General features: G+C 74.2%; 51 protein-coding genes and 1 pseudogene (2 of these 52 only partly in view). 27 read left to right on the forward strand and 25 right to left on the reverse strand.

What is annotated here, in order from left to right; all coding sequences use genetic code 11:
* Positions 1-441, forward strand: the 3' portion of a protein-coding gene (locus EV374_RS02475; protein ID WP_132231114.1) for a DUF3592 domain-containing protein. 195 nt of this gene lie to the left of the window's left edge; only the last 441 of its 636 coding nucleotides appear in the window; its start codon lies beyond the left edge, outside the window; it ends in the stop codon at positions 439-441.
* A gap of 26 nt (positions 442-467) precedes the next feature.
* On the opposite strand, the gene EV374_RS02480 is transcribed toward EV374_RS02475, so the two are convergent.
* The 9 genes from EV374_RS02480 to EV374_RS02520 form a co-directional block, all read right to left on the reverse strand.
* Complete coding sequence (locus tag EV374_RS02480) at positions 468-1,619, reverse strand: acetate kinase (protein ID WP_132231115.1); 1,152 nt, start codon at positions 1,617-1,619, stop codon at positions 468-470.
* Positions 1,616-3,688, reverse strand: a complete 2,073-nt coding sequence (pta, locus tag EV374_RS02485) for a phosphate acetyltransferase (RefSeq protein WP_132231116.1) — start codon at positions 3,686-3,688, stop codon at positions 1,616-1,618. Before pta ends, EV374_RS02480 begins: the two co-directional genes overlap by 4 nt.
* Positions 3,689-3,818: 130 nt before the next feature.
* Positions 3,819-4,550 (reverse strand): hypothetical protein, encoded by a 732-nt coding sequence (locus EV374_RS02490; protein WP_132231117.1) that lies wholly within the window; start codon positions 4,548-4,550, stop codon positions 3,819-3,821.
* Between the two features lie 183 nt (positions 4,551-4,733).
* Positions 4,734-4,913: a DUF6104 family protein gene (locus EV374_RS02495; RefSeq protein WP_121399674.1), complete on the reverse strand. Its 180-nt coding sequence runs from the start codon at positions 4,911-4,913 to the stop codon at positions 4,734-4,736.
* 238 nt (positions 4,914-5,151) lie between these two features.
* The gene (locus EV374_RS02500; protein WP_132231118.1) at positions 5,152-8,901 is read right to left on the reverse strand and encodes a multifunctional oxoglutarate decarboxylase/oxoglutarate dehydrogenase thiamine pyrophosphate-binding subunit/dihydrolipoyllysine-residue succinyltransferase subunit; all 3,750 of its coding nucleotides are present in this window, start codon (positions 8,899-8,901) and stop codon (positions 5,152-5,154) included.
* A gap of 280 nt (positions 8,902-9,181) precedes the next feature.
* Positions 9,182-9,994 carry an ABC transporter permease gene (locus EV374_RS02505; protein WP_132231119.1) on the reverse strand — a complete coding sequence of 271 codons (813 nt, stop codon included), beginning with the start codon at positions 9,992-9,994 and terminating at the stop codon, positions 9,182-9,184.
* Positions 9,991-10,926: an ATP-binding cassette domain-containing protein gene (locus EV374_RS02510; protein WP_132231120.1), complete on the reverse strand. Its 936-nt coding sequence runs from the start codon at positions 10,924-10,926 to the stop codon at positions 9,991-9,993. Before EV374_RS02510 ends, EV374_RS02505 begins: the two co-directional genes overlap by 4 nt.
* A gap of 131 nt (positions 10,927-11,057) precedes the next feature.
* A complete protein-coding gene (locus EV374_RS32390) occupies positions 11,058-11,717 on the reverse strand; it encodes a hypothetical protein (RefSeq protein ID WP_165947703.1) in 660 nt (219 codons plus the stop codon).
* A gap of 93 nt (positions 11,718-11,810) precedes the next feature.
* Positions 11,811-12,302 carry an SRPBCC family protein gene (locus EV374_RS02520; RefSeq protein WP_132231121.1) on the reverse strand — a complete coding sequence of 164 codons (492 nt, stop codon included), beginning with the start codon at positions 12,300-12,302 and terminating at the stop codon, positions 11,811-11,813.
* Positions 12,303-12,353: 51 nt separating this feature from the next.
* Between EV374_RS02520 and EV374_RS02525 the strand changes: the two genes are divergently transcribed.
* The 4 genes and pseudogenes from EV374_RS02525 to EV374_RS02540 form a co-directional block, all read left to right on the forward strand.
* Entirely contained in the window at positions 12,354-12,953 is a 600-nt protein-coding gene (locus tag EV374_RS02525) for a TetR/AcrR family transcriptional regulator (RefSeq protein WP_132231122.1), read from the forward strand.
* A gap of 116 nt (positions 12,954-13,069) precedes the next feature.
* Positions 13,070-13,570, forward strand: coding sequence for a hypothetical protein (locus tag EV374_RS02530; protein ID WP_132231372.1), 501 nt, complete (start codon positions 13,070-13,072; stop codon positions 13,568-13,570).
* 112 nt (positions 13,571-13,682) lie between these two features.
* Entirely contained in the window at positions 13,683-14,462 is a 780-nt protein-coding gene (locus EV374_RS02535) for a GNAT family N-acyltransferase (RefSeq protein ID WP_132231123.1), read from the forward strand.
* A pseudogene (locus EV374_RS02540) lies at positions 14,459-15,322 on the forward strand (lysophospholipid acyltransferase family protein); the annotation flags it as partial. The gene EV374_RS02535 and the pseudogene EV374_RS02540, both read left to right, overlap by 4 nt.
* A 118-nt stretch (positions 15,323-15,440) precedes the next feature.
* On the opposite strand, the gene EV374_RS02545 reads toward EV374_RS02540, so the two are convergent.
* Both EV374_RS02545 and EV374_RS02550 read right to left on the reverse strand, forming a co-directional pair.
* The gene (locus tag EV374_RS02545) at positions 15,441-15,641 is read right to left on the reverse strand and encodes a DUF397 domain-containing protein (RefSeq protein WP_396888809.1); all 201 of its coding nucleotides are present in this window, start codon (positions 15,639-15,641) and stop codon (positions 15,441-15,443) included.
* The gene (locus tag EV374_RS02550) at positions 15,632-16,429 is read right to left on the reverse strand and encodes a Scr1 family TA system antitoxin-like transcriptional regulator (protein WP_132231374.1); all 798 of its coding nucleotides are present in this window, start codon (positions 16,427-16,429) and stop codon (positions 15,632-15,634) included. The genes EV374_RS02545 and EV374_RS02550 overlap by 10 nt, the downstream gene beginning before the upstream one ends.
* 546 nt (positions 16,430-16,975) lie before the next feature.
* On the opposite strand from EV374_RS02550, the gene EV374_RS02555 reads away from it, so the two are divergent.
* From EV374_RS02555 to EV374_RS02590, 8 genes are all read left to right on the forward strand, one after another.
* The gene (locus EV374_RS02555) at positions 16,976-17,323 is read left to right on the forward strand and encodes a hypothetical protein (protein WP_132231125.1); all 348 of its coding nucleotides are present in this window, start codon (positions 16,976-16,978) and stop codon (positions 17,321-17,323) included.
* Positions 17,324-17,419: 96 nt separating this feature from the next.
* Positions 17,420-18,250: a DUF4097 family beta strand repeat-containing protein gene (locus EV374_RS02560; protein ID WP_132231126.1), complete on the forward strand. Its 831-nt coding sequence runs from the start codon at positions 17,420-17,422 to the stop codon at positions 18,248-18,250.
* Complete coding sequence (locus tag EV374_RS02565; RefSeq protein ID WP_132231127.1) at positions 18,247-18,927, forward strand: PadR family transcriptional regulator; 681 nt, start codon at positions 18,247-18,249, stop codon at positions 18,925-18,927. Before EV374_RS02560 ends, EV374_RS02565 begins: the two co-directional genes overlap by 4 nt.
* A gap of 73 nt (positions 18,928-19,000) precedes the next feature.
* On the forward strand, positions 19,001-19,702 hold the full coding sequence (locus EV374_RS02570) for a response regulator transcription factor (RefSeq protein WP_089003225.1): 702 nt from the start codon (positions 19,001-19,003) through the stop codon (positions 19,700-19,702).
* Entirely contained in the window at positions 19,699-21,255 is a 1,557-nt protein-coding gene (locus EV374_RS02575; protein ID WP_132231128.1) for a sensor histidine kinase, read from the forward strand. The genes EV374_RS02570 and EV374_RS02575 overlap by 4 nt, the downstream gene beginning before the upstream one ends.
* Positions 21,256-21,317: 62 nt before the next feature.
* Complete coding sequence (locus EV374_RS02580; protein ID WP_132231129.1) at positions 21,318-22,898, forward strand: trypsin-like peptidase domain-containing protein; 1,581 nt, start codon at positions 21,318-21,320, stop codon at positions 22,896-22,898.
* A gap of 176 nt (positions 22,899-23,074) precedes the next feature.
* A complete protein-coding gene (locus EV374_RS02585; RefSeq protein ID WP_132231130.1) occupies positions 23,075-23,746 on the forward strand; it encodes a BON domain-containing protein in 672 nt (223 codons plus the stop codon).
* A 186-nt stretch (positions 23,747-23,932) separates the two neighbouring features.
* Complete coding sequence (locus EV374_RS02590) at positions 23,933-24,994, forward strand: glycosyltransferase family 4 protein (RefSeq protein WP_132231378.1); 1,062 nt, start codon at positions 23,933-23,935, stop codon at positions 24,992-24,994.
* 10 nt (positions 24,995-25,004) lie between these two features.
* Here EV374_RS02590 and EV374_RS02595 read toward each other — a convergent pair whose 3' ends face one another.
* Entirely contained in the window at positions 25,005-26,549 is a 1,545-nt protein-coding gene (locus tag EV374_RS02595; protein ID WP_132231131.1) for a serine/threonine-protein kinase, read from the reverse strand.
* Between the two features lie 248 nt (positions 26,550-26,797).
* Between EV374_RS02595 and EV374_RS02600 the strand changes: the two genes are divergently transcribed.
* The 5 genes from EV374_RS02600 (at position 26,798) to EV374_RS02620 (ending at position 33,971) form a co-directional block, all read left to right on the forward strand.
* The gene (locus EV374_RS02600; protein WP_132231132.1) at positions 26,798-27,631 is read left to right on the forward strand and encodes a patatin-like phospholipase family protein; all 834 of its coding nucleotides are present in this window, start codon (positions 26,798-26,800) and stop codon (positions 27,629-27,631) included.
* Entirely contained in the window at positions 27,631-28,647 is a 1,017-nt protein-coding gene (locus EV374_RS02605; protein WP_132231133.1) for a 1-acyl-sn-glycerol-3-phosphate acyltransferase, read from the forward strand. The genes EV374_RS02600 and EV374_RS02605 overlap by 1 nt, the downstream gene beginning before the upstream one ends.
* Positions 28,648-28,656: 9 nt before the next feature.
* Positions 28,657-28,977 carry a divalent-cation tolerance protein CutA gene (cutA, locus tag EV374_RS02610; protein ID WP_132231134.1) on the forward strand — a complete coding sequence of 107 codons (321 nt, stop codon included), beginning with the start codon at positions 28,657-28,659 and terminating at the stop codon, positions 28,975-28,977.
* 47 nt (positions 28,978-29,024) lie between these two features.
* Positions 29,025-32,768, forward strand: coding sequence for an SCO7613 C-terminal domain-containing membrane protein (locus EV374_RS02615; protein WP_132231135.1), 3,744 nt, complete (start codon positions 29,025-29,027; stop codon positions 32,766-32,768).
* Positions 32,769-32,921: 153 nt separating this feature from the next.
* Entirely contained in the window at positions 32,922-33,971 is a 1,050-nt protein-coding gene (locus EV374_RS02620) for an acyl-CoA desaturase (RefSeq protein WP_132231136.1), read from the forward strand.
* 58 nt (positions 33,972-34,029) lie between these two features.
* Here the strand turns inward: EV374_RS02620 and EV374_RS02625 are convergent, their stop codons facing one another.
* Complete coding sequence (locus EV374_RS02625; RefSeq protein WP_132231137.1) at positions 34,030-34,803, reverse strand: hypothetical protein; 774 nt, start codon at positions 34,801-34,803, stop codon at positions 34,030-34,032.
* Between the two features lie 200 nt (positions 34,804-35,003).
* Between EV374_RS02625 and EV374_RS02630 the strand changes: the two genes are divergently transcribed.
* Both EV374_RS02630 and EV374_RS02635 read left to right on the forward strand, forming a co-directional pair.
* The gene (locus EV374_RS02630; protein WP_132231138.1) at positions 35,004-35,297 is read left to right on the forward strand and encodes a 4a-hydroxytetrahydrobiopterin dehydratase; all 294 of its coding nucleotides are present in this window, start codon (positions 35,004-35,006) and stop codon (positions 35,295-35,297) included.
* Positions 35,294-36,445, forward strand: a complete 1,152-nt coding sequence (locus tag EV374_RS02635) for an FHA domain-containing protein (RefSeq protein WP_132231139.1) — start codon at positions 35,294-35,296, stop codon at positions 36,443-36,445. Before EV374_RS02630 ends, EV374_RS02635 begins: the two co-directional genes overlap by 4 nt.
* A gap of 65 nt (positions 36,446-36,510) precedes the next feature.
* Here EV374_RS02635 and rocD read toward each other — a convergent pair whose 3' ends face one another.
* The 5 genes from rocD to EV374_RS02660 all read right to left on the reverse strand — a co-directional run bounded on the left by rocD (position 36,511) and on the right by EV374_RS02660 (position 42,672).
* Positions 36,511-37,725 carry an ornithine--oxo-acid transaminase gene (gene rocD, locus EV374_RS02640; protein ID WP_192581461.1) on the reverse strand — a complete coding sequence of 405 codons (1,215 nt, stop codon included), beginning with the start codon at positions 37,723-37,725 and terminating at the stop codon, positions 36,511-36,513.
* The gene (gene ddaH, locus EV374_RS02645; RefSeq protein WP_207913845.1) at positions 37,722-38,537 is read right to left on the reverse strand and encodes a dimethylargininase; all 816 of its coding nucleotides are present in this window, start codon (positions 38,535-38,537) and stop codon (positions 37,722-37,724) included. The genes rocD and ddaH overlap by 4 nt, the downstream gene beginning before the upstream one ends.
* A 341-nt stretch (positions 38,538-38,878) precedes the next feature.
* Positions 38,879-39,712, reverse strand: coding sequence for a thrombospondin (locus tag EV374_RS02650; RefSeq protein WP_486485534.1), 834 nt, complete (start codon positions 39,710-39,712; stop codon positions 38,879-38,881).
* Positions 39,713-39,878: 166 nt separating this feature from the next.
* Positions 39,879-40,442, reverse strand: a complete 564-nt coding sequence (locus tag EV374_RS02655; protein ID WP_132231141.1) for a hypothetical protein — start codon at positions 40,440-40,442, stop codon at positions 39,879-39,881.
* A gap of 313 nt (positions 40,443-40,755) precedes the next feature.
* Positions 40,756-42,672, reverse strand: coding sequence for a ricin-type beta-trefoil lectin domain protein (locus EV374_RS02660; protein ID WP_132231142.1), 1,917 nt, complete (start codon positions 42,670-42,672; stop codon positions 40,756-40,758).
* A 254-nt stretch (positions 42,673-42,926) separates the two neighbouring features.
* Between EV374_RS02660 and EV374_RS02665 the strand changes: the two genes are divergently transcribed.
* Entirely contained in the window at positions 42,927-43,736 is an 810-nt protein-coding gene (locus EV374_RS02665; RefSeq protein ID WP_132231143.1) for a DNA-formamidopyrimidine glycosylase family protein, read from the forward strand.
* A gap of 151 nt (positions 43,737-43,887) precedes the next feature.
* Here the strand turns inward: EV374_RS02665 and EV374_RS02670 are convergent, their stop codons facing one another.
* A complete protein-coding gene (locus EV374_RS02670) occupies positions 43,888-44,784 on the reverse strand; it encodes an aminoglycoside phosphotransferase family protein (protein ID WP_486485535.1) in 897 nt (298 codons plus the stop codon).
* Between the two features lie 71 nt (positions 44,785-44,855).
* Between EV374_RS02670 and EV374_RS02675 the strand changes: the two genes are divergently transcribed.
* Both EV374_RS02675 and EV374_RS02680 read left to right on the forward strand, forming a co-directional pair.
* Positions 44,856-45,377 carry a SigE family RNA polymerase sigma factor gene (locus EV374_RS02675; protein ID WP_132231144.1) on the forward strand — a complete coding sequence of 174 codons (522 nt, stop codon included), beginning with the start codon at positions 44,856-44,858 and terminating at the stop codon, positions 45,375-45,377.
* Positions 45,374-46,633 carry a hypothetical protein gene (locus EV374_RS02680; RefSeq protein ID WP_132231145.1) on the forward strand — a complete coding sequence of 420 codons (1,260 nt, stop codon included), beginning with the start codon at positions 45,374-45,376 and terminating at the stop codon, positions 46,631-46,633. Before EV374_RS02675 ends, EV374_RS02680 begins: the two co-directional genes overlap by 4 nt.
* A 64-nt stretch (positions 46,634-46,697) precedes the next feature.
* On the opposite strand, the gene EV374_RS02685 is transcribed toward EV374_RS02680, so the two are convergent.
* The 5 genes from EV374_RS02685 to EV374_RS02705 all read right to left on the reverse strand — a co-directional run bounded on the left by EV374_RS02685 (position 46,698) and on the right by EV374_RS02705 (position 51,817).
* Positions 46,698-48,116, reverse strand: coding sequence for a WGR domain-containing protein (locus EV374_RS02685; RefSeq protein WP_132231146.1), 1,419 nt, complete (start codon positions 48,114-48,116; stop codon positions 46,698-46,700).
* Positions 48,117-48,270: 154 nt separating this feature from the next.
* Positions 48,271-49,650 (reverse strand): FAD-dependent oxidoreductase, encoded by a 1,380-nt coding sequence (locus tag EV374_RS02690; RefSeq protein ID WP_132231147.1) that lies wholly within the window; start codon positions 49,648-49,650, stop codon positions 48,271-48,273.
* 13 nt (positions 49,651-49,663) lie between these two features.
* Positions 49,664-50,812 carry a glutamate--cysteine ligase gene (locus EV374_RS02695; protein WP_207913818.1) on the reverse strand — a complete coding sequence of 383 codons (1,149 nt, stop codon included), beginning with the start codon at positions 50,810-50,812 and terminating at the stop codon, positions 49,664-49,666.
* A 148-nt stretch (positions 50,813-50,960) separates the two neighbouring features.
* A complete protein-coding gene (locus EV374_RS02700) occupies positions 50,961-51,350 on the reverse strand; it encodes a hypothetical protein (protein ID WP_132231149.1) in 390 nt (129 codons plus the stop codon).
* Positions 51,347-51,817, reverse strand: coding sequence for a hypothetical protein (locus tag EV374_RS02705; protein ID WP_486485536.1), 471 nt, complete (start codon positions 51,815-51,817; stop codon positions 51,347-51,349). Before EV374_RS02705 ends, EV374_RS02700 begins: the two co-directional genes overlap by 4 nt.
* A gap of 317 nt (positions 51,818-52,134) precedes the next feature.
* On the opposite strand from EV374_RS02705, the gene EV374_RS02710 reads away from it, so the two are divergent.
* The 4 genes from EV374_RS02710 (at position 52,135) to EV374_RS02725 (ending at position 56,347) form a co-directional block, all read left to right on the forward strand.
* Complete coding sequence (locus EV374_RS02710) at positions 52,135-52,428, forward strand: DUF6412 domain-containing protein (RefSeq protein WP_486485537.1); 294 nt, start codon at positions 52,135-52,137, stop codon at positions 52,426-52,428.
* Positions 52,429-52,521: 93 nt separating this feature from the next.
* Complete coding sequence (locus EV374_RS02715; protein ID WP_132231150.1) at positions 52,522-53,271, forward strand: membrane protein insertase YidC; 750 nt, start codon at positions 52,522-52,524, stop codon at positions 53,269-53,271.
* 71 nt (positions 53,272-53,342) lie between these two features.
* Positions 53,343-54,770 (forward strand): carbohydrate-binding protein, encoded by a 1,428-nt coding sequence (locus tag EV374_RS02720; RefSeq protein WP_132231151.1) that lies wholly within the window; start codon positions 53,343-53,345, stop codon positions 54,768-54,770.
* Positions 54,771-54,943: 173 nt separating this feature from the next.
* Positions 54,944-56,347: a cellulose binding domain-containing protein gene (locus EV374_RS02725; protein WP_132231152.1), complete on the forward strand. Its 1,404-nt coding sequence runs from the start codon at positions 54,944-54,946 to the stop codon at positions 56,345-56,347.
* Positions 56,348-56,619: 272 nt separating this feature from the next.
* Here EV374_RS02725 and EV374_RS02735 read toward each other — a convergent pair whose 3' ends face one another.
* Positions 56,620-57,146, reverse strand: partial view of a DedA family protein gene (locus tag EV374_RS02735; RefSeq protein WP_132231153.1) — the 3' portion only. 130 nt of this gene lie beyond the right edge of the window; only the last 527 of its 657 coding nucleotides appear in the window; its start codon lies beyond the right edge, outside the window; it ends in the stop codon at positions 56,620-56,622.

The following is a 57,146-nucleotide window of genomic DNA, read 5'->3' on the forward strand; positions in this document are numbered from 1 at the left end:
CTACGGGCGGACGGCGTCCCGGTGCGGGCGACCGTGAGCGACCGCCGTGACACCGTCGGACGCGGCGGCGGCACCGACACCGTCCAGGTCCGGTACGAGTACGGCGGTGTCCAGCACAACGAGCGCATCCTCTGTGGCTCGGCCGGCGGCTGTGCCGAGGAGCCTCCGGAGGAGATGATGCTCTGGGTCGATCCGGAGCGCCCGGCGGAGTTCGTGGCCGCCAACGGCAACACCGACGACTCGGTGTTCTTCCTCAACTCCTGGGGCGGCATCCCGTTCGGGCTGCTGGGTGCGGCGTTGGGCGGGGGTTTCCTCTTCGCGGCCCTCGTTCCGACGGGGATGCTCGACCGGCCCGCCCCCGCACCACCCCGGCGGGGCCGGGGGCGCGACCGCGTCCGGCGCACCCGGGCCGCCAGGCGACGCGGAAAGGCCCGCCGCTGAGCCGGCGTGGTGCCGGCCCGGTCGCGTCAGCCAACGGCCTCGATGACGGCGCGGGTCTGGAGGGCGATCTCGCGTTCCTCGTCGGTGCCGACGACGCAGACGGTCACCTCGGCGCCCTCCGGCGAGACGACCCGGTCGCCGGAGCCGGCGTTGCGCTCGGGGTCCACCGCGATGCCGAGCCGGTCCAGGCCGGCCAGGGCGGCGGCGCGGACCGGGGCGGCGTGCTCGCCGACGCCGGCGGTGAAGGTGACGGCGTCCACCCGGCCGAGCAGCGCGTAGTACGCCCCCACGTAGCCGGTGATCCGCCGGCAGTAGACGTCGAAGGCGAGCGCCGCCGCCGGGTCGCCGTCCGCCCGGCGGGCGAGCACCTCGCGCATGTCGTTGGCGCCGGTCAGCCCGAGCAGGCCGCTGCGGTGGTTGAGCAGGTCGTCGATCTCGTCGACGGAGAGCCCGCCCTCGCGGCGCAGGTGGAAGATCACGGTCGGGTCCAGGTCGCCGCTGCGGGTGCCCATCACCAGGCCCTCCAGCGGGGACATCCCCATCGAGGTCGCCACGCTCCGGCCGCCGGCCACCGCGCAGGCGCTCGCGCCGTTGCCGAGGTGCAGGGTGATCGTGTTCACCTCGGCGTACGGGCGGCCGAGCAGCTCAGCGGTGCGCCGCGACACGTACGCGTGCGAGGTGCCGTGGAACCCGTAGCGCCGGATGCCGTACCGCTCGGCGGTGCCCCGCTCGATCGCGTAGGTCGCGGCGGCCTCGGGCAGGGTGGTGTGGAACGCGGTGTCGAAGACGGCGACCTGCGGCACGTCCGGCAGCGCTGCCCGGGCGACCTCGATGCCGGCCAGGTTGGCGGGGTTGTGCAGCGGCGCGAGCGGAACCAGGTCGCGGATCGCGGCCAGCACCGCGTCGTCGATCAGCACCGGCTCGCCGAACCGCTTCCCGCCGTGCACCACCCGGTGCCCGACGGCGCCCAGCCCGGTGAGGTCCAACCCGTCGAGGATGCCCCGGACGGCCGTCTCGTGGTCGGCCGGACCGCCGCCGGCCTCGCCGACCCGCTCCACGGTGCCCTTGTCGACCACCCGGTCGCCGTCGAAGAGCCGGTACTTCACCGACGACGACCCGCAGTTGAGGACGAGGACGCGACCCGCCGGGCGCTCCTGCGGGGCGGCGGGACCGCTCATGACGACTCCTCGGTGGCTGCGGCCTGGATGGCGGTGATCGCCACGGTGTTGACGATGTCCGGCACGGTGGCGCCCCGGGACAGGTCGTTGACCGGCCGGCGCAGGCCCTGCATCACCGGCCCGACGGCCACCGCCCCGGCGGAGCGCTGCACCGCCTTGTACGTGTTGTTGCCGGTGTTGAGGTCCGGGAAGATGAAGACCGTGGCCCGGCCGGCGACGTCGCTGCCGGGCAGCTTCGTCGCCGCCACGGCCGGGTCGATGGCCGCGTCGTACTGGATGGGTCCCTCGACGAGCAGGTCGGGCCGGCGCTCGCGGACCAGCTTGGTGGCCGCCGCGACCTTCTCCACGTCGGCGCCCGCCCCGGAGCTGCCGGTGGAGTAGGAGAGCATCGCGACCCGGGGCTCGATGCCGAACCGGGCGGCGGTGTCGGCCGAGGAGATGGCGATGTCGGCGAGCTGGGCGGCGTCCGGGTCGGGGTTGACGGCGCAGTCGCCGTAGACCAGCACCCGGTCGGCGAGCAGCATGAAGAAGACGCTGGAGGCCACCGAGACGCCCGGCACGTTCCGGATGATCTCGAACGCGGGGCGGATGGTGGCGGCGGTGGTGTGCGTCGCGCCGGAGACCATCCCGTCGGCGTGCCCCGTCTGCACCATCAGCGTGCCGAAGTAGTTCGGCTGGGCGACGACGTCGTGGGCCAGGTCGGGGGTCGTGCCGCGGTGCGCGCGAAGCTCGGCGTACGTGGTGGCGAACTCGTCGCGCCACCCGCTGGTGACGGGGTCGACCACCTGGGCGCCGGTGATGTCGATGCCCAGCTCGCGGGTGCGCCGCGCGACGTCGTCGGGACGGCCGAGCAGGGTGATGTCGGCGACGCCCCGGCGCAGCAGGATCTCCGTCGCCCGCAGGATCCGCTCCTCCGCCCCCTCGGGCAGCACGAGATGCCGGCGGCGGGCCCGGGCGCGGTCGATCAGGTCGTACTCGAACATCAGCGGGGTGACCCGCTCGGAGCGGCTGACCCGCAGCCGGCGGGCCAGGTCGTCGGTGTCCACGCAGCGCTCGAACGCGCCGAGTGCGGCCTCCACCTTGCGCGGGTTGGCCGCGCTGGGTCGCCCCTCGATCCGGCTGGACGCGGCCACGGTGTCGTAGCTGTCGCTGGGCACGGAGAGCACCGCGAGCCCGGTGTTGAGACCCTCGACCAGCCGCATCGCGCGCGGGTCGGGCTGCTCGCCGAGGGTCAGCACCAGCCCGGAGACGGAGACCTGCCCGGCCACGTGCGCGGCGCTCGCCGCCACCAGCAGGTCGGCCCGGTCGCCCGGGGTGATCACCAGCGCGCCCTCGGTGAGGTGGTCCAGCAGCGTCGGCACGTGCGCCGCGCCCACCACGTAGTCGAGCACGTCCCGGCTGAGCGCGTCGTCGTCCCCGGCGAGCAGCGTGGCGCCGAGCGCCGCCGCCACCTCGGCCACCGTCGGCGCCGACACGGTCGGCACCTCGGGGATGGCGTACGTGGGCACGGGCAGCTCGGGCAGCGTCATCGGGCCGGGGACCCGGTTGGCGATCACCGCCAGCACCGTCGCCCCCAGGTCCTCCAGATCGTGGTACGCCCCGCGCGCGGCGGCCGCGATCGCCGCCGGCTCCTGCCCGAAGCCGTCGACGACGGGCACCACCACGCTGCCGAACTCGGTGGCCAGCCGGGCGTTGAAGGCCAGCTCGCGGGGGCCGGCCCCGTCGCCGCCGTCGGCGAAGTCGCTGCCGACCACGACCACGGCGGGGCAGCGCCGCTCGACCTCCCGGTAGCGCTCGACGATGCCGGCGACGAGCTGCTCCCGCCGCCCGTCGGCGACCAGCGCGGTCGCCTCGGCGTAGCTGGTGCCGCTCAGGTCGGCCAGCGGCAGCTCGATCCGGTAGCGGTCACTGAGCAGGGCGAGGATCGGGTCGGGGCCGTGCCCCCGGACCAGCGGCCGGAACGCGCCGATGCGCTCGACCTGCCGGGACAACAGCTCCGCCAGGCCGAGGGCGATGGTCGACTTTCCGCCGCCGGATCCCACGCTGGTCAGGTACACACTCCGCGCCACCCACCCACCCTAGAAGATCTTCGGACCGCCGGCTCGGGTCCTTCGCCCCCCTTTCGTCGATCATGACGTTGCCGTCACGACACGCCGGGACCGGCCGGCGACGACGCCATCATCGACGGCGCTGGGGGTGTCAGCGGGGATCGTCGGGCGCGTCGGGGTACTGCCGGCGCTCCCAGGAGGGCATCTCGGCGAGGCTCTTCTGGCCGAAGCCGCCGCAGATCTGGCAGACCCTCGCCCCGAAACAGAAGAAGCACCGCCGCCGCTCTCCCAGGTCGTCGAGGAGGTATCCCCGGGTGAGGCACTCCGGGCACCAGCCGAGCCCGTCGCAGTCGAGGCAGAGCACGTGACCGGGCTTGCGGGTGGCCTCGGTGACGACCGGCTCGGGCGGTACGAACCGCTCCGGCGGGGCGGGAGGGGGAGGGGGGCGGACGGCGGCGCCGGCCGGATCCGCGTAGAGCAGGACCGGCGGGGTGCTGCCGCCGAGGTCGGCCCGGGACAGGCCGGGGTACGCCATGACCCAGAGGAGGAAACCGTCGCGGGTGGCCGACGCGGTGGCGACCGCCGTCGAGGAGGCGTCGAGGGTGGTGTGCCAGCCCTGCGCCGCGAGCCGGCGCGCGATGTGCCGGACGACCTCGGCCGAGCCGAAGTCGGCGGTGAGACGGAGCGTGGCCCGGCGGGCGTACCAGAGTGGTTCGTGCCAGAGGTGGTCCTCCGGCTCCCGGGACATCGGAACGGGGAGCCCCTGCCCGGGGGCGAGGTGGGCGGCGACCCCGAGGAGTTCCTCGCGCAGGACGCGACCGTGTCGTTCCAGCGTCTCCCGCGCGCCCGGAACCTCGGCGACGTCCTCCCAGGCGTCGGTCACGCCGCCTCTGCCGGTCGCTCCGGGGCCCCGCTCGCCCCGGCGTGCGTGCGTGGACGGGACGGCGGTGGGCGCCGTCGGCCGGCGTGACCGTGGCGCCCCCTGCGCGTCTGCATGCCGTACCCCGACCCGTCGAGCGGACAGACCGACGTCACTGTAACGCCGGGCCCGTCGACTCGGGTAGGGCTACTCGTCGTCGGGGTCGTCGAGGCGGGCCAGCCAGGTGGCGAAGCGCTCGATCGGGGTCTCGAACTCGGGGTTGAGGTCGACGAAGTCGCGCAGGCGCTCGCCGAGCCACTCCATGCTGACCTGCTCGTCGCCCCGGCGCTGGACCAGTTCCTCGATGCCTCGGTCGGTGAAGTACATGCTCTCCGTTGCCTCCTCGTGGTCGGTGTGCGTCCCGACGCTCCGCGCGGGCCGGCCCCGCCGGGCCCTCGCTCCGGTAAGGCCGAAGCCCGCCGGATCCTCGTGCTGGTGTGGCCAGGCGCCGGGTTCTCGCGCCGGTGCGGACAGGTGCCGTCGCGTGCGGAACGGCCGGGACGGCGAGCGGGGCAGAGCCGTCGGGTCGACGGCTCTGCCCCGGTGCGCTGGGTGGTGCGTCAGGTCACGGGCGGGGCAGGGCCGCCTCGATCAGCGCGGTCTGCTCGACCTCGTGCATCTTCGCCGAGCCGACGGCCGGGGCGGCGGCGGCCGGGCGGGAGATCCGGCGCAGCCGTACGTCCGACAGGTGCTCCAGCAGGTTGAGCGCGACGAACGACCAGGCGCCCTGGTTGGCCGGCTCCTCCTGCACCCAGGCGAAGTCCTCGGCGTTCGGGTACGCCGCGAGGGCGGCCCGGATCTCCTCGACCGGCATCGGGTAGAGCTGCTCGATCCGGATGATCGCGGTGTCGGTGACGCCCCGCTCGGCGCGGGCCTGGAACAGGTCGTAGTAGACCTTGCCCGAGCAGAGCAGCACCCGCTTCACCTGCTCCGGCGCCGGAGAGCCCGAGTCGGGCAGCACCGGCTGGAAGGTGCCGGTGGTGAAGTCCTCGACGGGCGAGACGCAGAGCTTGTGCCGCAGCAGCGACTTCGGCGTGAACACCACCAGCGGCTTGCGCTTCGGCGAGAGCGCCTGCCGTCGCAGCAGGTGGAAGTAGTTCGCCGGGGTGGTCGGGATGGACACCCGCATGTTGTCCTCGGCGCACATCTGGAGGAACCGCTCCGGGCGGCCGGAGGTGTGGTCCGGGCCCTGGCCCTCGTGGCCGTGCGGCAGCAGCAGGGTGACGGCGGAGCGCTGGCCCCACTTCACCTCGCCGGAGGAGATGAACTCGTCGATCACCGACTGGGCGCCGTTGACGAAGTCGCCGAACTGCGCCTCCCAGGCGACCAGCGCGTTGATGTTCTCCACCGAGTAGCCGTACTCGAAGCCCATCGCCGCGTACTCGCTGAGCAGGGAGTCGTGCACGAAGAACCGGGACCGCTCGCCGTCGCCGGTCAGCGACTGCAACGGCAGGTAGTCGTCGCCGGTCTGGGCGTCGACCACGGAGGCGTGCCGCTGGACGAAGGTGCCCCGGCGGGAGTCCTGACCGGCGAGCCGGACGGTGACCCCGTCGTGCAGCAGCGAGCCGAACGCGATGATCTCGCCGAAGCCCCAGTCGATGTTGCCCTCGACGGACATCCTGGCCCGCCGGTCGAGCAGCTGCTGGATCCGCTTGTGCGGGGTGAAGCCCTCCGGCAGGTTGACGTGCGCCTCGCCGACGGCCTTGACGACGGCCGCGTCGGTGGCGGTCTCCACCTGCGGCTCCGGCTCGTCCTCCCGCTTGGGGCGGCTGAGCTGCCGCGGCGTGGTGGCGGCGTCGCGGGTGGCCTTGAAGACCCGCTCCAGCTGCGACTGGTAGTCGCGCAGCAGCTCCTCCGCGTCCTCCACGGTGATGTCGCCGCGCCCGATCAGCTCCTCGGTGTAGAGCTTCCGGACGGAGCGCTTCGAGTCGATGATCTTGTACATCTGCGGGTTGGACATCGACGGGTCGTCGCCCTCGTTGTGCCCGCGCCGGCGGTAGCAGACCATGTCGATGACGACGTCCTTGTTGAACGCCTGCCGGTACTCGAAGGCCAGCCGGGCGACCCGGACCACGGCCTCGGGGTCGTCGCCGTTGACGTGGAAGATCGGCGCCTGGATCATCCGGGCGACGTCCGTGCTGTAGAGGCTGGAGCGGCTGTACTCCGGGGCGGTGGTGAAGCCGACCTGGTTGTTGACCACCACGTGGACGGTGCCGCCCGTGCGGTAGCCGCGCAGCTGCGAGAGGTTGAGGGTCTCGGCGACCACGCCCTGGCCGGCGAAGGCGGCGTCACCGTGCACCGCCAGCGGCAGCACGGTGTAGCCCTCCAGCTTGAGGTCTATCCGGTCCTGCTTGGCCCGGACGATGCCCTCCAGCACCGGGTCGACGGCCTCCAGGTGCGACGGGTTCGCCACCACCGAGACCTTGACCGCGTGGTCGCCGTCGGGCGTGGTGAACTTGCCGTTCTGGCCCAGGTGGTACTTCACGTCGCCGGAGCCCTGGGTGGAGCGCGGGTCCAGGTGCCCCTCGAACTCCGAGAAGATCTTCTCGTACGGCTTGCCGACGATGTTGGCCAGCACGTTCAGCCGGCCACGGTGGGCCATGCCGATGACGACCTCGTCCAGCCCGCCCTCGGCGGAGGCCTCCAGCACCTCGCCGAGCAGCGGGATCAGCGACTCGCCGCCCTCCAGCGAGAAGCGCTTCTGCCCGACGTACTTGGTCTGGAGGAAGGTCTCGAACGCCTCGGCGGCGTTGAGCCGGTTGAGCACGTGCTTCTGCTCGTCGGCCGACGGCTTCTCGTACTTGCGCTCGATCCGTTCCTGGATCCAGCGCCGCTCCTCCGGGTCCTGGATGTGCATGTACTCGATGCCGACGCGCCGGCAGTACGAGTCGCGCAGCACGCCGAGGATGTCGCGCAGCTTCATCCGCTGCTTGCCGGCGAAGCCGTTGACCGGGAACTCGCGGTCGAGGTCCCAGAGGGTCAGCCCGTGCTGGAGCACGTCCAGGTCGGGGTGCTTGCGGATCTTGAACTCGAGCGGGTCGGTGTCGGCCATCAGGTGGCCGCGCACGCGGTACGCGTGGATCAGCTCGTGCACCCGGGCGGTCTTGTTGATCTGGCCCTCGTTGTTGACCGCGACGTCGCGCATCCAGCGCACCGGCTCGTACGGGATGCGCAGCGAGGTGAAGATCTGGTCGTAGAAGCCGTGCTCGCCGAGCAGCAGCTCGTGCATGACCTTCAGGAACTCGCCGGACTGGGCGCCCTGGATGATCCGGTGGTCGTACGTGCTGGTGAGGGTGATGACCTTGCTGACGGCCAGCTCGGCCAGGGTGGCCTCGGACATGCCCTGGTAGGGGGCCGGGTACTCCATCGCGCCGACGCCGATGATGGCGCTCTGCCCCTGCATGAGCCGCGGCATCGAGTGCACGGTGCCGATGCCGCCGGGGTTGGTCAGCGAGATCGTGGTGCCGGAGTAGTCGTCCATGGTCAGCTCGTTGCGGCGGGCGCGCCGGACCACGTCCTCGTACGCCTGCCAGAACTGCCGGAAGTCCATCTGCTCGCAGGCCTTGATGGAGGGGACCACCAGGTTGCGGCTGCCGTCCGGCTTGGCCAGGTCGATCGCGATGCCCAGGTTGACGTGCTCCGGCCGGACCATGACCGGCTTGCCGTCGACCTCGGCGAAGGAGTTGTTCATCTCCGGGTGGGCGACCAGGGCCCGGACCATCGCGTAGCCGATGAGGTGGGTGAAGCTGACCTTGCCACCGCGCCCACGGGTGAGGTGGTTGTTGATCACGATGCGGTTGTCGACCAGGAGCTTGGCCGGGACGGCGCGCACGCTGGTGGCGGTCGGCACGGCCAGCGAGGCGTCCATGTTCTGGACGATCTTCGCGGCCACGCCGCGCAGCGGAGTGGTCTGCGGGCCGGTGGCGGTCGGCTTGGTGGCCGCGGGCTTGGCGGGGGCCGCCTTCGCGGGCGCCGGCTTGGCCGGGGCGGCCTTGGCGGCGGGCTTCTCCTGCTTGGTCTCCGGCTTGGCCTCGGGCTTCTTCTCCGCCGGCTTCTTCTCCGCCGGCTGCGCGACCGCGGTGGCCGCCTCCTGCTGGCCGGCGGGCTCCGGCTTGGCGGCCGGCTTCGGGGCCTGCTCAGTTCCGCGCGGCTTCCCGGCGCCGGGCGCCGGGCGGTAGTCCGCGAAGAAGTCGTGCCAGGCCGAATCGACGCTGGTGGGGTCGGCGAGGTAGCGCTGGTACATCTCCTCGACGATCCACTCGTTCGGACCGAAACCCGCCAGTGGGTTCTCCTGCGAAGTCTGCTGGGTCGACACGGCCGGTAATCGCCTCTTTCACGCGGGTTTGTGTGTCACGCGGTGTCCGGTGTCGCCCTGCCTTCGAGCGCGCACGAGACGGCTCCCAGGCTACGCCGTACGGATGCCACAGGCATTTCCGCCTCCGACCCGTGGCCGGTTTCACAGAAGATGCCAGAAGTTCACCAAACGCTGCGTGTGCGGCCGGCTGCTGGTAAGGCCCGATGTGGTGGTGGGCCCCATGTCGTACGGCGGCGGGGGTGGTGCCCGGCACCACCCCCGCCGCCAACGCCCGGACGCGTCAGGAGATGTCGCGCCGCCGGGTGATGAGCACGCCGACGACCCCGCTCACCACCGCGTAGCCGATCAGCACGAGCGCGCCGACCCACCAGGCGGGGGTGAAGTCGGTCTGGCCCTCGCTGACCATGACGGTCGAGGCGACGGCGGGCCAGATCACCTGCCACTTGACCACCGCCTCGTTGTTGAGCAGGTTCGACAGCAGCATGAAGAGCAGCCCGACGACCTGGGTGCCGACCAGGTAGAGCACCGCCGCGGTGATCACCGCCCCGAGCTGGTTGGTCACCAGCGTGCCGATGCCGATGCCGAGGACCGTCCAGATCGCGTACGCCAGCAGGTTGAGCAGCAGCGCCCGCTGCACGGCCCACTCGCCGAGCAGGGTCCCGTGGCCGTTGGCCGACAGGAACACCGCCCCGGCGGCCAGGTCGATCAGCGTGGTCACCAGCCAGAACGCGAAGCCCAGCAGGCTGGCCGCGACCAGCTTGCTGAGGATCACCGACGTGCGCCGCGGCGTGGCCAGGAACGTCGTGGTCGCCGTCTGGTGGAAGAACTCGTTGGTGACCATCAGGATGCCGATGAGCATCACGAACATCAGGCCCAGGTACTGCCCGGAGGTGTACAGGTTGGCGGCCTGCGCCGCCGCGGAGGCCTGGTCGCCGGTGACGCCCAGTTCCTCGGCGTTGCCGTTCAACGTCTCGTTGGCGACCCAGGCGTTGAAGGCGAAGGCCAGCGCGATCGACAGGAACGCGGCGATGGCCAGCCACCACCACGTGCTGGTGGTGCGGATCTTGAGAAGCTCGGACCGGACGAGGTTCATCGGATGCCCGCCTTTCCGGCCGTCAGCTCCAGGAAGACCCGTTCCAGGTCGGGCCGTTCCGTGGTCAGTTCGTGCAGTTCGACGCCCGCCGTCAGGGCGACCCGCCCCACGGTCGGGGCGTCCACCCCGCCCACCAGCAGGACGCCGTGCTCGTCGCGGTCGACGGTGGCCGGCCCCTCCTTGAGGGCGGCGGTCAGCGCGTCGGCCTGCGGGGTGCGGACCCGGACCCGGACGCCCTGCGCCATCGAGCCGATCACCTGCTCGACCGTGCCCTGCCGGACCAGCTGCCCGGCCGCGATGATCACCACGTCGTCGGCGAGCAGCTGCATCTCCGACAGCAGGTGGCTGGAGACCAGCACCGTGCGGCCCTCGTGCGCGAGGTTCTTGAGGAAGCCGCGCATCCACCGGATGCCCTCCGGGTCGAGCCCGTTGGCGGGCTCGTCGAGGATCAGCACGCGCGGGTCGCCGAGCATCCCGGCGGCGATGCCGAGCCGCTGCTTCATGCCGAGCGAGTAGCCCTTGAACTTGCGCTTCGCCGCCGGGGTGAGCCCGACCTGCGCCAGCGCCTCGTCGGCCCGGTGCTTCGGCAGGCCGGCCGCCGCGGCGATCACCCGCAGGTGGTTGATGCCGGTGCGGCCCTTGTGCGCGCTGGACGCCTCCAGCACGGCGCCGACGTGCCGCAGCGGGTCGGTCAGGTCGGCGTAGCGCCGCCCGCTGATGGTCGCCGTCCCGCTGGTCGGCGTGACCAGGTTCAGCAGCATCCGCAGCGTGGTCGTCTTGCCGGCGCCGTTGGGGCCGAGGAAGCCGGTCACCCGCCCCGGTTGGACGGTGAACGACAGGTCGTTGACGGCCCGGACGTTCTTGTACTGCTTCGTCAGGCCGGACACCACGATCTGACCGTCACCGGTGGGGCTTCTCTGCCCGTCAGTCATTGCTCTCCTTCGTGCGGTGGCGTCGGGGTACGCCGTGACACAGCGTGGCGGGCGGGCGCAACCAGGTCAATCAGGCGCACTTCCGAGATCCACCTCCGCCTCAGGCAGGAGGCCCTCATCCCCAGGAACGATTATCCGGCGTCGTCGGCCACGGCGATCCAGGTTGCCCGGGCCCAGGCCAACAGAGCGCCATCGGGTGCGTACAGGCTGGTGTGCACGAGCGCCTTGCGGCCCTCGCCGCCGACCATGACGCCGGTCACCACGCACTCGTCGCCCGGCTCCGGCAGCGCCGCGACCACCGCCGCGATCCGGCCCAGGACGTACGGCCGGCCGGGGGCGATCACGGCCCAGCCGCCGGGGCAGTCCAGCGCGGCCCAGACGGTGGCGGTCGTGACCGACCCGGGCACCCGGAACGGCGCGGCGGTGCGGCCGTCCGGCAGCCGTCCCGGAAAGATCCGCAGCCCGTCGGCGCGGTCCGGGCCGCAGACGTAGCAGCCCGGGAAGGGGTGGTCGGCCAGCCCGGGGTACGCCGCCGAGGCGGCCCGCGCGGCCGCCAGGTCCACCGGCGGCACCACCGCCCGGGGGTCCTCCGTGGGGCGGACCTGGGCGACGAGATTGCCCTGTGGGTCGCGGACCTCGCCGTCGACGAGAGTGAGCGGGGTCTCCAGCGGGGGTGGGCGACGCAGCGTCACCTCGACCGGCCCGGGGCCGGCGGCGCCGGCGAGGACCCCGGCGCTCCAGCCGCCGTTGCCCGAGCCGGGCGGCCCGTTGAAACGCGACTCGATGATCATGAGACACCTCCGACCGCGACGCCCGGCCCCGTCGCCGGTGCGCCCCCGGCAGCCTCGCACGTCGCGGTCCGCCACCGGCACGGGCCGGGCGCCTCAGGGCTGTCGGCGGCGGGCCAGCGAGCGGAGGCCCCGGACCCGCCGGGTCCAGCGGTGCGACGGGGCCGGTGCCAGTCCCAGGTGGTGAGCAGCCGTGTCCAGGCTGTCCTCGATGAGGGCGTCGTGCAGCGGGCGGTAGACCATCGGCCAGCTCACCCACGCCGGCCACCGCGTGGTCATGACGAGAGAGTGACGCAGCAGGCAGCGTCGGTCGGTGACCCGTAGGACCTCGTACCCGTGATGGCCACGGAAGCCGGCCGGCGCGGAGAACTCGAACCGGATCCGCACCCCGGGCTCGTACGCGACGACGGTGTAGCGGATCGGCCCGTGCCCGCCCCGGGCGCCGACGCCGAGCGGGCGGTCGAACCGCATGGCCGGCCACTGCCCGCGCGGCCACAACCGGTCATCCGCGGTCGCGAGGGAGTCGATCAACGCGCCCACGGCCACGGGCGGCGCCGCGAGCTGCCGCTCGTGGATGTTGCGGACCATGACTCTCCTGGAGAGGGTTCGCTAGTTCAAGTAGAGGGTAGTCTCTACCTCATGCCGCAGCCGGTCAAGCACTCGGCCGACGTGATGCTCGACGCCGTCCGCGCCCTGGTGCTCTCGGGCGGGCCTGCCGCCGCCTCCGCCCGGGCCGTCTGCCTGGCCACCGGCGCGTCCAGCGGTTCGGTCTACCACCGCTTCCCCCGCCGCGACGACCTCGTCGCCGCCGCCTGGCTGCGCGCGCAGGACCGCTTCCTCCACGTCTACCTGGAGGCGCTCGCGCCCGCCGACGCGCAGGCCGGCGTCCGGGCCGCGGTCGCCGTCCTGACCTGGTGTCGTTCCCATCCCGAGGACGCCGCCCTCCTGATGCGCCACGCCCTGCGCGACCTGCTGCGCGGCGACACCTCACCCGCGCTCGCCCAGCAGGCGCAGGCCCACCACCGCGCCCTCGGCGACGCCCTCGCCGGGGTGGCCCACGCCACCGGGCACCGCCTGGCCGACGTCGTGTTGGCCGTGGTCGACCTGCCCTACGCGGTCGCCCGCCGCGCCATGCGCGACGACGGCACTCCCGGCGAGGACGACGTCGAGGCCGTACGACGAGCGGTCGCCCTGCTGCTGTCCGGCCCTTCGGACTCCTCGCAGGCGTCGCCGCCGTGACCGGGCGCTGAGGACCGGTGTCGAATCGCCCGGGACCGGCCGGCACGAGCGTCCTCCCGGGGAGCCGGTGCACACCGGTGGCCGTCCGGTGCTGTGCCACTGTTGGGGCCGTGCCCATGACCCACCTGCCGGCTGGTCGGACCCGCGAGGCGGCCCGGCGTCGGCTCCGCTCCCTCGCCGGCTGGGAGCTGCTGAACATCCCTCTACAGGCGTGGGTGTGGTTCCAGTTGGTCGGCCTGCCGCCGACGGCGGCGAACCTCGCCGGCTTCGGGGCGTTCGCGGCCCTGCTCGTGGTGGGCGCGGCCTACTGGGCGCTCAAGCTCCGGCAACTGCGCCGCGGGGAGCCGCGCCTGCCCGGCCGGCGCCACTTCGTCACCGCCCGCGCCGTCCTGCCGATCCTCCTGGCCGCCGTGATCGCCGCCTGCGCGGTGGCCGCCGCGCAGGCGCCCGGCGCGCGGTCATACCCGGGACTGGCATTCGGCCTCTTCGCCGTACTGGAGTACGTCAACTACTTCCACGTGCAGCTCATGCACGACAACCGGGCCGACCTGCGGCGACTGGTCACGGTCGGGTTCCGGCGCTCGCATCTCGCCCGGGACCTGCGCGCCACCCGCTGACACGAGCGCCGGCGCCGCCCGCCGTCATCGCCCCGACACCGGCACGGGCCGTTCACCTCATCGACATCCCTCACCCCGCCGGCCGGCAACCCGGGCCGCCTACACAGATCCCATGGCCGTTCTGCACGCCGCTGGCGCACCCCTGACGACCAGCGGTTACACCCTGCTGATCGCTGACGACCCGAGCGAGGTCGCGGCCGCGCAACGCCTCCGTCACGAGGTGTTCGCCACCGAACTCGGCGCCACCCTGCGTGCGGGGGCCGCCGGGCTCGACGTCGACGACCTCGACGCGTACTGCGACCACCTCATCGTCCGGCAGGAGGGCACCGGCGAGGTGGTCGGCACGTACCGGCTGCTCCCGCCGGGCCGCACCGACCGGCGGTACGCCGCGACCGAGTTCGAGCTCACCGGGCTCGACCCGCTCCGCGACGACCTGGTGGAGGCGGGGCGGTCCTGCGTGCACCCCGATCACCGATCCGGCGCGGTGATCAACCTCATGTGGGCCGGCATCGTCCGCTACCTGCACCTGCGCGGGTCGCGTTGGCTCGGCGGCTGCGCGTCGGTGCCGGTGGCCGACGGGGGCGGGACCGTCGCGCGGGTGTGGGACGAGGTCGCGGCCCGGCACCTGGCCCCGCCGCGGCTGCGCGTACGGCCGAGGCGCCCCTGGTTCGCCGAGCCGGACAGGATCGTCGGGCCGGCGACGGCCGACGGCCCAACGGCGCGGGCCACGGTCCCGCCGCTGCTGCGCGGCTACCTGCGCCTCGGGGCCTGGGTCTGCGGCGAGCCGGCGTACGACCCGGACTTCGGGGTGGCCGACTTCTACGTGCTCTTCTCCCTGGACCGGATGAACCCCCGCTACCTGCGGCACTTCCTCGGCGGGGCCGAGCGGTGAGCACCGCCGGACGCCTCTGGCTGCCCGCGTCAGGGTGCGGGCCGACCTGCCTCCCGGCGGCCGGCGAGGTGCCGGCCGTGTCGCCCGTGCGGCGGGCGGGCCGGGCCCTCGCCGTCCTCGGGATGCTGTCGGCGGGCACGGCGCTGGCGGTGCTGCTGCCGGTGCTGCCGGCCGGGGAGCGGGCGGCGGCCCTGCGCGGTTGGGCCCGGTGGACGCTGCGCGCGTTCGGCGTGCGCCTCGTGGTGCGCGGCCGGCCGCCCCGGCGGCCGGCGCTGCTGGTCGCCAACCACGTCTCCTGGCTGGACGTGCTCGCGCTGCTGGCCGTCGCGCCGGCTCGGATGGTGGCCAAGCGGGAGGTCCGGTCCTGGCCGCTGGTCGGGCTGCTCGCGGCGGCGGCGGGCACGGTCCTGGTCGACCGGGCCCGTCCCCGCGCCCTGCCCGCGACCGTCGCCCGGGTCACCGCCGCGCTGCGCGCCGGCAGCCCGGTGGCGGTCTTTCCGGAGGGTACGACCTGGTGCGGCGCCGCCGACGCGGTCGCCTGCCGCCCCGGCCGGGGGTTCCGTCCGGCGCTGTTCCAGGCGGCGATCGACGCCGGGGCGCCGGTGGTGCCGCTGCGGATCGGCTACCGGTGGGCCGCGACCGGCGTGCCGACCACGGCCGCCGCATTCGTCGGGGACGACGACCTGCTGCGCTCGGTGGGCCGGGTGCTCGCCGCCCGGGGCCTGGAGGTGCGGGTGAGCGTCTCCGCCGCGCTGCATCCCGCCCGGGCCGCCGACCGGCGGCTGCTCGCCCGGGCGGCCGAGTCGGCAGCGCACGTCCCTGCCGAAACCGTCGGGAGGACGCCGGCGGGGGGTCGACGGGATCACGCGAGCATGGCCCGGGGAACCGTGCCGGGGAAGCCCACTTTGCGCCGGGCGGAACGCGAAGAGGCCCCCGGCGCGGGGGCCCCTTCGGTGCCCGGGTGGAGAGAGAAGCGGGTCAGCCGACCGGGCCGACGTGCTTGGCCAGGCCGACGAACGACTGCCACGCCCGGGCGCTGAAGTGGAGGGTGCCGCCCTCCCGGTCCTTGGTGTCGCGCACCAGCACGACGCCCGGCAGGTTGTCGGCCACCTCGACGCAGGAACCGCCGTTGCCGCCGGATCTCGTCGACTTACGCCACTGCGGGGTCGTCACGTCCATGACTTCGCCACCTCCTTGATCAGCACGGTCGACTGCCGGCGGGGGAGGGCCTCGTTCCGCACGATCTCCCACGTCCTGGCCAGCCTAGCAATGTCGGTGGATGCGTCGACGATCTGCGCGCTGAGCTGGTTGTCCGCATGGGCCACGCGGGTGCCGTCCGGCAGCTCGGCGATGATGAACTGGCCGGCCAGTCCGAGATACATGCCGGCGTCGGCCGGGACGACGTGCAGCTGCACGTGTTCCTGCGTCGCGACGGCCACCAGGTGGTCGAGCTGCTCAGCCATGAGCCCCGGTTGGTCGAGCACCGGCCGGCGCAGCACGGCCTCGTCGACGACGGCGATGAGCTGGGGTGGCCGCTCCCGGCCGAGGATCGCCTGACGCTCCAGCCGGGACGCGACGATCCGCTCGACCTCGTCGGCCGTGAACCGGCCCCCCGCCAGCGTGGCGCGGGCGTAGCGTTCGGTCTGGAGCAGGCCCGGCACGTACGCCAGCTCGAACCAGCGCAACGTCGCCGCCTCCCGCTCGAACTCGATCCACTCCCGCAGCCAGGCCGGCGTGGCGTCCAGCCGGGCCAGCTCACGGAGCATCCGGCCGAACCGCTCGCCCGTGTCGTGCTGGTCGTCGATCGCCTTCATGTACTCCCGGGTCGGCGGGCGACCGCCCGTCTCGACGGAGCTGACGTGCGACCCGGAGTAGCCGATCGTCCTGCCGAAGTCGTCCTGGCTCAGGCCGAGCTGAGCGCGGAACGTGCGTAGCTCACCCAGCACGTAGTTGGTAGCGGTGCCCATCGATTCCCCACATTCTGCCCGGTCCCGTCGGCGTGTCTCCCGTGCCCGCTCGACCGGCTCGTTGACCTGCGCGGATGCGGCGAGCATGTGTCGACGGTAGTGGTGTCCTCACCAGACTGTCACCACGCGGGCCCGTTCGTCGTCGTCGAGGACGTGGGCGGGTCCTGCCGGGGCCGCCCCGCTCCCCCCGTGGCGGGGCGGCCCACCTCGACAGCGGGGTGGGGGAGAAGTGGGTCACCGCGGAGGCTGGCACCGGAGTCGGTGCGGACGGCACTGCGCCTGCCCGAACTGCGCGGAGCGGCGGGAGATCCGGAGCAGGAGCCCGAAGCCGGCACCGGCGGTTTGGGGCGCGCGGCCGAAGCCCGCTCCGGCGCCGCACCCGCCGCCCCGGCCGAGCAGGCCGGCTCCGTACATCCCCGGCCCCATCGGGCCCTTCGTGCTGCCTCCGGTCGGGCCGAGGGCGAACGACACGACCGAGATCCTGCGGTACGGCGCGGCCGATCTGGCCGCCGCCAGGCGGGCGCGCCGGTCGAACGGGGGCCGCTGGTGAGGCCCGCGCTCTCCACCCGGCTCCCGCAGCCCGGCCCCGGACCGCGCCCCGAGCGGCCCCGCCATCGGACCGAGGGCCGGCCGCCGCACACGCCGCTGCGACCGCACTGGGGTTGTCGCTCGTGCGGCCAGCCGTGGCCCTGCGCGACCGCGCGACTGTTGCTCAAGGCCGAGCACGAGGGCGCGCAGCAGAGCCTCGCGATCTACCTGGCCGGCCTCATGTACGAGGCGATGCGCGACCTCTACCACCTCGACCCCCACGGCGGCCCCAGCCCTCGGGCCATGTTCGACCGCTTCGTGGCCTGGGGCCCGTACCGCCGGCCGCTCGTGGAGCCGGTGCCGTGAGGCCGTCGCGCCGGCACTTGTCATATCGCGATGTATCGCGTTAGTGTCCTGCCATCCGGCATGCCGACGACGCGGCACGCCATGGAGGGAGGACCGATGACCGACTGGACCGTGCACGCCCCGCAGCGGATCACCCTGGACGGGCCCGTCGGCCGACTCGACGTCCACCTGCTCAGCGGTCGCCTCAACGTGGTGGCCACCGACGGGCCGCCCCGGGTGGACATCACCCGGGTCGGCCGCCGGCCCGTCCTGGTGGAGCACCGCGACGGCCGGCTCTCCGTACGCCAGCAGCGACGCTGGCGGCTCCTGGACCACGTCTTCTGGCTGGGCCCGCTGTCCCGGCTGCCCCGGGTCGACGTCTCCGTCGCGGTCCCGCCCGACGTGCTGGCCGACCTGGAACTGGTGGAGGGCTCGCTGGTCGCGTCGGGCCTGCGCGGCAAGACCCGGGCGGAGGTGACCTCCGGCCGGATCGCCCTGATGGGCCTTGACGGCCGGACCTCGGCGAAGACCATGGCGGGCCCGGTCGAGGCGCTGGGGGTGGCCGGGGACCTGGACCTGGAGACCGTCGCGGGAGAGGTGACCCTCGCCGACAGCGCGGCCGGGCGGGTCCGCGCGCACACCGTCTCCGGGGCCATCACCTGCGACCTGGACAACCCCCGGGGCAGCGACATCCGGCTCAGCACGATCTCCGGCAGCATCACCGTCCGGGTCCGGGCGGACAGCGACCTGGCCGTCCGCCTGCACACCACGTCGGGCCGGATCACCAGCGGCTTCCCCGAGGTGCGGGGCAGCTCGGCCCCGGGGTCCGTGGTGGACAGTGAGGGCGTGCTCGGCGCGGGTGAGGGTAGGCTCTCCGCGTCCGCCACGTCGGGCAGCATCGCGCTGCTCGCCCGCCCGGTGGACGACGACGAGGAGGAGCTGCCGTGACCGCCGTGTTCAGTCACGGGCGGCTCCGGCTCTACCTGCTCAAGCTCCTCGACGACGGCCCGAAGCACGGCTACGAGCTGATCCGCCTGCTGGAGGAGCGCTTCCTCGGCCTCTACGCGCCCAGCGCCGGCACCATCTATCCCCGGTTGCAGCGGCTGGAGGCCGACGGGCTGGTCACCCACACCGCCGCCGGTGGCCGCAAGGTCTACGAGATCACCGAGGCGGGCCGGGCCGAGCTGCGGCAGCGGGCCGGCGAGCTGACCGCCCTGGAGTCGGACATCGCCGCCTCGGTGGAGGACCTGTCGGCCCTGGCCGGAGAGATCCAGAACGAGGTACGCGGCTCCGTCCGCGACCTGAAGCGGGAGCTGCGCGAGGCGGCCCGGCAGACCCGCCGTCCCCGCTGGGCGGCCCCCGGCTCCGGCCCGACGCCCGCCCCCGCCCCCGGCCCGTCGCCCGTACCCCCCGCCGGCCCGTCGCCCGCGTTCGGCGCGCCGTCGGAAACTGGGCCGGCGTCCGCGTCCACCGCCACGCTGGCCGAGTTCGACCAGCGGCTGGCGACCTTCGCCGTCGAGGTGGGCGCCCTGGTCCGGGCCCGCCGGCTCAGCGACTCGCAGCTGCGTACGGCCATCCGGCTGCTCGACGGCGCGCTGGACGGGCTGCGCCGGCTGCTGCGCTGAGCCACGCCGCCTCACAGGTTCTTTCCAGCGAGTGCCCAGCGCGGACGCAGCGAGAGCACGGATGATGGGCGGCATGGCCGCTACCCAGACCGAGGCGCGACTGCTCGTCGTCGAGGACGATCCCAACATCCTCGAACTGCTCTCCGCGAGTCTGCGCTTCGCGGGCTTCGACGTGGCCACCGCGACGAGCGGCAGCGCCGCCCTCAACGCCGCCAAGGACCACCGCCCCGACCTGGTGGTGCTCGACGTGATGCTGCCCGACCTGGACGGCTTCGAGGTCATCCGGATGCTGCGCGAGGGCGGCACCCGTACGCCGGTGGTCTTCCTCACCGCCCGTGACGCGACCGACGACAAGATCCGTGGGCTCACCCTGGGCGGGGACGACTACGTCACCAAGCCGTTCAGCCTGGAGGAGCTGACCGCCCGGATCCGGGCGGTGCTGCGGCGAACCAGCAGCGGCGAGCAGGCGCCCTCCCGGCTCACCTTCGCCGACCTGGAGTTGGACGAGGAGACCCACGAGGTGCACCGGGCCGGCCAGCGGGTGCAGCTCTCGCCGACCGAGTTCAAGCTGCTGCGCTACCTGATGCTGAACGCCAACCGGGTGCTGTCCAAGGCGCAGATCCTCGACCACGTGTGGAACTACGACTTCCGGGGCGACGACAACATCGTCGAGTCCTACATCTCCTACCTGCGCCGCAAGGTGGACAACACCCAGCCCCGGCTGATCCACACCCTCCGAGGCGTCGGCTACGTCCTGCGCAAGCCGGCGGCGTGAAACCGCTCGACCAGGGCAAGGCGCGGCTGCGCAGCGTCCCGCTGCGGGTCAAGCTGGTCGCCGCGGTCCTGGCCCTGGTCGCGGCCGCGCTCCTGGTGATCAGCTCCCTGACCGCCTTCTTTCTCCGCAACTACCTGGTCGGCCAGGTGGACGGCCAGATCGAGTCGGCCAGCCAGGGGCTCGGGCAACTGCTGCCCGGGCTCCGCAGCGGCAGGGTCGAGGCGATGCTGCCCAGCAGCTACGTCGTTTCGCTCGCCGACGAGAATCAGGTGCACAGGCCGGTCTACGACGACATCAGCCTCAACCCCGAGCAACTGCCCAGTTTTCCCAGCGACCGGAGCGGCTTCATCGCGCTGGAGGGCGAGCCCCGCACCGTCGTGTCCCAGGACGGTCGCACCCGCTGGCGGGTGGTCTACGCGGGACAGAAGGACGGCTCGGTGCTGGCCGTGGGCCAGCCGCTCACCCAGGTGGATCGCGCCGTGAAGCAGCTGGTCTGGATAGACCTGCTGGTCGGCGGAGCGGTGCTGGTCCTGCTCGCCTCCATCGGCGCGGCGATCGTCCGGACCAGCCTGAAGCCGCTGGTGGAGATAGAACGTACGGCCGCCGCCATCGCCGGTGGCGACCTCACCCGGCGGGTGCCCGACCCGGAGCAGGGGCAGCCCGTCCCCACGTCCGAGCTGGGGCGGCTCTCCCGGGCGTTGAACGCCATGCTGAACCAGATCGAGGTCGCCTTCACCGCGCGGGCCGCCTCGGAGCTGGCCGCCCGGTCCGCCGAGGCCGCCGCTCGGGAGGCGGCCGGCGCGGCGCGGGCCTCCGAGGCGCGTGCCCGCCGCTCCGAGGAGCGGATGCGGCAGTTCGTCGCGGACGCCTCGCACGAGCTGCGGACGCCGCTGACCACCATCCGGGGTTTCGCCGAGCTGTACCGGCAGGGCGCGGCGAGCGCGCCGGAGCAGACCGCCGACCTGCTGCGCCGCATCGAGCAGGAGGCGGCCCGGATGGGGCTGCTGGTGGAGGATCTGCTGCTGCTCGCCCGGCTGGACCGGGAGCGACCGCTCGCCCTCGCCCCGGTGGAGCTGCCCGTGCTGGCCAGCGAGGCGGTCGAGGCCGCCCGGGCGGTGGCGCCGGAGCGCCGGATCGAGCTGGAGTTCACCCCCGGCTCCGGTCCGCTGGTCGTCTACGGCGACGACGCCCGGCTGCGCCAGATCATCGGCAACCTGATGACCAACTCGCTCACGCACACCCCGCCGGAGGCCTCGGTGACCCTGCGGCTGCGCGCCGAGCCCGGGAACCTGGCCGTGGTCGAGGTGGCGGACACCGGTCCCGGGCTCACCCCGGAGCAGGCGGAGCGGGTCTTCGAGCGCTTCTACCGGGTGGACGCGGCGCGTACCCGGCGGGCCGGCGGCAACACCGGCACCGGCCTCGGCCTGGCCATCGTCGCGGCGCTGGTGCGCGCCCACCACGGCACCGTCGAGGTGGCCGAGACCCCCGGCGGGGGAGCGACCTTCAGGGTCCGGCTCCCGCTCGTGCCGGACGACGAGGGCGATGGCGAGTGACTTTCAGCCAACATTCAGGTGCGTTCCAGGCGGATCGCAGTGGTGCGCGTCAAGGTGGAGACATGACCGAGCACGAGTCCGACCCGCAGCGCCGGCCGGCCCACCCCGACGCCGAGCCGTCGCACCCCACCGCCGAGCTGCCGCGCGCCGAGCGCGCGCAGTCCGACTCCGCCCCCGCCGGTGACTCCGCCCCGACCGTCGGCCTGACCACCGTCCCCGGCGGTGACCCCGCCCCGGCCGCCGGTGACTCCGCCCCGCCCGGGCCCTTCGCGCCCGCCCCGGCCGTTGCGCAGCACCCTGCCGCCGGCCAGCCCCAGCCGTATCATTCGCAGGCTGCCGGCCAGTCCGGTTACCCGCACGCGGCGGGCCAGGCCGGCTACCCGCAGGGCGCGGGTCAGCCCGGCTACCCGCAGGCCGCCGGGCAGCCAGGTCACCCGCAGTCCGGCTACCCGCAGGCCCCCGGTGCACCCTGGTACGGCCAGCAGTCCGGCTGGAGCGGCGGGGGACAGCCGGGACAGCCGTACGGTCACCAGCCGCACCCCTCCGGCCAGCCCGTCCCGCCCTGGGCGGCCCCGCAGACGGCGGGCCCCCGGCCCAGCCGGATCGCCAAGTTCGCCGGCGCCGGGGTGGCGGTCTTCGCGCTGATGCTCGGCTCGGGCGTCGCCGGCGGGGCGCTCGCGCTCGCCGTCGACGGCGACTCGGGCATCACCCGTACCTATTCCGCCGCGCCGATCATCAACGGGGCCGACCTGCCCCGGATCGCCGCCGCCGTGCAGCCCAGCGTGGTCTCGATCGGCACGGACAACGGCGAGGGCTCCGGCGTCATCCTCACCGCCGACGGCTTCGTGCTCACCAACAACCACGTGGTCGCCTCCGCCACCGACGGCAAGGCCGTGGTGACCTTCGCCGACGGCAAGACCGCCGAGGCCAAGATCGTCGGCACCGACCCGAAGACCGACCTCGCGGTGGTCAAGGCCAACGGCGTCAGCGGCCTCAAGGCCGCCACCTTCGGCGACAGCGACGCGATGCAGGTCGGCGACCAGGTGCTCGCCCTCGGCAGCCCGCTGGGCCTCCAGGGCTCGGTCACCGCCGGCATCCTCAGCGCCCGGGACCGCACCATCCAGGCGGGCAGTGGGCAGCAGCGGCAGGACCCGGCGCAGGGGGCCAGCTCGATCGCGGGGCTGCTCCAGACCGACGCGCCGATCAACCCGGGCAACTCCGGCGGCGCACTGGTCAACACCAGGGGCGAGGTGATCGGCATCAACACCGCGATCGCCACCGCCGGGCAGGGCAGCAGCGGCAACATCGGCGTCGGCTTCGCCATCCCCAGCAACAAGGCCAAGGACGTGGCCGGCAAGCTCCAGCGGGGCGAGAAGGTCAGCCACCCGTCGCTCGGGGTCAGCGTGACCCCCGCCGAGGGCGGCGGGGCCCTGGTCGCCGCCGTCACGCCGGGCAGTCCCGCCGAGAAGGCCGGCCTGCAGCGCGGCGACGTGGTCACCCGGTTCGGCGACAAGGTGGTCAACGACTCGGACGACCTGGTCGGCGCCGTGCAGGCCGGCAAGGTCGGCGACCGGGTCGAGGTGACCTACAAGCGCAACGGCACCGAAGCCAGGGCGACCGTGACGCTCGCCGAGACGTCGTAACCGACAACCGAAGACATTCCTCCTCCCTCCGGGCGGCGGGTGGCGGGGCCAAGGGGGTTGGCTCCGTCACCCGTCGCTCTCCTCTGACGGCGGTTCACCCGGTGCGGGTGAGCCGCCGTCACCCGTCGCGCCGGGATCGTCGGCAGTCAGGACCGGCGAGGCGTACGGAGGGTGCGATGACCACGGCAGCGGCCGTTCGGACCGACGAGCGGATCCAGCGGGACGTGCTCGACGAGCTGGCTTGGGACGCCCAGGCACAGCCGAACGAGATCGGGGTGACCGTCCACGACGGCGTGGTCGCCCTGACCGGCTGGGTCGACGGATACGCGCGCAAGTGGGCGGCGCGGCGCTGCGCGCAGCGCGTACGGGGGGTGCGGGCGGTCGCCGACGACGTCGAGGTGCGCTTGCCCGGCGAGCCGGGGCGTACGGACGCCGAGATCGCGATCGCGGCGGGCCGGGCGCTGGAGTGGGACAGCTTCGTCCCCGCCGAGCGGCTGGACGTCACCGTGGCCAACGGCTGGGTGATGCTCCGTGGCGAGGTGGAGTTCGGCTGGCAGCGGCGCACCGCCGAGCGGGAGTTGCGCCGGCTGCGGGGCGTACGCGGGGTGACCAACCTGGTCGAGGTGCGCGCCGTCACCCGTACCGACAGCGAGCGGCTCCGGCGCGACCTCCAGCGGGCGCTGGGGCGCGGCATCGGCACGGAGCGGGTGACCGTCGAGGTGGACGGGGACACGGTCGTGCTGACCGGGGTGGTGCGCTCCTGGTGGGAACGGGACGAGGCGGAGCGGGTGGCCTGGTCCGGCGAGGGGGTTCGGGCGGTACGGGAACGGCTCCTCGTGGGCGGCTGACCGCCCGGATCGTCCCGTTTAGTGGCGCCGCCGCCGGGAACCCGTCGTCGATCCCGCCCGCCCAGCGGGCACCGGTCGCGGCGGGGCCGGCCCGGTGGTGCCACAGCAGTGACCGAGGGGGAGGAATCCGTGGCCGTGAACCATCCGTCGCCCGACCGATCGGCACCGCGGCCGTTGCGGATCGCGATGGTGGTGCCGCCGTGGCTGTCGGTGCCGCCGCCCGGCTACGGCGGGCTGGAACAGGTGGTGACCGGCCTGGTGGAGACGCTTGTCGACCGGGGTCACGCGGTCACCGTGTTCGGGGCGGGCCGGGAGCACGGGACCGCGGCGGCGTTCGTCTCCACGGTGCCCGAACTCCAGTTCGACCGGCTCGGCGAGGCACTGCCCGAGCTGGCCCACCTGGCCCGGGTCAACCACCGGGTCCACGCCGGCGACTTCGACATCGTCCACGACCACACCACCATCGGCCCGCTGATCGCCGGCCACCGGGCCGTGCCCACCGTGGCCACCGTGCACGGCAACCCCGTGGGCGAGTACGGCGACGTGCTCAGCGAGACCGACAGGGGGGTCGGGCTGGTGGCCATCTCGCACGCCCAGCGCCGGCTCAACCCGCCGCTGCACTGGGTCGGCACGGTGCACAACGCGATGGACGTCCGGGGCGTCCCGCACAAGACCGTTCCCGGGCGGGGGCCGGTGCTCTGGCTGGCCCGGTTCAGCCCCGACAAGGGCCCGGACGTCGCCATCCGGGCCTGCCGGGCCGCCGGCCTGCCGCTGGTGCTGGCCGGCAAGTGCAACGAGCCGGCTGAGCGCCGCTACTACGACCAGGTGGTCCGGCCCCTGCTCGGCGAGGACGTCCGGGTGGTGCTCGACGCCGACCGGGCCGAGGCGCTGCGGCTGCTGGTCGAGGCCCGCTGCCTGATCATGCCGATCCGGTGGGACGAGCCGTTCGGCATGGTGATGGTGGAGGCGATGGCGACCGGGACGCCGGTGGTGGCGCTGGACCGGGGTGCGGTGCCGGAACTCGTCCGGCCGGGCAGGACCGGCCTGATCTGCGAGCACGTGGACGAGCTGCCCGGCGCCCTGCGCGCGGCGACGGGCCTCGACCCGGCGGCCTGCGTCGCGCACGTGGCGGAGAACTTCTCCACCGAGCGGATGGCCACCGGCTACGAGGACGTGTACCGCCGCTTCATCGCGGAGGCGGCGTCGCCCGAGGCGGCCCGAGAGCCGGTCCGGGCGCGGGCCCGCTGACCTCCGGCGGTCAGACCCGCGCCGCCCCGAGCGCGGTGATCGCGCTGTCCAGCCGGCGGGCGTACGCGTCGGTGAGGGCACCCTCGCCGCGGCGGATCGCGACCTTCTCGCGGAGCCGGGCGATCCGCTCGCCCAGGTCGCCCGAGCGGGCGCGGGCCGCCTCGGTCAGGTTGCGCAGCTCGTTGCGGAAGTCGAGTCCGACGTCGGGGCGGATCCCCCCGTCGTCGAGACCGGCGCCGATCAGCCCGTCGACCCGGTTGGCCGCCTCGATGAGGTCGCCGCGCTCCGGGGCCGTCGGGGTCGGCCGGGGCGCGACCGGCGGGACGGACGTCGAGGTCGGGGAGGCCGCCGGGGGTGGTGCGGCGTCGGCCGTGGGCGTGGGGGAGGGCGGCGGGTCGGACGGGCCGGTGCTGGGCAGCGCCCGGGGCGGGCTCGGCTCCTCCTGACGGATCGCGGGCACGGCCAGGGCCACCCCCACGAGCAGTACGACCGGCACGATCAGCACCGGGCGCGGCAGCCGGCGACGGCGCTCCCGGGCGTGGCGCGCGCTGCGCGGCTCGGACCCACCGCCCGGTCCTCCCGTGCCCGGCACCGTCCCGTCCGCCGGCACCGCTCCGTCTGCCGGCACCGTCCCGTCCCCCGGGGTCGGGGTGGCCGGCTCGGCGGGCAGGGTCGGGAGGGTGACCGTCGGCGCGAGCATGGTGGCGGCCTGCGGATCGGCGGGGAGCAGCTGGTCGCGCAGGAGGGTGGCGACCTGGCGGGCGGTGGGCCGCGCCAGCGGATCCCGCTCCAGGCAGCGCAGGCAGGTGCGGGCGACCTCCGGCGGCAGGCCCGGCAGGTCGGCCAGCGAGGGCGGGCCCTCCCCGGCGAGCGCCTCGCTGAGCTGCTCCCAGGTGTCCGCCGGGTACGGCACCCGACCGGTCAGCGCCTCGTAGAGCAGCACGCCGAGGGAGTACACGTCGGTGGCCGGCTGGGCGGGTGCCCCGTCGAGCCGTTCCGGCGCCACGTACGCGGGCGTGCCGAAGGTGCCCCCGTCCTCGTCGTCGTCCGGCGCGCCGATCCGGGTGGCGATGCCGAAGTCGAGCACCTTGACCCCCGCCCGGGTCATCATCACGTTGGCCGGGGTGATGTCCCGGTGCACGATGCCGAGCCGGTGCGCGGCGGCGAGCGCGTCTGCCACCTGGGCGGCGACCTCGACCGCCTCGGCCCACGGCAGCGGCCCCTCGGTGAGCCGGACCTCCAACTCCTCGCCGGCCAGCAGCTCCATCACCACGAACGACGTGATCGACCCGTCCGGCGCGACGGTCTCGCCGTAGTCGTGCACCGAGGTGACGTGCGGGTGGACGAGCTGGGCGGCGGCGCGGGCCTCCTCGCGCACCATGTCGCGGAAGCGGGCGTCGGCGGCGAGCGACGGGGCGAGCACCTTCAGCGCCACGATCCGGTCGAGCACCTCGTCGCGCGCCCGCCAGATCACCGACATGCCGCCGGCGCCGATCTGGTCGACGAGCCGGTACCGGCGGGCCAGCAACCGGCCGGGGTGCAGTGCTGGCTTCACGGAACGCACCTGCCTCGCTGTGGGAGCGCTATCAGGTTGCGCGAATGTGTCGGGCCTGTCAACGGTCGACTACCTTCCGGGCCCGGGCCGCGTCGGCGACCTGCCCAACGGGCCGCCCCCCCCGGGCCGACACCGTGCCGTCGCCGTCGTCGTCGCCGGGCGGCCCCCGGGGCCGCCGTCGTCGCCGCCCGGCCGCCGCCGGGCCTGCACCGGGCGGGCACTTTTCCGCCCGTGCCAGGATGGAACGCATGTCGCAGGGACCGGTGGCGTTCGTGCTCGGGGGCGGGGGAGTCCTCGGGGCGGTCGAGGTGGGCATGCTGCGGGCGCTGTTCCGGGCCGGCATCCGGCCCGACGTGGTGCTCGGCACCTCGATCGGGGCGGTCAACGGCGCGCTGGTCGCCGCCGAACCGTCCGAGGCGGTCACCGACCGGCTCGTCCGGCTCTGGGCGTCCCCCGAGGCGAGCGAGGTGTACGGCGACTCGGTGGCCCGCCAACTGCGCCGGTTCGCCGCCCGTACCCACCTGCACTCGCCCCGCCCGCTGCGCAAGCTGCTGGAGGCCGAGCTGGGTGCGGAGACCACCTTCGCCGATCTCAAGGTGCCCTTCCGCTGCTGCGCGGCCAACATCGAGCGGGCCGCCGAGCACTGGTTCGACAGCGGGCCGCTGGTGCCGGCCGTGCTCGCCTCCGCCTCGGTGCCGGGGCTCCTGCCGCCGGCCCGGATCGACGACCAGCACTACATCGACGGCGGGATCGTGAACTCCATCCCGATCGGCGAGGCGGTCGCCGTGGGCGCCACGCGGATCTTCGTACTCCAGGTGGGCCGGATCGAGCGGGCGCTGACCCCGCCCCGGCGACCCTGGGAGATCGCCCAGGTCGCGTTCGAGATCGCCCGGCGGCACCGGTTCGCCCGGGAGATGGCGGCCCTGCCCGACGGGGTGGAGGTGCACGTGCTGCCCACCGGCGGGCTGGAGCCGCGCGACGACACGCCGTGGGCGTACCGGGACATGGCGGCGGTGGGGCGGCGGATAAGCCGCGCCTACACGGCCTCCCGGCGCTACCTGGCGACGCAGTTGGAGCACTGATGCCCCTGCCGCCGCGGTGGGTGCGCCGGCTGCTCCTGGCCCCCGGCGTGGTGCTGCTGGCCTTCCTGGTCGTGACGACCCTGCCGGTCTGGGCGCTGCTCGCGGCGGCCGCCTCGCCGCTGGTCCCGGGCCGGCTGCGGCCGCTGCGCCTGCTCTGGCTCGGCTGCGTCTACCTGGTCTGGGACGCGACGGCGCTGCTCGCGCTCTTCGTGCTCTGGGTCGCCTCCGGCTTCGGCTGGCGGGTCCGCTCGCCCGGCTTCCAGCGGGCGCACTACGTGCTCGCCGGCTGGTTCCTGCGGGCACTGTTCTGGCACGCCCGCTGGGCGCTGCACCTGAGCATCGACGTGGTGGGCACCGACCCGGACACGGCCCTGCCCGGCCGGCCGGAGCTGGTGCTCTGCCGGCACGCCGGGCCGGGCGACTCGTTCATCCTGATCCACGCCCTGGTCAACTGGTTCAACCGGGAGCCGCGGATCGTGCTGAAGGACAGCCTCCAGTGGGACCCGGCGGTCGACGTGCTGCTCAACCGGCTGCCGAACCGCTTCCTCGCGCCGGGGCCGGATCGCCGGGGCTCGGTGACCGAGCAGATCGGGCACCTGGCCCACGGCCTGGACGACGACGACGCGTTCGTGATCTTCCCGGAGGGCGGCAACTTCACCCCCGGCCGCCGGCTGCGGGCCATCGAGAAGCTGCGCGGCCTCGGCCTCGAACGGATGGCGCGGCGCGCGGAGCGGTTGCGGCACGTGCTCGCCCCGCAGCCGGGCGGGCTGCTCGCGGCGCTGGACGCCGCGCCCGACGCCGGGGTGATCTTCGTGGCGCACACCGGCCTGGACCGGATGCTGAGCGTCGGCGACGTGTGGCGGGAACTGCCGATGGACAAGCGGATCATCATGCGTTTCTGGTCGGTGCCGCCCGAGGAGGTGCCGACCGGTCGCCAGGAGCGGATCGACTGGCTTTTCGACTGGTGGGCGCGGATCGACGAGTGGATCGCGGCCAATCGGGACGGTGCCGCGTAGGGTGCGCTGGTGGACCAGATCTGCGTGGTGACGACGGTGGTGGACGCCCGCTCGGTCGCGGACGTGATGGCGGCGGCGGCCGTCGCCGGTCGGCTCGCGGCCTGTGCCCAGGTGGGCGGGCAGGTGGACAGCACCTACTGGTGGCGTTCCGGGGTGGACACCAGCACCGAGTGGTCGGTGCAGTTCAAGACCGCGCCGGACCGGGCCGCCGCACTCGTGGAGCAGATCCGGGCCAGCCACCCGTACGAGGTGCCGGAGATCCTGGTCACCCGGGTGGAGTGCGGCGACCCCGCCTACGCCGTCTGGGTGCACGAGCACACCCGGCCCTGAGTACCCGCACTCTGGTCAGGTGATCTCCCGGCCACCATGATGGCCGGGTGCAGAACACCGGTTACCCCTGTCCCGCCTGCGGCGCGCCGGCCGACCTCGGCTCCGGCTGCTCCGGTTGCGGCCGACCGCCGTACCCGGCCGCCGCCGAGGTGGTCCGGCTCGACCGGGAGATCGTCGCGCTCGGCGGCGAGGTCGAGCGGGCCCGCGCGGCGTACCAGGGACTCGCCGGCCGGCTGAACGCGGCCCGGCACCGTCGGGCGGCGCTGGCCGCCGCGGTCCGGGCGGAGTTCCCCGCCCCGCGCCCGGCGACGCCCGCGACTGCGGGACCGGTGCGCCCCGCGTCCGTCGCGACCCCGGTGTCAACCCGCCCGGTGCCGGGCGTGACCCCGCCGCCGGTCGCGACCCCGGTGCCGGCGTGGCCGGGCCGGGGGCCGGTCGCTCCGGGCCCCGCGCCGGCGGGTGCGGGCGTCGGCGGGGCGGAGACCTCCACCCGTACGGTGCAGGGCCTGCTCTTCGTCCTCGGCGGGCTGCTGCTGGGCACCGCCGCGGTGGTCTTCACGGCGGTGGCCTGGGCGTCGGTGGGGGTCGCCGGCCGGGCCCTGATCCTGTTCGCGTTCACCGCCCTCGCCCTGGCCGCGCCGCTGGTGGCGGTGCGGCGCGGGCTGCGCGGCACCGCGGAGACCTTCGCCGCCGTGGGGCTGCTGCTGGTGCTCCTCGACGGGTACGCCGCCTGGTCGGTGGACCTGGTCGGGGTGGCGGACTGGCCCGCCACCCGGTACGCCGCGCTGGTCGGGGGGGCCGGCGCGGCGGTCGCCGCCGGGTACGCCCGGCTCAGCGGACTGACCGTGCCGTGGTTCGCGGCCCTGGTGACCGCGCAGCCGGTGCTGCCCCTGCTCGTCGTCGACGCCAGGCCGGACGCTGCCGGCTGGGCGATGACCTTCCTGGGGGTGGCGCTGCTCGACCTGGCGGTGCTGGTCGCGCTGCGCCGCCGAAGCGCCCCGGCGGTCGGTGCCGGGACCGTCGGGACGCCGGCGGCCGGTGCCGTCGGGACGCCGGCGGCCGGGGGCCCGACCGTTGGCGGCCCGGTCGCCGGTGCCGTCGCCCCGGCCGGTGTGCCGCCCGCGCCGGCTGGCGAGCGTCCGGCGGTCCTCGCCGGGCGCGTCCTCGCCTGGGTGGGGCACGCGGGCGCGCTGTTCGTGGCCGCGTGCTGCGCGCTCGTACCGCTGGCTCTCGGCCGGGCCGCCGGCGTTCCGCTGCTGGCCGGTGCGCCGCTGCTGCTGGTGGCGCTGGCCCTGCTCGGCACCGCGCTGCTCACCGGCGGGGCGGTGTTCCGCGCCGTGGCCGCCGCGCTGCTGGTGCCGGTGCTGGCCGGCGCGGTGATCCGCCCGGTCCTCGAGCTGGATTTGTCACTGCTGCTCACGGCGCTGGTCGTGGTGGCGCTGGCCGGCGCGGTGCGGCTGCTGCCCGCCGGGTGGCGGACCGGCCCCCGGGCCGGCGCGCTGCTGGTGGTCGGCGGGATGGCGCAGTTCGTCGTGCTGCTGGCCGTCGCGCTCGCCGGCGCCACCGCCGGCCGGTCGCTGCCGCCGTGGCGGGGGGCCGCGGCCGGGCCCGACGCCGACGGGGGGTGGCAGCTTCCGGTGGCGATCGCGCTGACCGTGGCCGCCTTCGGGCTGTTGCTGCCGAGGGCTGCCCGGCCGGCGCTGGCCGCGATCGGCGCGGCGGTCGTCGTGCTGGCGGTGCCGGCCGGCTGGCCGTCGCCCTGGCCCGCGGTGGTGGCGCTGGACCTGGTGGCGGCGGTGGGCCTGCTGGCCGTCGCGGTGGGGCGTCCGGGCGTCCGGTCCTGGACGGTCCTGGCCGCGGGGGTGGCCGGGACCCTCCTGCTCGGGCACGGACTGGTCGTCGGGTTCGCCGCGACGGCGGGTGCGGGTGCGGCGCTCGCGGTGGTGCTGGTCGCCGGGACCGCCGTGGCGGCGGCCGGCCGGCGCGGCACGGCCGTGCAGCGCCGGGTGGCCGGGACGGCGTCGGCCGTCGTGCCGGTCGCGGTACCGGCCGGCGCGGTCGTCGCCCTCCTCGCCGCCGGCGCACCGGCCTGGTGGCAGGCGCGGGCGGCGCTCGCCGCCGTCGCGCTGCTGCCCCTCGGGCTGCTCGCGGTCCGCCGGCACTGGCCCGACCTGCGGGCGTACGCCTCCGTCGGGGTCGCCGTGGCGGTCACGGCGGTCGGGTTGGCGCCGCTGGTTGTACCGGCCGACGAACCGGTGGCGCTCTACGCCGCCGTGGCGGTCCTGCTGGCGGCGCTGGGCGGTGCGGTGCGCTCCGACGTCGTCCTGCGGGTGGCCGGCATCGGGCTGCTCGTGGTGTCGGCCGCCGCCGCCCTGCCGGTGGCGTTGACGGCGCTCGTCGCCCCGTACGGCGAGGTGTCGCCCTGGTCCGGTGCGCCCACCGTCCGGGCCGACCCGGGGGCGTTCCCGGTGGGCCTGGCGCTGGCCGTGCTGGCGGTGGCCGGGGTGCTGGCCGGCCGGCGGGACCGGGCTGCCGTGCGGACCGGCCCCACCGGCGCGGACGCCGGCCATGTGGAGGGCGCCGGCCATGTGGAGGGCGCCGGCCATGTGGAGGGCGCGGTCGTGTCGGCGGGCGCCGGTTGGTGGCGGGCCGCGCTGGTCGCGGTGCCGTTCGCCGCGGCCGCGCTGCCCGTGCTGCTGGTGGCCGCAGGGGTGCCGTGGCCGGTGCTGCCGGTCGGCACGCTGCTCGGCGGGGTGGCTCTGGTGCTGCTCGCCGCCCTGGCCGCACCGCGTCCGCTGCTCGCCCCGGTCGGGCTGCCGGTGGGTCTGGTGCTGGCGGCGTCCGGCCTGCTCGGACTGCTGGCCACCCGGACGGGCACGATCGTCGGCCTCGGCGTGCTCGTCGTCGCGGCAGCGGTGGTCGGGGTGGCGGCCCGCCGGGACGACGCCCGGCTGGGCGGCGCCCTGGTCGCGGTGGCCGCCGCGACCAGCCTCGCTGTCGTCGCGCCGCTGGCCGGCGGGCTGCCGGTACGGGCGGCCACGTTCAGCGTGCTCGCCGTCGCGGTACTCACCCTGGCCGCCGCGGCGGTGCTCGGTCAGGTCGCGGCCGGTCCGGCCCGCCGGGGACGGGCCACGGCGGCGGCGTTGGACGCGGCGGCCCAGGCGGTGGCGCTGGTCGCGCTGCTGCTCGCGGTGGGCTCGCTCCGCCACGCCGCGGCGGTCTGCGTGCTGTGGGGCGCCGCCGTCGCGCTGCGGGTGCTGCCCCGGGGCGAGTCGGCGGGCCGGCGGTGGGCCTTCGCGGGCATCGCCGGCGGCAGTGAGCTGCTCGGCGGCTGGCTGCTGCTGGCCGCCGGCGACGTGGCGGTACTGGAGGCGTACACGGTGCCGGCGGCGGCGCTGGCTCTCGTGGCGGGCGTGGTGGCGCTGCGTACCCGGCCCGGGCTGAACAGCTGGTTGGCGCTGGGCCCGGGGCTCGCGGCCGGGCTGTTGCCGAGCCTGGTGTCCGTGCTGGTGGCTGCGGACCCCCAGCCGTGGCGGCGGCTGCTGCTGGGCGTCGCCGCGCTCGCCGCGGTGCTCGCCGGGGCGACCCGCCGCTGGCAGGCGCCGGTGCTGCTGGGCGGGGTGACCCTGGCACTGCTCGCGCTGCACGAGCTGGTCCGTGGCTGGGACCTGCTGCCCCGCTGGATCTTCCTGGCCGTCGGCGGGTTCACGCTGATCGGGCTCGCCACGACCTACGAGCGGCGTCGCCGGGACCTGGCCCGGCTCCGGGCAGCCGTCGGCCGGATGGGCTGATCGGGCCCGGTCACGGGCGCCGAGGGTAGGGCTCGCCCTACCTCCGACCCGGGGGTGGGCAGGGTTACTCAGCGCAACCGTTCGCCGGAGACTGGAAGCGGGAACGCGCCGGCCGGCGCGCTCCGGGATCGAGGAACGGGAACGGGAGCCGCGATGGTGCTCGGAGCGGTGGCGGACCCGCCGGTACGGCGGGGCAGTGACTACGCGCAGTTGTCCCGGCGGATCAGCGGGGCGGGCCTGCTGGAGCGACGCCCGGGCCGGTACGTGACCCGGATCGTGCTCACGCTTGGCGTCTTCGCGGCGGGCTGGGCGGCCGTCGGCCTGGTCGGCGACTCGTGGGCGCAGCTCCTGGTTGCCGTCTTCCTCGCCGTCGCCACCACCCAGGTCGCGTTCCTCGGCCACGACGCAGGCCACCGGCAGATGTTCCGGCGGCGCGGGCCGAGCGAGGCCATCGGCCTGCTCACCGGCAACCTGGCGGTCGGGCTCAGCTACGGCTGGTGGGTCGACAAGCACAACCGGCACCACGCCAACCCCAACCACGAGGACGAGGATCCCGACGTCGGGGCCGGCGCGCTGGTCTGGACGTACGAGCAGGCCGCCGCGACGCGCGGGTTCGGCCGCCGGCTGGCCCGCCGGCAGGCGTGGCTGTTCTTCCCGTTGCTGCTGCTGGAGGGGCTCGCCCTGCACGTGGCGAGTGTGCAGGCGATCGTGGGGCGGGACTCCGACGGCCGGTTCCGCACCCCGATGCGGCACCGCCGGGTCGAGGCGCTGCTGCTGGTCCTGCACGCCGTGGGCTACCTCGGTGCGCTGCTGCTGGTGATGTCGCCGGTGAAGGCGCTGCTCTTCGTCGCCGTCCACCAGGGGCTGTGGGGCTTCTACATGGGCTGCTCGTTCGCCCCCAACCACAAGGGCATGCCGATGCCCACCGCCGACGACGACCTGGACTTCCTGCGTAAGCAGGTGCTCACCTCCCGCAACGTGCGGGGCGGCCGGCTCGTCGACGTCGCCCTGGGCGGGCTCAACTACCAGATCGAGCACCACCTGTTCCCGAACATGCCCCGGGCCAACCTGCGCCGGGCCCGGCCGATCGTCCGCGCCTACTGCGCCGAGCAGGGCATCCCGTACGCCGAGACGGGGCTGATCGAGTCGTACCGTCAGGCGCTCGCGCACCTGCACGAGGTGGGCCGGCCGCTGCGCGGCTGACACGCGCGAACGGGGGCGGCGCCGACCGGCGCCGCCCCCGTTCCGTGTGCGGTCGGGCTCAGGAGCCCATGGACTCGATCAGCTCCTGCGGGGCCTCCTGCGTGTCGCCCGCGGCGGGCTTCTTGACCGTGACCGGGGCGCCGAAGTCCGAGTAGTTGGTGATCATGGTGCCCAGCGACTCGTGCAGCACCTGGGTGTCGATGGCGAACTCGACGAGCCGGCCCTGGTCGTCCACCCTGGCGGTGAACGGGACGACCTTGGCCTTGTCACCGAGGGCCTGGATGGCCTTGTCGTCGGGCTTGGTGCGGGTGTAGTCGAGGGTGCCGGAGTAGCTGCCCGGGGCGGTTCTCTCGACGTCCACCACGCTGTCGACCATCTGCTTCGCGCCGCCCGGGTCGCCGTCGGGCATCAGGTTGAGCTGACCGCTCTTGCCGAGCTTGGTGGCGTCCATGTGCATCCACTTCTTCGGCATCCCCTGCATGCCGGTGACCTTCAGGTAGACGTCGTTGCCGAGCATCAGGATCCGGAAGGTGCCCTCCGCGCCCATCTTCAGCGTCATGTCGCCGGTCTTGGTGGCCGGGTCCATCACGCCGCTGCCGTTGATGACCGGCGACGTGAGCCGCATCTTGACGGTCTGCTGGTTCAGCTTCTGCGCGGCGGCGGCCAGCTCGGCGCGGGCGTCGGCGGAGGCGCTGCTGGCCGGTGCCGCGCCGGTGGTGCCACCGTCGCCGGCCGGAGCAGCCGTGTCCGTCCCCGTACCGCACCCGGTGAGACCGAGGGCGAGCGCGGCGACGAGCGCGACCCCCGTGGTCGCCAGCCGTCGAGTGTTCATCGTGGAAATCTCCTCACGCAGGGTGAGCCGGGGGCGACACCGGTCGCGGGCCCGGCCGGGCCGCCGGTCAGCCTAACCCCGCCGGTCCACAGCCGCTCATCTATGCCGTGGCGGTCCCCGGGCCGCCGCGCCGGCCGGGGTGGGCCACACCTCCCGCCGCTGGTCGGCGTCGTCGCGACCGGTCCCGGTAGGGTCTCCCCATGGCAGACGTGCTCACCGCCGAAACGGTGCGAGACGAGCTGGGTGGGCTGGCGGGCTGGTCGGGAGACCCCGCCGGGATCACCCGCACCGTGGAGCTGGCCAGCTTCCCGGCGGCCATCGCGGTGGTCGACCGGGTCGCCGTGACGGCGGAGGAACTGGACCACCACCCCGACATCGACATCCGCTGGCGGGCCCTGACCTTCCGGTGCGTCACGCACTCGGCGGGCGGGGTCACGCGGCGTGACCTGGAACTGGCTCGGCGGATCGACGAGATCGTGGGGAGCGTCGGATGAGATTCGAGATCAGCAAGGTGCTGGACGCCATCGAGGGCCGGGTCAGCACCGACCCGTCGCTGGCCCGGGCCGTCGTCGACCTGGCCGAGGTGATCCGCTACCAGGACCTCGACGGCGGCCGGCCGGCGAGCCTGCTCCGCCTCGGCATGGTGATCGACGCCCTCGCCCGGGAGATGGAGGAGGACAGCGTCCCGGTCTACGCGGTGGTCCACCGGGCCCTGCTCTCCGACGCCGACCTCACCTCCAACGAGCGCATGGTGGTCCGCCGGTGGGCCGACGACGGGCTGGTCGAGGTGCTCGACAACCCGGGCGACCGGATGCTGGAGGTGGCGGACCTGCTCGGCCTGCCCGTGCTCACCCGGGTGCGGGCCGACGGCCTGCGCGGGCGCTACCCGTGGCTGGTCGAGCAGGCCGGCCGGGTGCTCGCCCCGGTGCCCGGCGCCGGCGGGCCGGCCTTCGTCGCCCACGTCGGCGGCGGGCACACGCCCGTCGCCGGTGACCGGTCACCGGCCGGCGTGAAGCTGCTCGCCCGGCGCTGGCGCTGCGCGGAGCCCGGCTGCGCGCTCTTCGGCGGTGGTGGGGGCGGCGGCGCCTTCGCCGACCTGTCCCGGGTGGTGGAGCGCAGCCCGGCCGGCCAGCCGCCGCCCACGCTGCGCGGCGGCGTGCCGACGTGCCCCCGGCACGGCACCCGGCTCGGCGACGCCGGTCCGCGACCGCGGAGCGCCGTCCTGGCCGTGCGGGTGGGCGGGCTGATCCGCCGACGCTTCGTGCTCACCGAGGACGAGCCGGCGGTGGTGGGTCGCGCCCCCGAGCAGGCCGGCGGGATCACGCTCGGGCAGTGGCTCAACGACGAGGCGCGCCGCTGGATCAGCCGCAGCCACGTCCGGTTCGAGCTGCGGGTCGGCGAGGTGATCGTGACCGACGTGAGCACCAACGGCTCGGGCATCCGCCCGGGCGGGTCGATGGCGGAGGCCGACCGGGTCCCGCTGGCGCCGCAGCAGTCCCGGGTGCTGGCCGAGGGCGACATGGTGGAGCTCTACCCCGGGGTGCAGATCGGCCGGCCCGACGAGCTTCCCACCGGCGCCCCCTACACGCCCACGTCGGTCATGGCCGAGGCACCCACGATGGCGATGCGCCTGCCCCGCTGAGCCGCCGGGAGACGACGGCGGGCGCCGGGACCGTGGTCCCGACGCCCGCCCGTGTCGTACGGGGCTCAGCCGGCCAGCACCGCGGCGAGCTGGGCGACCGCGTGGTCGATCTCCTCCTCGGTGATCACCAGCGGCGGGGCGAGCCGGATGGTGGCGCCGTGGGTGTCCTTGGCGAGCACCCCGCGCTCGGCGAGCCGCTCGCACGCCTCGCGGCCGCTCATCAGCGCCGGATCGATGTCGAGGCCGGCCCACAGGCCCCGGCCCCGCACCGCGACGAGGCCCCTGCCGACCAGCGACCGGAGGCCGGCGTGCAGCCGGGCGCCCAGCTCGGTCGAGCGGCGCTGGAACTCGCCGGTGGCCAGTAGCCGGACGACCTCGGTCGCGACGGCGCAGGCCAGCGGGTTGCCGCCGAACGTGGAGCCGTGCTGGCCCGGCCTGAGCACGCCGAGCACGTCGGCGTTCGCGGCCACCGCGGAGACCGGCACGATGCCCCCGCCGAGGGCCTTGCCCAGCAGGTACATGTCGGGCGTGACGCCCTCGTGGTCGCAGGCGAAGGTGTCCCCGGTCCGGCCGAGGCCGGACTGGATCTCGTCGGCGATGAAGAGCACGTTCTGCTCGGTGCAGACCCGGCGTACGCCCGGCAGGTAGCCCTCCGGCGGCACGACGACGCCCTGCTCGCCCTGGATCGGCTCGATCAGCACCGCGACGGTGTTCTCGTCGATGGCGGCGGTCAGCGCCGCCAGGTCGCCGTAGGGGACGACCGTGAACCCCGGGGTGTACGGCCCGAAGTCGGCCCGCGCGTCCTCGTCGGTGGAGAAGCTGACGATGGTGGTCGTCCGGCCGTGGAAGTTCCCCTCCGCCACCACGATGTTGGCCTGCCCCGGCGCGACGCCCTTGACCTGGTAGCCCCACTTGCGGGCGACCTTGATGCCGGTCTCCACGGCCTCGGCGCCGGTGTTCATCGGCAGCACGAGGTCCTTGCGGCACAGCTCGGCCAGCTCGCGGCAGAAGTCGGCGAACTGGTCGTGGACGAAGGCCCGGCTGGTGAGCGTCAGCCGGTCGAGCTGCGCGTGCGCGGCGGCGATCAGCGTCGGGTGGCGGTGGCCGAAGTTCAGCGCCGAGTAGCCGGCCAGGCAGTCGAGGTAGCGGCGGCCGTCCACGTCGGTCAGCCAGGAGCCCTCGGCCGACGAGATGACCACCGGCAGCGGGTGGTAGTTGTGCGCGGTCCACCGCTCCGCGTCGCGGATCGCCTCCGGCGTCCGCAGCATGTCGTCGATCACTGGCTCGCCTTTCCCTGACGGAGTCGCAACGTGCAGCACTTCGGTCCGCCGCCGGCCTTGCGCAGCTCGGAGAGGTCGACACCGATCGTCTCGTAGCCCCGGTCGCGTAGCTTCGCGGCCAGGCCGGTGGCCTGCTCCGGCAGCACCACGTGCCGGCCGTCGCTGACCGCGTTCAGCCCGAAGACCTCGGCGTCGGCGAGGGTGGCGTGCACCGCGTCGGGGAAGAGCCGGCGCAGCACCGCCCGGCTGCCCGGCGAGAACGCCTCCGGCAGGTACGCCACCGTCCGTTCGTCGAGCACGGTGAGCGCGGTGTCCAGGTGGTAGAAGCGCGGGTCGACCAGCTGCATGGTCACCACGGGGTAGCCGAAGACCTCCTGGAGCTGCGCGTGCGAGGCGTGCGCGGTGCGGAAGCCGGTGCCGGCCAGCAGGAAGTCGCCGGCCAGCAGGATGTCGCCCTCGCCCTCGTTGACGTGCTTCGGGTCGTGCATCTCGAAGCCGGCGGCCTCGAACCAGGCGCGGTAGGCCGGGGCCTCGTCGGCGCGCTGCGGGTCGCGGAACTGCACGGCCATCGCCTTGCCGTCGATCACCGTGCCGCCGTTGGCGGCGAAGACCATGTCGGGCAGGCCGGGCACCGGAGCGATCTCCTCGACGGTGTGGCCCAGGTCCCGGTAGATCTGGCGCAGCTGCTCCCACTGCCGAACGGCGAGGTCGGCGTCGACCGGCGCGGTCGGGTCCATCCACGGGTTGATGGCGTAGTCGACGGCGAAGTACGTCGGCCGGCACATCAGGAAGCGCTGGCTGGTGGCGTCCATCGTCATTGTCCTGCTCCCAGGGGTCGGGCGCGCCCGGCCACCTTCGGCCCACGGGCTGGCGCCGTTGCTCAACGTTATGCGCCGCCGATGGTGGAATCCACCGCTGGAAGTTGCGCAGGCCGACGGAACGTTGCGTCTGGGGAGCGCTGGACGATGGTTCGTTGCGTATCGAGCCCCGTCCGTGTGCCCGGCCGGAAGGCGGGCCCGGAAAACACTTCGGGGGCGGCGAACCGCCGCCCCCGAAAAAGGGTTGCCCGGCTGGTGAACCACCAGGCTGGTCGGGCGTCGCCGGTGAACCACCGGCGCTGCCGGCGCATCGCCGGCGAGCCGGACAGTGCCCGCTAGAAGCGGTCCACAAACTGTGAGTCAAGCCACTCCCGGAACCGCTGCACCCAGTCCCCGTCGGTGGTCGGCCAGTCGAACTGACCGGTCATCGCCAGCACGCCGAGCACCACCGCGCCGAGGCCCAGCGCGACGCCGAGCAGCGCGTCGGTCTTGCCGGCGATGTGCCGGCGACGGGTGGCCATCAGGCCCAGCACCGCGAGGACCGCGCCGAGGGCGCCGAGGGCGATGCCGTACCCGGCGAGGCTGCCGGTGAGCACGAAGAGCGCCCCGGCCACGCCGACGATCAGCCCCAGCGTGGCGAGGATGCTGGCCCGGGGCTTCGGGCCGGCGACCACCGCCCGCTCCGGCTCGCGGTCGGGAACGCCGTCGCCGTCGCGGTCGACGGGCCGCTCCACGGTGTTCCCGTCGAGCGCGCGGTCCCGGTCGGTCCGGGCGCCCAGCGCCGCGTTCCGGTCCAGATCGGTCGTCCGACCGTCGAGGGTCCGTTCGAGGGCCGGGTCGGGCTCGGTGCTCCGGGGTACGCGTCGGTGGTCGTCGTCGGTGGGCCGGGCCGTGGCCGCCCGGGCGACGGCCGCCCGCTCGGCCGCCCGCCGCTCGGCGGTGCCGTCCCGCCCGGCGCCGTCGGGCGCGGCGCTGCTGCGGTAGGTCGTCTGCTCGCCGTCGCGGTCGGTGACCGCCGGACGGCTGGGCCCGCTGCCGCCGTCCACGTCGGCCCGCGGCGCGCCGTCCCGGCCGGCGGGAGCGTCACGGCCGTCGACGCGGCCGTCGAGGTTCTCGTCCCGTGTCGGCGCCTCTTCCGACCTGCGGGACAGCGAGGGAATCTTCACCACACACACCTCCTCGTGAATGCGTGGTGGCCGATGCAACGACTGCCGCCCACGCGGTACGCCTCTGCAATACCCAGGCGGTCGTTCCGCGACACCCGGGCGCGTGCGGCGGTGGGCCGGGTCGGTGCGGAGGACGTTCCGGTCCACTCGTGCAGCCGGGCGCGGCGTCCTACCGCTGCCACGTGTCGAGGGCGCGGACGGCGGTGCGGGCGAAGTCGTCCATGAGGTCCGGGCTGCCGCTGGTGCCCTCCCAGCCCTGGTCGTGGAGCACCGTCGTGACGTCGTCGACACGGATCACGGCGATCTGGCTGACTGCGTCGCCGCCGGTGCGGTTGCCCTGGAGGTCCGTCTGCGGCCAGGTCTGGGTCACGAGCAGGGCCTCGTCGCCGAGGCCGGGCAGCGGGCGGGTCCGGACCTCGACGGTGGCCCCCGACCGGCGGAAGGACTGGCACGAGTCGAGCGAGCCGCGCAGCCGCCGCAGGTAGTCCGAGGCGCCCTCGCCCTCGAAGGTGAAGATGGTCTGCGTGACCGTGCCGTACGGCACGTTCTCGGGCGGGTCCTCGATCTGCTTGTAGATGTTCAGCATCGAGGCGCTCGCGGTCACCGCCCGACCGCCGGTGCCGAACTCCTCGCCGCACAGCTTGGGTAGGGCGTTCGCGACGGGCGTCGTCGTCCGGGGCGACTTCCGATGCTCCGGCGGCAGTTCGAGGAAGGCCGAGGTGGGAATGGTCACCGGCGCCTTCCCGCTGGGCGAGGGCGGCGGAGCCGTGGTGGTGGGCGTCGACACGGTCGCCGAAGGGGTGGGTGCCGTGCTCTGACCCTGATCGTCGGCCGGGGCGGTGCAGCCACCGCCGAGGCCGATGGCACCGAGCAACGACACACCGAGGGCGGTGGATCGCCGCAGTCTGGTGGCGGGGCGCCGGGGGGTGCGGTGATCCATCGTGGTGCCTCCCTGTGTCGGCCTGTCCCGACCTCTTCCCGGCAGCGGGTCGACCGAAACGGGGGGCCGCCCGGCAGCCGGGCGGCCCCCGCCGGGGCGAGGCGTGTCAGGCGGGCACCGTCCACTTCTGGTTCGCGCCGCCGGTGCACGTCCAGATCTGGGTCGGCGTCGCGTTGGCCGAGCTGTTGTCCACCACGTCCAGGCACTTGTTCGCGCTGGCGCTGACCATGTCGCGGGCCGCCGTCGCGGTCCACCGCTGGTTCGCCGCGCCGGTGCAGGTCCACAACTGGGTCCGGGTGCCGTCGGCGGTGGCGTTGTCCCGGACGTCCAGGCACTTGCCCAGCGCCCGTACGGTGCCGTCGCCGCCGAGCGTCCACTGCTGTGCGGCGCTGCCGTTGCAGTCGTACAGCTGGACTGCGGTGCCGTCGGCGCTGTTGGCCCCCGCGACGTCGAGGCACTTGCCGGCCAAGCCGACGACCGGGCCGGTCCGGCCGCCGCCGGACTGGCTGCCCGACCAGGTGAAGGTGGCCGTGGTCCGGGCCGGCAGGGAGTACGTGAAGGACTGCCCGCCCCAGACGACCTTGACCGACTGGGCGCCGGTGCCGCCGTTGTGCGCGATGAGCGCCTTGGAACCGTCGGGGTTCACGTACGCCACGTTCTGCACCGTGCCGTTGGCGGTCGAGTCGATCCGGTACGCGCCGGGCTTGACGAACTTCGTCAGGTGTCCGGTGGTGTAGTACTCGACGGTGTAGTCGACCTGGCCTGCGCGGGGGCCGCCCTCCTGCACGGTGACCAGGCCGGTGCAGACGTCGCAGCCGCCGTTGTGCGGGCCCATGTTCTGGTTGAGCGCGATGCTCCACTTGACCAGGCTGCTGCTGTGGTTGCGGGCGTAGGTGACGATGTCCGCCAGGTCCTCGTTGTGCTGGTTGCCGATCCAGGTGCCGCCCGAGTGCTCGGTGCTGAACTGGCGCACCGACGGGTACTGGTTGCGCACCTGGGTGCCCACGGCCGGGTCACCGAAGTAGCCGTGCCAGGCGATGCCGCCGAAGAGCGGTTCGTTGCGGATGCCCGCGTCGGCCAGCAGCACCGCGCCGAAGTTGGGGTGGTCGCCGTAGTTCCAGTCGTGCACGAGCACCTTGGTGCTCAGGCCGGCGGCGCGCAGCGCGGGATAGAGGTGGTTCTTGGTGAACTCCACCAGTCCCGGCCCGTTCCAGCTCATGCCCGGGTAGTTCATCGCGGTCGGGTTGGCGGCCTGGCAGCAGTTCGGCTCGTTCTGCACCGACAGGTAGTTCACCGCAATGCCGGCGGCCTGGTAGGTCTGCACGTACTTCACCAGGTACTGGGCGTACATCGGGTAGTACTCCCACTTGAGCCAGCCCATCTGGTCCATCCGGCCGTTGTCCTTCATCCAGCCGGGGGCGCTCCACGGCACCCCCTTCACCCGCAGCACCGGGTTGAGCGACCGGGCCTGGGCGGTGAGCAGCCGGACGTTGGTGTCGTAGCCGTTGGCGTAGAAGTCGTTGAGGTCGCAGCAGGTGTCGTCGAGGGAGACGTTGCCGGGGCGGGAGAGGTCCGAGGCGCCGATCGGGTTGCGGACGAAGGAGAGCCCGATGCCGTCGGTCGGGGAAAAGAGCTTGCGCATGACGGTGTCGCGGGTGGCCGCGCTGATCGGCCCGCCCCGGAAGAGGTACGCCGTGGTGTCCGTGATGGACGCGCCGCCGCCCTCGAACTGCTGGTAGCGGGTGTTCTCGTTGACGGTGACGGTGTGCGTCGCGCCGCCGCTGGAGGCGGCGAAGGCGATCGGGGCCTGCTGCTGGAGGCCCCGGCTCACCTGGCGGCCACCCGGGTCCGTGGTGGTGGTCAGCCAGACGTTCACGGGCTCGTTGGCGGCGGACGCCGGCGCCGTCAGCGTGACCGTGGCGGCGGCCACGGCGGTGACGAGCGCGAGCAGGCCGGCGGACGCGAGTCGGCGCCAGGGCCGTCGGCGGGAGCCCGGCGGTGCGGGGGCGGGGGTGATGGGCATCGGCGTGTCATCCTCTCGCGCGGCGGACGTGACGACGGGCCTTCGGCACGAACCAGCCGAGAACGGGCGCGACGATGTCACGGATTGCCCCGACCTGTCCCGACACCCGTGAAGACAGTCAATATTCCTTCGTAATAGAAGTCAATGAATTCCTTCGCGCTCCCGTCCGGCCCCGCCGGCCGACCGGGCGGGGCGCGAGCACCCGCAGCACGCCTCGGTCGGCGGCCCGCGAGCCGCACGTATCCTTGGCACCCGTGCCAGAGGGACACACCATCCACCGCCTGGCGGCGCGGCACGCTGAGCTGTTCGCCGGGGACAAGCTGCACGCCGCCAGCCCGCAGGGCCGCTTCGCCGAGGGCGCGGCCCGCCTATCCGGCACCGTCCTGGAGGCCACCGAGGCGTACGGCAAGCACCTGCTGCACCACCACGCGGGCGAGCTGACCCTGCACGTGCACCTCGGGCTCTACGGGAAGTTCGCCGACGGCGCCGGGGAGCCACCGGAGCCGGTCGGCCAGGTGCGGCTGCGGCTGACCAGCGACCGGCACTGGCTCGACCTGCGCGGCCCCACCGCCTGCGAGCTACTCACCCCGCCCGAGGTGGCGGCGCTGCGGGCCCGGCTCGGCCCCGACCCGCTGCGCGCCGACGCGGACCCCGAGCGGGCGTACGCCCGGATCTCCCGCAGCCCCACGCCGCTGGCCGCGCTGCTGCTCGACCAGTCGGTGGTGGCCGGCACCGGGCTGATCTTCGTCACCGAGGCGCTGTTCCGGGCCGGGCTGCCGCCGACGCTGCCCGGCCGGCGGCTGACCCGTGCAGGCTGGGACGCGCTCTGGGCCGACCTGGTGGCGCTGATGCGGCTCGCCGTCGGACGAGGCCGCATCGACACCGTCCGCGACGCGCACCTGCCCGAGGCGATGGGCCGGCCCGCCCGCGTCGACCGGCACGGCGGCGAGGTGTACGTCTACCGCCGCCCCGGCGACCCCTGCCACGTCTGCACCACGCCGGTCAGCCGGGGCGAACTGGCCGGCCGCAACCTCTACTGGTGCCCCACCTGCCAGCGGAGCTGACCGCTCCGCCTTTGACGCCATCCCTCCGGCGCCTCTGTCGAGCTGCCCCGTCCGTGCGGGCAGCTCGACAGGAGCGTATGACCGTGGCCGCGCCATGGCCGGGGGTCCGACCGAGGATGGCAGGGACCGGCATCGCCGGGCTCGTTCAGGTTCAGGCCCCGTCGAGCAGCCAGCGGACCACCTCGACCTGGTTGGGGAAGACCTTCCCCTCGCCGATGCTCCAGGCCAGCGTCTGCCCGAACGTCCAGCCCCACACCCGCTCCCGGTCCAACCCCAGCTCCGCGCTGAGCCGGTCCAGCCGGTGCCGGACGGCGTCCGGCGAGTGCCCCAGCTCCGCGCCCCGCACCAGCGGCACCACCCCGAACTCGCGCTCGCCGGTCAGCGGCTTCGGGTCGATGACCAGCCATGGCTCCCGGGTCGCCCGCAGCACGTTGCCGGCGTGCAGGTCCTGGTTGACCAGCACCTGCTCGCCCTGGCTGTCGGCCAGCTCGGCCAGCAGCCCGAGCGCCGTGTCGATCAGCCGCCGCTCGTAGGGCCGGCCGGCCCGCTCCCAGTTGGCCGGCAACCGTTCCGCCCAGCCGGCTGCCTCCTCGGCGAGCGGGGTGAACGGCGCACCGGCCGGACGCCAGACCCGGGGCAGCAACTCCACCGCTGCGTCCAGCGCCGCGTCGGCGGGCAACTCGTGCAGCGGCGTGCCGGGTACGCACCGCTCGACCAGCAACGCCCGCCGCTGCGGGTCGTGCGCGAGCAGCCGGATCGCCCCCACGCCGGCCAGGTGGTCGAGCGCCGTCGCCTCGTGGACGCTGTCGGGGTCCGGGTACTGGAGCTTCAGCACCGCCGGCGTGCCGTCGGGCAGCTCGGCCGGCAGGGCCAGCGACACGAAGGCGTACGGGTAGGGGCGTCCCACCCGCAGTTGCCAGCGTTCGACGCACGCGGCCAGCCGGGCCGGCAGCACCGCCCGCCAGGCCCGGCCCGCCTCGACCTCCTCGGTCCAGCGCAGCCCTTCGGGGATATCCAGGTCCACGGCCATCCGGTCATCCTCGGACACGCCGGCAGGCCACGTACAACCGATTCCGTTCCGGGGCCGTCTGGAACAGCGAATCCCACGGAGGTGGCCGGATGCCAGACGCATCGGACCAGGAATACATCGAGTACGTCACCGCGCGCCTGCCGGCGCTGCGCCGGCTCGCGTACGCGCTCTGCGGCGACGCCGACCAGGCCGACGACCTGGTACAGGAGACCGCGACCCGGCTCTACCGGCGCTGGTCACGAATCGGGGAGGTCGAGCAGCTCGACGCTTACGTCCGCATGGTGCTGGTCCGGCTCTTCCTGGACACCCGACGGCGTGGATGGTGGCGGGTGCACCTGTTCGGCGGTCCGCCCGATATCAGATCCACCGAGGACCGGGGTGCCGAGGAGCGGGCCGTGCTGCGCGAGGCGCTGGCCAAGGTGCCACCCCGCCAGCGGGCCGTGCTGGTGCTGCGGTTCGTGCACGACCTGCCGGTCGAGGAGGTGGCCCGGACGCTGGGCTGCGCGGCCGGCACGGTGAAGAGCCAGACCTCACACGGGCTGGCGGCGATGCGACGACTACTCGGCGGCCGGGAACTGGCCGGTCGGGCCGGAGGGGAGCGGAGATCATGACGATGGATGAGGAGAGTGTCACCAACCTGCTGCGTCGACTCGACGACGAGCCCGCAGGGCCGCCCAGGATCGACCTGCCGGGGGCGATCCGCGAGGCGCGCCGGCGTCGGCGCAACCGTCGGGCGGCGGTGGCCGGCGCAGCCGCGCTCGGCGTGCTGGCGGCGGCCGCCCTGCCGGTCGCCCTCCGCGGAGGCGACGCAGCGGCACCCGCGCCGGCGGGAGTGAGCGTCAGCCCCGTGCCCCACACCCCGAAGCCGTCGCTGCCCGGCCTGTGGGAGGGGAAGTGCGAGGCCGCGCTGCTGCCGGCGCCGGACGGCGCTGCGCTGACCGAGGTCACCGCCGGTGACCCGGACGGCCGGTGGCTGGTCGGCCGTCAGAGCCTGGGCCCGAAGCACTACCGCCTGCTGGTCTGGGACGGGGATCAGGTCCGGGAGGTCGGGTTCGAGGATTCTGTGAGCGATGCGCAGCTGAACGACGTCAACCGGGCCGGCCTGGCGGTGGGCGCGGCCCTCGTTCCGCACGCCGGGCGGAAGCCATGGGTGATACGCGACGGCCAGGTCAGCCAGCTGCCGGGGATCAGCTCCGGGGCGGCGAGAGCGGTCAACGACGCCGGCCGGATCGTCGGCTACCGGACCGACGGAAACGGGCCCGGCGGCATGCCGAGGTGGCGGCCGGTGGCCTGGGACTCGTACGAAAGTCGGGCGGTCGACCTCCCGCTGCCCGGCCCGCAGTGGGAGGGAACGGCCGTCGGTATCGACGAGGACGGCACCATCCTGGCCACTATGACCAACGGAGACCTGCACCAGCCTCCGCGCGCCGTCGTGTGGCGGCCAGGCGCGACCCGGCCGGAGGTGCTGCCGCTGCCCCGGGTGCCTGGCGGGGCCGCCTTCCAGTTCCTGCCCGTCTCGCTGGCCGGGGGCTGGGTGACCGGGAGCGCCGGCCGGAAGACGAAGCCGGGAGAGCCGGGCACCTCGACGATGTACAAGGTGCGCATCGATCTGCGGACCGGGCAGTCGGAGGTGCTGTCGGCCGACGTGGCCATCCGAGTCACGAACGCATGGGGTTGGAGTGCCGGCGTGCTGTCATCCGGGGTTCCCGCCGTGGTCACCGACACGAAGTCGGTGACACTGCCCGGGCTGGACGGTAAGACCGGTGCGGGGGGCTGGGTGCGGAGCCTCAGCGATGACGGGCGTGTGGTCGGCGGGCAGCTCTACGTGAACAAGAGGGGTCGGGCGGTGCGCTGGACCTGCCGCTGACGGGCCGTTGGCCCCGCGTCGACCGGTCCGGGGGCGGTCCCGCACCGCCCCCGGACCGGAGCTGTCAGCGGAGGCGGCGGATGTCGCCGTGGGCGCGGTAGAAGCCGCCCCGGCCGGACTCGCGGACCTGGGTGACCAGGTAGCGCGCGCCCGGCTCGCGAATGCCCTTCGGGAACTGCACGGACCAGTCCCGGTGGTAGCCGGGGGAGACCACGTGCACCCGCAGCCGGCCCCGGTCCTCGACGCACTGCACGACCACGCCGCCGTCGACGTCGCTGGTCACCTCGACCGTCGTCCAGGCCGCCGGCTCCGGCATCCGGGGCGGCGCCTTGACGTCGACCACCTCCGGCACGCTGCCGGCCTCCGCCGCCCGGATCGCCGGCTCGCTGGCGTCGATGCAGGCCAGGTGGCCGCTGGTGGTGACGACGTAGAGCCGATCTTCGTGGTACTGCATCGAGTAGGCCGAGCCGCAGCCGGTGCCGAGCTTCCACAGCCGGTTGCCGGCCGCGTCGAAGCAGTAGATCGAGGACTGGCTGTCGCCGGCGAAGACGAACCGGCCGCCCTCGGCCGTGGCGCAGGAGAAGACCGGGGCGTCGCAGCGGTAGGTGCGCTCGGCGCGGCCGTCCTTGGCCAGCCGCACCACCTCCCGGGTGCCGGTGCCCGCGAAGACCGCGTCGCGCTCCTGCCAACCGAAGAGCACCGATCCGGTACGGGTGTGCCACCGCTCCTGGCCCGTCCGCCAGTCGTAGCTGGTCACCCCCTGGGAGTGGCCATGGTAGAGCGCGTCGGCGTCGCAGCGCACCATCCACGCCGACCGGCCGCGACCCTGCCGGCGCCAGAGGAACTCGTCCTCGTGGTCGACGGCGACGATGCCACCGCCCGCGTCGGAGACGCCCAGCACCCCGTCGTGGATGTCCAGCCAGTAGATGTCGATCTCCGGCGCGATCTCGTAGGCCACCCGGGGCACCTTGCCGGACAGGTCGTAGACGTTGCCGTCGTCGCAGCCCGCGTAGATCCAGGCGTCGTCGGCGACGATGCACTTCACCCCGTCGGGGAGGCGGACCTGGTCGAGCACCCGGGCGTCGTGGCCGAGCGTGGTGATGACCCCGCGCTCGTTGCCGACCATGCAGCTCTGCCCGTCGACGAAGATGCCGAAGGCGGGGGCGCCGGAGTCGTAACGCCACAGCACCGGGGCGGTGCGGGCGGTCGAGCGGGTGCTGACGATCTGCCGCCGGGAGACGGCGCGCTTCTGCCGCACGCCGCGCACGGCCGGGGCGTACCCCTTGCGGACCTTCTCGCCGATCTTCTTCGCCGCCGCCGCGCGGGCCTTGGCGTTGTCGGCGTAGGCCGTGGTCTTGACCTGGCCCTGGTCGCCGATCCGGCCGTAGCGGACGGTCAGCGCGGCGTCGTCGACGACGACCTCGTAGAACTTGTGCGCACCATCCGCTTCGGACAGTTCGAGATAGGTCGTCTCCTGCGACATGGGGGTGCCTCCGAGGGGGTCAGCGACCGGCCCGACGTGACCGGTGGGGCGCGAGCGGGCACACGCTAACCCCCACCCCCGACAGCCGCACGCAAGGAAGGGCCCCTTCCCGTCGCGTACGCGATAGGAAGGGGCCCTTACTCACACCTGACGCTCAGCGGCCGACGGCGGCCAGGGCGTCGACGGCCTTGCGAGCGGCGATCAGCACCGGGTCCCAGACCGGGGCGTACGGCGGGGCGTAGCCCAGGTCGAGCGCGGTCATGTCGTCCACCGTCATGCCGTTCCACAGCGCCACCGCGAGGGTGTCGATCCGCTTGGCCGCCTCGGACCAGCCCACGATCTGCGCCCCGAGCAACCGCCCGCTGGGCTTCTCCGCGATCAGCTTCACCGTCATCGGCCGGGCGCCCGGGTAGTAGCCGGCGCGGTTGGTCGACTCGGCGATCACCGAGACGAACTCGAACCCCGCCGCCGCGGCGTCCTTCTCGCGCAGCCCGGTGCGCCCGACCTCCAGCTCGCAGACCTTGGTGACGGCGGTGCCGATCACCCCGGCGAAGGTGGCGTACCCGCCGCCGATGTTGATGCCGGCGACCCGGCCCTGCTTGTTGGCGTGGGTGCCCAGCGGCACGTGCACGGGCAGCCCGGTGACCCGGTGCACGGTCTCCACGCAGTCGCCGGCGGCCCACACGTCCGGCACCCCCTGCACCCGCATCCGACGGTCGACCCGGATTCCGCCGGTGACGCCCAGGGGCAGCCCGGCCGCCTCCGCGAGCGCGGTGTTGGGGCGTACGCCCAGGCCGAGGACGACCACGTCGGCGGGGATGGGCCCCTCGGCGGTGACCACCGCGGACACCCGGCCGTCGGTCTCCTCCAGGCCGGTCACCCCGAGGCCGGTACGGATGGTGACGCCGATGCCCCGCATCGCGTCCGTCACCAGCTCGGCCATGTCCGGGTCCACGGTGGCCATCGGCTGCTCGGCCTGCTCGACCAGGGTGACGGCGAGCCCGCGCTGGATCAGCGCCTCGGCCATCTCCACGCCGATGTAGCCGCCGCCGATCACCACCGCCCGGCGCGGCCGGGACTCGGCGTCCAGCCAGTCGCGCAGCGCGGCGCCGTCGTCGAGGGTCTGCATCCCGAAGACCCCGCCGGCGTCGGTGTCCGCCCAGCCGGGCTTCTTGGGCACCGCCCCGGTGGCGTACATCAGGGTGTCGAAACGCTCCCGGACCTCGCCGCCGCCGTCGAGGTCCCGGGCGGTGACCTCGCGCCGGTCGAGGTCGATGGCGGTCACCTCGTGCCGGAGCCGGACGTCGATGTCGAACTTCTCCCGGAACGTCTCCGGGTCGCGGGCGATCAACTGGTCCCGTTCGGGCACCAGCCCGCTGATCCAGTACGGGATGCCGCACGCCGAGTACGACGTGAAGTGCCCCCGCTCGAAGGCGACGATCTCCAGGTCGCCGCGGTCCCGCCGGCGTCGCGCCTGCGACGCCGCCGCCATTCCCGCGGCGTCCCCACCGATGACGATCAGCCGTTGCGCCACGTTCACCATCCTGTCACGAGCGGCCCGCGCCACGGGTCTGCCGCGCGACGTCCTCCACCACGTCCACGAGCCTGCCGGTACGCGCGAAGACGGCGCGCTGCCGGGCCGCCCCGGTGCCGTGCCGGCGCAGCCCCGCGACGAGCCCGGTCACCTCGTCGAGGTCGCCGTGCCGTGCCAGCGCCGGGCGCAGCCGCTCGATCAGCTGGTCGAACAGCTCCCAGGCCGGCCGCAGCTCGCCGTCGGTCAGGTCGACGCCGTCCCCCTCCAACCCGTCGTGGGCCGCCCGCCAGTGCGCGGCGACCAGCAGGTGGTGGTCGGTACGCAGGGCCGGCCGCCCGGCGGCGATGTCGTCCCTCGCGGTCGCCACCATGGCCCGGACCAGCGCGGCGACGAGCACCGCGTCGTCCACCGACGGGCAGACGTCGCCGATGCGGATCTCCACCGTCGGGTACTTGGCCGACAGGCGGGCGTACCAGTAGAGCATCCCCTCGTCGAGCATCACGCCGCTGGCGATGAGCTGCCGGATCAGCCGTTCGTAGTGCTCGTGGGACTCCAGGTACGGGGTGGGCGCCACCGACGGCCAGCGCTCCCACTCCACCGACCGCCAGCTCGCGTACCCGGTGTCCTCGCCCCTGGCGAAGGGGGAGTTGGTGGTGACCGCTTGCAGCACCGGCAGCCAGGGCCGGACGTGGTTGAGCACCTGCGCGCCGGTCTCCGGGTCGGGCACCCCGACGTGCACGTGCATGCCGTTGTTGCCGGGGCCGGGGACCAGCAGGCGGAACCGCTCGATCATCCGGTCGAAGCGGGGCTTGTCGACCACCGGGGGCACCGGACCGTCGACCGGACCGGTGCCGATGGCGAGCAGCCGTACGCCGGCCCGCTCGGCCGCGTCGGCGAGCGCGGCCCGCAGCACGCCGAGGGAGTGCCGGATCGAGGAGAGTTCCAGGCCGGGCGGGCTGCCGATCTCGATCTGGCTGGTCTGGAACTCCCGCTCCACCTGGCCGCGCAGCTCGGGCGGCACCTGCTCCATGACGAGGTCGACAGCGGGCACCGCAGCCCCGGTGTGCGGGTCCACGAGCAGGAACTCCTCCTCGACACCCACCGTGAGCAGGTCGGTCCCCTCGGCCGTACCGCTCGGAGCCTCCGCCACCTGGCCGGTCATCGTCACCACCGTCCGTTCACGCCCGGCAGCGGTCCGTCCGCGCGGGGTCGGTCAGTGGTTACCCACCGTGCGGAGGCGGAGAAACGCGGGCCCGGCGTGTCGCCCGCCGCGCGCGGGCGAGGGGATCACGCCGCGCGCCACCCGCGGGTCATCGTGGCCCGCGGTCCTCGCCGTCGCGCACCAGGGCGCGGATGCGGCGCAGCGTGGCGTCCGGGGCCAGGATGGCCTCCCGCCACCGGTCCAGGGTCCGGCGCAGGTCCCAGACCGTCGCCCGCAGCTGCCGTTCCTGCTCGCGGGCCGAGTCGAGCTGCGCCCGGGAGAGCAGCGCGGCCTCCTCCAGCTCGGCGACCCGGGTGCGCAGCGGCTGCACCAGCGTGAGGGCGGCGTCGGTGAGGGTGTCGGCGGCGTCCGCCTTGAACTTGCCCCGCTGCACGATGACGGTGGCGATGACGGCGAGGCCGCCGGTCCCCCCGAGCACGCCGAGGACCGAGAGCAGGACCTGTACCCAGTGCGGGGCGGCCGGCGCCGAGGTGTTCATAGCCCACCCCTGGCGGAGAAGGTGCCGCCGATGTCCACCCCGGCCAACTGGGTGGCCTGGCCGGCCAGGGTCAACCGGCGCAGGTCGAGCGCGATCTGGACGGCGCGCCATCCGGAGCCGACGGCCACCGCGACGACGAACGACATCGCCGCGACCCCCTGCGCGCCGGCGACCACCGCCAGGGCGACGGCGTACATGCCGGTGATCGTGCCCAGCACGAGCACCGAGGCGAGTTCGATCCCGAGGCCGGTGGAGAGCCGGCCCGGCCAGAGCACGCCCAGCAGCCCGGCGACGCCGGCCACGATGAGGCCCGACTCCCATCCCGCCTGGATGGGCCCCGGCATGGCCATCTCCACCGACTGCGGCCGGACGTCGAGGACGATCAGGAGGACCCCGCACACGGGGGCGGTCGCCATGATGGCGATCTCGAAGGGCTGGTGCCTGGAGCGGATTCGGTTGTAGGGCACGGCAGCTCCTCAGAATGGCCCGTCACCTCGTCGAGGCGGCCCGTCGGCCGGGGCGGGCGCCCGGTGCCGACGGTGTGCCGGGAGGACCCGCTCCCACCGCCCGGGCCGGCGCGGAATGCCCGACGACGCGGAGGCACACCGGCGACCGAAAAGGACGACACGACGTCGTCGGCTGTCGACGCACCCCAAGTCGTACCACTTCCGCCACGCCTCCGTCCACCCCGGACCTGTCGTATAACCGCAGGTCAGAGCAGGTGCGGAGGGCTCTTTGCGCGAACGGGCCGGGTGGCGTGACAGCGGGTCCTAGGCTGGTCGGCGTGCCGGGGCTGCTGGGGATCGTGCTGGGGACGTGGGCGTACGCCCTCGCCCACCTGACCCTGCTCGCCGACCGCCCGGCCGGGTTGCTCGCCGGGGCCGCGCTCGCCGCGGTGGCGCTGCTCGCCGTCGCGCTCGCGGCGCACGCGGCCGGTGTCGTCGACACGCCCCGGGCCGGCCGCGCCGCCGCCCTGCGCGCCCGGGCCCGCCGCCGCCGGGTGCCGCGGCAGGTCGACCCCGACGCCGCCGGGCGTCCGCGTCCCCGCGCGCCCGGGCCGCTCCCCTCGGCCGCGTAGCACCGCCGCGCGGCCGATTCCGCCGCCATCCGCCCGTCCGGCGACCCGCCTTCCCGTCGGACCGGCACCCGGAATCGGACCGAGGGGTCACCCATGCTCGCCTTCGCACCTCTGCACCACGCCGTCGGCGCCGCCGGCCGCGCGCTCACCTGGTTCACCACCCTGCTGGAACCGTTGGCCGGCGACGCGGCCACGGCCGCCGCCATCGTCGCCCTCACCGTCGTCGTCCGGTTGCTGATCTCGCCTCTCACCCTCATGCAGGTCCGCGGGGAGCGGCGCCGCGCGGCGCTCGCCCCCGAGGTCCGCGAGCTTCAGCGGCGGTACGCGGACGACCCCACCCGGTTGCAGGGCGAACTGTTCGCGCTCTACCGGGCCAACGGCGCCAGCCCGGTGGCCGGCTGCCTGCCGCTGCTGCTCCAGGCCCCGTTCCTGCTGGTGATGTACCGGCTCTTCACCACCGCCGAGGGCGGCACCGGGCTGCTGGCCGAGCGCCTGGCCGGTGTGCCGCTGGGCCACCACCTCGGCGACGGGCTGGTCGGCGGCGCGCTGCCGCTGTTCGGCGCCCTGCTGGCGGCCCTGCTCGTGCTCGCCTGGTGGACGTCGCGGCGGATGCGGCGCGCGGCGGCGGCGACGGGAACGGTGGCCGGTACGCCGACCGAGGGGCCCGGCGCGGCGGTGCTCGGCCGGCTGCTGCCGCTGCTGCCGTACACGACGGTGCTGGTGGCGCTGGTGCTGCCGCTGGCCGCGGTGATCTACCTGGTCACCACCACCGCCTGGTCGGCGGCGGAGCAGGCGGTGCTGCGCCGCCCGCGGCCCGAGCCGGCTCGCATCGATGGGCGTTGACATCTGCGGAGCCGCCACGTACAACTCCTGAGAGAGCGCTCTCTCGCCCGTTCCCGCAGAGAGGCACGTCCATGACACCTGCCCCGGCGGCGCCCGCCGCCCTGCCCCCGCGACGCCGGCTGACCCTGGCGTTGACCCTTCTCACCGCCGCCGCGACCGCACTGGTCGGCACGACCGTGACCGCGAACGCCGCCGTCCCGGCGCCCGCGCCCGGCTGGAGCCTGGTGTGGAGCGACGACTTCACCGGTGCGGCCGGCACACTGCCGTCCGCCGGCAACTGGATCATCGACACCGGCACCAGCTATCCCGGCGGCCCGCCGAACTGGGGCACCGGGGAGATCCAGACGTACACCAACAGCACCGCCAACGTCAGTCACGACGGCGGCGGCAACCTGCGGATCACCCCGCTGCGCGACGGCTCGGGCCGCTGGACCTCGGCCCGGATCGAGACCGTGCGCAGCAACTTCAAGCCGCCGTCCGGCGGCGTGCTGGCCATCGAGGGCCGCATCCAGATGCCCAACGTCACCGGGGCCCAGGCGTCCGGCTACTGGCCGGCGTTCTGGGCGCTCGGCTCGCCGTACCGGGGCAACTACCAGAACTGGCCGGGCATCGGCGAGTTCGACGTGATGGAGAACGTCAACGGCCTCAACTCGGTCTGGGGCGTACTGCACTGCGGCGTGGCCCCCGGCGGGCCGTGCGACGAGTTCAACGGCATCGGCGCGTCCCGGGCCTGCCCCGGCAGCACCTGCCAGTCGGCCTTCCACACCTACCGGTTCGAGTGGGACGCCTCGGCCAGCCCGCAGCAGCTGCGCTGGTACGTCGACGGCCAGCTCTACCACTCGGTCAGCCAGTCCCGGGTCGGCGAGCCGTACTGGTCGCAGATGACCAGCCACGCCGGCTACTTCCTGCTGCTCAACGTGGCGATGGGCGGGGCCTTCCCGAACGGGGTGGCCGGTGGCGCCACGCCGACCGCCGCCACCGTCCCCGGCCGTCCCATGCTTGTCGACTACGTGGCGGTGTACAGCCGGGGTGGCGGCACCACGCCCCCGCCCACGACCCCGCCGCCGCCGACGACGCCGCCGCCCGGTGGGGTGCGCGACGCGTACGCGACGATCCAGGCGGAGTCGTTCAACGCGCAGAACGGGGTGCTCGTCGAGGCGTGCGCCGAGGGCGGGCAGAACATCGGCGCGCTGCGCAACGGCGACTGGGTGCGGTTCGACAACGTCGAGTTCGGGGCCACCCCGCCACGCGACTTCGTCGCCCGCGTCGCCTCCGGCGCGGCGGGCGGGGTCAGCGGCCTGGTGGAGGTCCGGCTGGACAGCCCGACCGGCCCGACGATCGGCAGCTTCGCGATCGGGAACACCGGTGGCTGGCAGAGCTGGCGCTCGGTTCCCGGCAACGTCGCCGGCCCGACCGGCCGCCGGACGGTCTACCTGACCTTCAGCAGCGGGCAGCCCGCCGACTTCGTCAACGTCAACTGGTTCACCTTCCGCCGCTGAGCCTGCTCGGCCCGCTGGGGCTGGCTGAGCCCGCTGAGCCCGCTGAGTCCCGTGGAGCCCCCGGCCGTCGCCGGGGGCTCCCGTCGGCCTGCTCTGGACAGAAACAGTTAACACTCCTAATAATGGGCGTCAATGTCGATGCCGATGGATGGCGTCCGGGTGTGGAGGGTGTCGTGAAAAGACCTAGAACTCTGGTGTTCTCGCTGGTCACAGCCGTGGTGGCGGCGCTCGGCGCGGTGTGGGTGGCGATGCCCGCGTTCGCCGCCGGGGTGACTGCCAGCTTCGTCAAGACGTCCGACTGGGGATCGGGCTGGGAGGGGAAGTACACGATCACGAACGGCGGCGGGTCCACGGTCGACGGCTGGACCGTCGCCTTCGACCTGCCGGCCGGCACCACTCTCGGCAGCTACTGGGACGCGCTGCTGACCTCGTCGGGCCAGCGGCACACCTTCACCAACCGGTCCTGGAACGGTCGCCTCGCCCCTGGCGCCTCGGTCTCGTTCGGCTTCCTCGGTGCCGGGCCGGGCTCGCCCGCCAACTGCCAGCTCAACGGCACGGCGTGCGGCGGCGGCACCAGCCCTACCACCGCGCCGCCCACCACCGCGCCGCCGACGACCGCACCCCCGACCACCCCGCCTCCGACCACGCCGCCCCCGACGAGCCCGCCGCCGAACACCGGCCTGCCGAAGCACATCCTCACCGGGTACTGGCACAACTTCGACAACCCGGCCGTCGAGCTGCGGCTGCGTGACGTGCCGGCCGAGTACGACGTCGTCGCGGTCGCCTTCGCCGATGCCACCGCCACCCCCGGCGCGGTCGCCTTCGCGATCGACCCCGGTCTGTCCACCGCCCTCGGCGGCTACACCGACGCCGACTTCTCCGCCGACGTGCGGACCCTCCAGTCCCGGGGCAAGAAGGTGATCATCTCCGTCGGCGGCGAGACCGGCCGGGTGGCGGTCAACGACGCCGCCTCCGCCGCCGCGTTCAGCGACAGCGTCCACGCGCTGATCAAGCGGTACGGCTTCGACGGCGTCGACATCGACCTGGAGAACGGGCTCAACCCGACCTACATGGCCCAGGCGCTGCGCTCACTGCGAGCCAAGGTGGGCGCCGGACTGATCATCGCGATGGCCCCGCAGACCATCGACATGCAATCCCCGGCCAGCAGCTACTTCAAGCTGGCGCTCGACATTAAGGACATCCTCACCGTCGTCAACACCCAGTTCTACAACTCGGGGGCGATGCTGGGCTGCGACCGCAACGCCGCGTACGCCCAGGGGACGGTGAACTTCATCGTCGCGCTGACCTGCATCCAGCTGGAGGCCGGGCTCCGCCCGGACCAGGTCGGCCTCGGCCTGCCGGCCGGTCCCGGGGCGGCCGGTGGCGGCATCGTCGCGCCCAGCGTGGTCAACGCGGCGCTGGACTGCCTGGCCCGGGGCACCAACTGCGGCAGCTTCCGCCCGCCGCGCACCTACCCGGGCATCCGCGGCGCGATGACCTGGTCGGTCAACTGGGACGTGAGCAACGGCAACACCTTCGCCCGCACGGTGGCCCCCCACCTGGACACCCTCCCCTGACCCTTCCGCCCCTGCCCCTTTCCTGCCCCTCCTGACCCCGCCGCTCCCACCCCCGCCCCGCCGCTCCTGCCTCTCCCGCCCCCGTCCCTCCTGCCCTGGCCCTTCCCTGCCCGCCCCGCGTCAACGGCCCAACAGGTCGATCATGCAGTTGTGGTGGTCCACAAAAGCCGCGTATGTGGTCATCTCTGGCACCACAACTGCATGATCGGCGGGGCGGGGCGGGGCGGGGCGCGGCGGGGCGGGGCGCGGCGGGGCGCGGGAGTCAGGGGGAGTCAGGGGGTGGCGTCGGCGTGGGTGCGGCGGCGGCGGGTCTTCTTGATCACCCACCAGGCGATCATCACGACGAAGACGGCGATGATGCCGTAGTCGAACCACTTGCTGTACTGCTCGATCTGCTGCCAGCGGGAGCCGAGCGCGTAGCCCAGGCCGACGAAGAGTGCGTTCCAGATGCCGCTGCCCAGCGTGGTGAACACGATGAACTCCGGCAGCGGCATCCGGTTGGCTCCGGCGGGGATGGAGATCAGGCTGCGGACCACCGGCATCATCCGGCCGAAGAGGACCGCCCACCGGCCGTGTCGCTCGAACCAGCGGTCGGCCTTCTCCAGGTCGTCCAGGTCGACCAGGGGCAACCGGTCGAGCCAGCGCTTGAGCCGGTCCTCGCCGGCAGCCGCGCCCAGCCAGTAGAGGACGAGTGCCCCGCCCAGGGAGCCGGCGGTGGCGGCGAGCCCCACCAGGACGACGTTGAACCGTCCCTCGCTGGCCAGGTAGCCGGCCATCGCCAGCACGATCTCGCTCGGGA

The sequence above is a fragment of the Micromonospora sp. CNZ303 genome, assembly GCF_004345505.1.

Coding starts and splice junctions, on each gene's coding strand:
- EV374_RS02620 (WP_132231136.1), top strand. CDS start 32,922: ATGGTGCTCGGAGCGGTGGCGGACCCGCCGGTACGGCGGGGCAGTGAC.
- EV374_RS02695 (WP_207913818.1), bottom strand. CDS start 50,812: ATGACCGGCCAGGTGGCGGAGGCTCCGAGCGGTACGGCCGAGGGGACC.
- EV374_RS02630 (WP_132231138.1), top strand. CDS start 35,004: ATGGCAGACGTGCTCACCGCCGAAACGGTGCGAGACGAGCTGGGTGGG.
- ddaH (WP_207913845.1), bottom strand. CDS start 38,537: ATGGACGCCACCAGCCAGCGCTTCCTGATGTGCCGGCCGACGTACTTC.
- EV374_RS02660 (WP_132231142.1), bottom strand. CDS start 42,672: ATGCCCATCACCCCCGCCCCCGCACCGCCGGGCTCCCGCCGACGGCCC.
- EV374_RS02525 (WP_132231122.1), top strand. CDS start 12,354: ATGCCGCAGCCGGTCAAGCACTCGGCCGACGTGATGCTCGACGCCGTC.
- EV374_RS02545 (WP_396888809.1), bottom strand. CDS start 15,641: ATGGACGTGACGACCCCGCAGTGGCGTAAGTCGACGAGATCCGGCGGC.
- EV374_RS02625 (WP_132231137.1), bottom strand. CDS start 34,803: ATGAACACTCGACGGCTGGCGACCACGGGGGTCGCGCTCGTCGCCGCG.
- EV374_RS02715 (WP_132231150.1), top strand. CDS start 52,522: ATGCTCGCCTTCGCACCTCTGCACCACGCCGTCGGCGCCGCCGGCCGC.
- EV374_RS02720 (WP_132231151.1), top strand. CDS start 53,343: ATGACACCTGCCCCGGCGGCGCCCGCCGCCCTGCCCCCGCGACGCCGG.
- EV374_RS02530 (WP_132231372.1), top strand. CDS start 13,070: ATGACCCACCTGCCGGCTGGTCGGACCCGCGAGGCGGCCCGGCGTCGG.
- EV374_RS02535 (WP_132231123.1), top strand. CDS start 13,683: ATGGCCGTTCTGCACGCCGCTGGCGCACCCCTGACGACCAGCGGTTAC.
- EV374_RS02560 (WP_132231126.1), top strand. CDS start 17,420: ATGACCGACTGGACCGTGCACGCCCCGCAGCGGATCACCCTGGACGGG.
- EV374_RS02510 (WP_132231120.1), bottom strand. CDS start 10,926: ATGACTGACGGGCAGAGAAGCCCCACCGGTGACGGTCAGATCGTGGTG.
- EV374_RS02505 (WP_132231119.1), bottom strand. CDS start 9,994: ATGAACCTCGTCCGGTCCGAGCTTCTCAAGATCCGCACCACCAGCACG.
- EV374_RS02685 (WP_132231146.1), bottom strand. CDS start 48,116: ATGTCGCAGGAGACGACCTATCTCGAACTGTCCGAAGCGGATGGTGCG.
- EV374_RS02480 (WP_132231115.1), bottom strand. CDS start 1,619: ATGAGCGGTCCCGCCGCCCCGCAGGAGCGCCCGGCGGGTCGCGTCCTC.
- EV374_RS02600 (WP_132231132.1), top strand. CDS start 26,798: ATGTCGCAGGGACCGGTGGCGTTCGTGCTCGGGGGCGGGGGAGTCCTC.
- EV374_RS02590 (WP_132231378.1), top strand. CDS start 23,933: ATGGTGGTGCCGCCGTGGCTGTCGGTGCCGCCGCCCGGCTACGGCGGG.
- EV374_RS02675 (WP_132231144.1), top strand. CDS start 44,856: ATGCCAGACGCATCGGACCAGGAATACATCGAGTACGTCACCGCGCGC.
- EV374_RS02570 (WP_089003225.1), top strand. CDS start 19,001: ATGGCCGCTACCCAGACCGAGGCGCGACTGCTCGTCGTCGAGGACGAT.
- EV374_RS02520 (WP_132231121.1), bottom strand. CDS start 12,302: ATGGTCCGCAACATCCACGAGCGGCAGCTCGCGGCGCCGCCCGTGGCC.
- EV374_RS02585 (WP_132231130.1), top strand. CDS start 23,075: ATGACCACGGCAGCGGCCGTTCGGACCGACGAGCGGATCCAGCGGGAC.
- EV374_RS02495 (WP_121399674.1), bottom strand. CDS start 4,913: ATGTACTTCACCGACCGAGGCATCGAGGAACTGGTCCAGCGCCGGGGC.
- EV374_RS02635 (WP_132231139.1), top strand. CDS start 35,294: ATGAGATTCGAGATCAGCAAGGTGCTGGACGCCATCGAGGGCCGGGTC.
- EV374_RS02680 (WP_132231145.1), top strand. CDS start 45,374: ATGACGATGGATGAGGAGAGTGTCACCAACCTGCTGCGTCGACTCGAC.
- EV374_RS02550 (WP_132231374.1), bottom strand. CDS start 16,429: ATGGGCACCGCTACCAACTACGTGCTGGGTGAGCTACGCACGTTCCGC.
- EV374_RS02580 (WP_132231129.1), top strand. CDS start 21,318: ATGACCGAGCACGAGTCCGACCCGCAGCGCCGGCCGGCCCACCCCGAC.
- EV374_RS32390 (WP_165947703.1), bottom strand. CDS start 11,717: ATGATCATCGAGTCGCGTTTCAACGGGCCGCCCGGCTCGGGCAACGGC.
- EV374_RS02700 (WP_132231149.1), bottom strand. CDS start 51,350: ATGAACACCTCGGCGCCGGCCGCCCCGCACTGGGTACAGGTCCTGCTC.
- EV374_RS02605 (WP_132231133.1), top strand. CDS start 27,631: ATGCCCCTGCCGCCGCGGTGGGTGCGCCGGCTGCTCCTGGCCCCCGGC.